54 protein-coding genes and 2 tRNA genes (2 of these 56 cut by a window edge) are annotated in these 57017 nt (G+C 61.7%); 6 read left to right on the top strand and 50 right to left on the bottom strand.

Annotated elements, in window-relative coordinates; all coding sequences use genetic code 11:
- The 25 genes from NFR19_RS01010 to NFR19_RS00890 form a co-directional block, all read right to left on the bottom strand.
- Positions 1 to 122 carry the beginning of a tRNA threonylcarbamoyladenosine dehydratase gene (locus NFR19_RS01010; protein ID WP_251211917.1) on the bottom strand. 613 nt of this gene lie to the left of the window's left edge, so the window shows 122 of its 735 coding nt (coding positions 1-122); its start codon is at positions 120 to 122; the stop codon falls past the left edge of the window.
- 179 nt (positions 123 to 301) lie between these two features.
- Positions 302 to 685, bottom strand: a complete 384-nt coding sequence (gene rplL / locus NFR19_RS01005) for a 50S ribosomal protein L7/L12 (protein ID WP_251211916.1) — start codon at positions 683 to 685, stop codon at positions 302 to 304.
- 138 nt (positions 686 to 823) lie between these two features.
- Entirely contained in the window at positions 824 to 1342 is a 519-nt protein-coding gene (rplJ, locus tag NFR19_RS01000; RefSeq protein ID WP_251211915.1) for a 50S ribosomal protein L10, read from the bottom strand.
- Positions 1343 to 1558: 216 nt separating this feature from the next.
- Positions 1559 to 3508: a YhgE/Pip domain-containing protein gene (locus NFR19_RS00995; protein ID WP_251211914.1), complete on the bottom strand. Its 1950-nt coding sequence runs from the start codon at positions 3506 to 3508 to the stop codon at positions 1559 to 1561.
- A complete protein-coding gene (locus NFR19_RS00990) occupies positions 3501 to 6047 on the bottom strand; it encodes a YhgE/Pip domain-containing protein (RefSeq protein ID WP_251211913.1) in 2547 nt (848 codons plus the stop codon). Before NFR19_RS00990 ends, NFR19_RS00995 begins: the two co-directional genes overlap by 8 nt.
- 57 nt (positions 6048 to 6104) lie before the next feature.
- Entirely contained in the window at positions 6105 to 7202 is a 1098-nt protein-coding gene (gene murG / locus NFR19_RS00985) for an undecaprenyldiphospho-muramoylpentapeptide beta-N-acetylglucosaminyltransferase (protein WP_251211912.1), read from the bottom strand.
- Positions 7187 to 8398, bottom strand: a complete 1212-nt coding sequence (locus NFR19_RS00980; protein WP_251211911.1) for an FtsW/RodA/SpoVE family cell cycle protein — start codon at positions 8396 to 8398, stop codon at positions 7187 to 7189. The genes murG and NFR19_RS00980 overlap by 16 nt, the downstream gene beginning before the upstream one ends.
- A 3-nt stretch (positions 8399 to 8401) precedes the next feature.
- Positions 8402 to 9910 (bottom strand): UDP-N-acetylmuramoyl-L-alanine--D-glutamate ligase, encoded by a 1509-nt coding sequence (gene murD / locus NFR19_RS00975; RefSeq protein WP_251211932.1) that lies wholly within the window; start codon positions 9908 to 9910, stop codon positions 8402 to 8404.
- Positions 9910 to 10956: a phospho-N-acetylmuramoyl-pentapeptide-transferase gene (gene mraY / locus NFR19_RS00970; protein WP_251211910.1), complete on the bottom strand. Its 1047-nt coding sequence runs from the start codon at positions 10954 to 10956 to the stop codon at positions 9910 to 9912. The genes murD and mraY overlap by 1 nt, the downstream gene beginning before the upstream one ends.
- On the bottom strand, positions 10957 to 12474 hold the full coding sequence (locus NFR19_RS00965; protein ID WP_251211909.1) for a UDP-N-acetylmuramoyl-tripeptide--D-alanyl-D-alanine ligase: 1518 nt from the start codon (positions 12472 to 12474) through the stop codon (positions 10957 to 10959).
- Position 12475: 1 nt separating this feature from the next.
- Positions 12476 to 13963: a UDP-N-acetylmuramoyl-L-alanyl-D-glutamate--2,6-diaminopimelate ligase gene (locus tag NFR19_RS00960; protein WP_251211908.1), complete on the bottom strand. Its 1488-nt coding sequence runs from the start codon at positions 13961 to 13963 to the stop codon at positions 12476 to 12478.
- Positions 13964 to 13969: 6 nt separating this feature from the next.
- Positions 13970 to 15931, bottom strand: a complete 1962-nt coding sequence (locus NFR19_RS00955) for a peptidoglycan D,D-transpeptidase FtsI family protein (RefSeq protein WP_251211907.1) — start codon at positions 15929 to 15931, stop codon at positions 13970 to 13972.
- Positions 15932 to 15934: 3 nt separating this feature from the next.
- Positions 15935 to 16405 (bottom strand): cell division protein FtsL, encoded by a 471-nt coding sequence (locus tag NFR19_RS00950; RefSeq protein ID WP_251211906.1) that lies wholly within the window; start codon positions 16403 to 16405, stop codon positions 15935 to 15937.
- A 27-nt stretch (positions 16406 to 16432) separates the two neighbouring features.
- Entirely contained in the window at positions 16433 to 17389 is a 957-nt protein-coding gene (gene rsmH, locus NFR19_RS00945; RefSeq protein WP_251211905.1) for a 16S rRNA (cytosine(1402)-N(4))-methyltransferase RsmH, read from the bottom strand.
- 35 nt (positions 17390 to 17424) lie between these two features.
- Positions 17425 to 17988 carry a division/cell wall cluster transcriptional repressor MraZ gene (locus NFR19_RS00940; protein WP_251211904.1) on the bottom strand — a complete coding sequence of 188 codons (564 nt, stop codon included), beginning with the start codon at positions 17986 to 17988 and terminating at the stop codon, positions 17425 to 17427.
- Positions 17989 to 18353: 365 nt separating this feature from the next.
- Complete coding sequence (locus tag NFR19_RS00935) at positions 18354 to 19643, bottom strand: Ni/Fe hydrogenase subunit alpha (protein WP_251211903.1); 1290 nt, start codon at positions 19641 to 19643, stop codon at positions 18354 to 18356.
- Complete coding sequence (locus NFR19_RS00930; RefSeq protein WP_251211902.1) at positions 19640 to 20404, bottom strand: NADH-quinone oxidoreductase subunit B family protein; 765 nt, start codon at positions 20402 to 20404, stop codon at positions 19640 to 19642. The genes NFR19_RS00935 and NFR19_RS00930 overlap by 4 nt, the downstream gene beginning before the upstream one ends.
- Positions 20405 to 20407: 3 nt before the next feature.
- Positions 20408 to 20557, bottom strand: a complete 150-nt coding sequence (locus NFR19_RS00925; RefSeq protein ID WP_251211901.1) for a hypothetical protein — start codon at positions 20555 to 20557, stop codon at positions 20408 to 20410.
- Position 20558: 1 nt separating this feature from the next.
- Positions 20559 to 21461, bottom strand: a complete 903-nt coding sequence (locus NFR19_RS00920; RefSeq protein ID WP_251211900.1) for an FAD/NAD(P)-binding protein — start codon at positions 21459 to 21461, stop codon at positions 20559 to 20561.
- Positions 21451 to 22497 (bottom strand): 4Fe-4S dicluster domain-containing protein, encoded by a 1047-nt coding sequence (locus tag NFR19_RS00915; protein ID WP_251211899.1) that lies wholly within the window; start codon positions 22495 to 22497, stop codon positions 21451 to 21453. The genes NFR19_RS00920 and NFR19_RS00915 overlap by 11 nt, the downstream gene beginning before the upstream one ends.
- Before the next feature lie 12 nt (positions 22498 to 22509).
- Positions 22510 to 22914, bottom strand: coding sequence for a nucleoside-diphosphate kinase (gene ndk / locus NFR19_RS00910; protein ID WP_251211898.1), 405 nt, complete (start codon positions 22912 to 22914; stop codon positions 22510 to 22512).
- A gap of 45 nt (positions 22915 to 22959) precedes the next feature.
- Positions 22960 to 24303, bottom strand: coding sequence for a tetratricopeptide repeat protein (locus NFR19_RS00905; protein WP_251211897.1), 1344 nt, complete (start codon positions 24301 to 24303; stop codon positions 22960 to 22962).
- Between the two features lie 23 nt (positions 24304 to 24326).
- Positions 24327 to 24848 (bottom strand): peptidylprolyl isomerase, encoded by a 522-nt coding sequence (locus NFR19_RS00900; RefSeq protein WP_251211896.1) that lies wholly within the window; start codon positions 24846 to 24848, stop codon positions 24327 to 24329.
- Positions 24849 to 24947: 99 nt separating this feature from the next.
- Positions 24948 to 25373: a GtrA family protein gene (locus NFR19_RS00895; protein WP_251211895.1), complete on the bottom strand. Its 426-nt coding sequence runs from the start codon at positions 25371 to 25373 to the stop codon at positions 24948 to 24950.
- A 161-nt stretch (positions 25374 to 25534) separates the two neighbouring features.
- Positions 25535 to 25610: transfer RNA gene (locus NFR19_RS00890), tRNA-Arg, on the bottom strand.
- Positions 25611 to 25681: 71 nt separating this feature from the next.
- Between NFR19_RS00890 and rlmD the strand changes: the two genes are divergently transcribed.
- A complete protein-coding gene (rlmD, locus tag NFR19_RS00885; RefSeq protein WP_251211894.1) occupies positions 25682 to 27019 on the top strand; it encodes a 23S rRNA (uracil(1939)-C(5))-methyltransferase RlmD in 1338 nt (445 codons plus the stop codon).
- 56 nt (positions 27020 to 27075) lie between these two features.
- Here the strand turns inward: rlmD and NFR19_RS00880 are convergent.
- The 4 genes from NFR19_RS00880 to nhaA all read right to left on the bottom strand — a co-directional run bounded on the left by NFR19_RS00880 (position 27076) and on the right by nhaA (position 31961).
- Positions 27076 to 27151 (bottom strand) — tRNA-Glu (locus tag NFR19_RS00880).
- Between the two features lie 76 nt (positions 27152 to 27227).
- Complete coding sequence (locus NFR19_RS00875; RefSeq protein ID WP_251211893.1) at positions 27228 to 28028, bottom strand: SDR family NAD(P)-dependent oxidoreductase; 801 nt, start codon at positions 28026 to 28028, stop codon at positions 27228 to 27230.
- A 73-nt stretch (positions 28029 to 28101) separates the two neighbouring features.
- Complete coding sequence (locus NFR19_RS00870; RefSeq protein ID WP_251211892.1) at positions 28102 to 30342, bottom strand: heavy metal translocating P-type ATPase; 2241 nt, start codon at positions 30340 to 30342, stop codon at positions 28102 to 28104.
- A gap of 89 nt (positions 30343 to 30431) precedes the next feature.
- Positions 30432 to 31961, bottom strand: coding sequence for a Na+/H+ antiporter NhaA (gene nhaA, locus NFR19_RS00865; RefSeq protein WP_251211891.1), 1530 nt, complete (start codon positions 31959 to 31961; stop codon positions 30432 to 30434).
- A gap of 181 nt (positions 31962 to 32142) precedes the next feature.
- Between nhaA and hpf the strand changes: the two genes are divergently transcribed.
- Complete coding sequence (gene hpf / locus NFR19_RS00860) at positions 32143 to 32733, top strand: ribosome hibernation-promoting factor, HPF/YfiA family (protein ID WP_251211890.1); 591 nt, start codon at positions 32143 to 32145, stop codon at positions 32731 to 32733.
- Here the strand turns inward: hpf and NFR19_RS00855 are convergent.
- The 7 genes from NFR19_RS00855 to NFR19_RS00825 form a co-directional block, all read right to left on the bottom strand.
- Positions 32717 to 34024 carry a bifunctional folylpolyglutamate synthase/dihydrofolate synthase gene (locus NFR19_RS00855; RefSeq protein ID WP_251211889.1) on the bottom strand — a complete coding sequence of 436 codons (1308 nt, stop codon included), beginning with the start codon at positions 34022 to 34024 and terminating at the stop codon, positions 32717 to 32719. The two genes, hpf and NFR19_RS00855, sit on opposite strands and share 17 nt — an antisense overlap.
- Positions 34021 to 34584: a uracil-DNA glycosylase gene (locus NFR19_RS00850; RefSeq protein WP_251211888.1), complete on the bottom strand. Its 564-nt coding sequence runs from the start codon at positions 34582 to 34584 to the stop codon at positions 34021 to 34023. The genes NFR19_RS00855 and NFR19_RS00850 overlap by 4 nt, the downstream gene beginning before the upstream one ends.
- Entirely contained in the window at positions 34581 to 36041 is a 1461-nt protein-coding gene (alr, locus tag NFR19_RS00845) for an alanine racemase (RefSeq protein ID WP_251211887.1), read from the bottom strand. Before alr ends, NFR19_RS00850 begins: the two co-directional genes overlap by 4 nt.
- 38 nt (positions 36042 to 36079) lie before the next feature.
- A complete protein-coding gene (locus tag NFR19_RS00840; protein WP_251211886.1) occupies positions 36080 to 36553 on the bottom strand; it encodes a MogA/MoaB family molybdenum cofactor biosynthesis protein in 474 nt (157 codons plus the stop codon).
- The gene (locus NFR19_RS00835) at positions 36550 to 37812 is read right to left on the bottom strand and encodes a molybdopterin molybdotransferase MoeA (protein WP_251211885.1); all 1263 of its coding nucleotides are present in this window, start codon (positions 37810 to 37812) and stop codon (positions 36550 to 36552) included. Before NFR19_RS00835 ends, NFR19_RS00840 begins: the two co-directional genes overlap by 4 nt.
- Positions 37813 to 37875: 63 nt before the next feature.
- A complete protein-coding gene (gene eno, locus NFR19_RS00830) occupies positions 37876 to 39168 on the bottom strand; it encodes a phosphopyruvate hydratase (protein ID WP_251211884.1) in 1293 nt (430 codons plus the stop codon).
- A 183-nt stretch (positions 39169 to 39351) separates the two neighbouring features.
- Positions 39352 to 39957: an HD domain-containing protein gene (locus NFR19_RS00825; protein ID WP_251211883.1), complete on the bottom strand. Its 606-nt coding sequence runs from the start codon at positions 39955 to 39957 to the stop codon at positions 39352 to 39354.
- A 335-nt stretch (positions 39958 to 40292) separates the two neighbouring features.
- Between NFR19_RS00825 and tsaE the strand changes: the two genes are divergently transcribed.
- Genes tsaE through ybaK form a run of 3 tightly spaced genes read left to right on the top strand, consistent with a single transcriptional unit; the run spans position 40293 to position 43728 of the window.
- Positions 40293 to 40787, top strand: a complete 495-nt coding sequence (gene tsaE, locus NFR19_RS00820) for a tRNA (adenosine(37)-N6)-threonylcarbamoyltransferase complex ATPase subunit type 1 TsaE (protein ID WP_251211882.1) — start codon at positions 40293 to 40295, stop codon at positions 40785 to 40787.
- Positions 40788 to 40799: 12 nt separating this feature from the next.
- Positions 40800 to 43223: a tRNA (adenosine(37)-N6)-threonylcarbamoyltransferase complex transferase subunit TsaD gene (gene tsaD, locus NFR19_RS00815; RefSeq protein ID WP_251211881.1), complete on the top strand. Its 2424-nt coding sequence runs from the start codon at positions 40800 to 40802 to the stop codon at positions 43221 to 43223.
- A gap of 16 nt (positions 43224 to 43239) precedes the next feature.
- A complete protein-coding gene (gene ybaK, locus NFR19_RS00810; RefSeq protein ID WP_251211880.1) occupies positions 43240 to 43728 on the top strand; it encodes a Cys-tRNA(Pro) deacylase in 489 nt (162 codons plus the stop codon).
- 8 nt (positions 43729 to 43736) lie between these two features.
- On the opposite strand, the gene NFR19_RS00805 is transcribed toward ybaK, so the two are convergent.
- The 7 genes from NFR19_RS00805 to NFR19_RS00775 form a co-directional block, all read right to left on the bottom strand.
- Positions 43737 to 44759, bottom strand: a complete 1023-nt coding sequence (locus tag NFR19_RS00805) for a helix-turn-helix transcriptional regulator (protein WP_251211879.1) — start codon at positions 44757 to 44759, stop codon at positions 43737 to 43739.
- Positions 44760 to 44998: 239 nt separating this feature from the next.
- Positions 44999 to 45829 (bottom strand): formate/nitrite transporter family protein, encoded by an 831-nt coding sequence (locus NFR19_RS00800; protein WP_251211878.1) that lies wholly within the window; start codon positions 45827 to 45829, stop codon positions 44999 to 45001.
- A complete protein-coding gene (locus NFR19_RS00795; RefSeq protein ID WP_251211877.1) occupies positions 45830 to 46678 on the bottom strand; it encodes a bifunctional 5,10-methylenetetrahydrofolate dehydrogenase/5,10-methenyltetrahydrofolate cyclohydrolase in 849 nt (282 codons plus the stop codon). It abuts the gene before it with no gap.
- Complete coding sequence (locus tag NFR19_RS00790; protein WP_251211876.1) at positions 46678 to 47301, bottom strand: cyclodeaminase/cyclohydrolase family protein; 624 nt, start codon at positions 47299 to 47301, stop codon at positions 46678 to 46680. Before NFR19_RS00790 ends, NFR19_RS00795 begins: the two co-directional genes overlap by 1 nt.
- Positions 47295 to 47756, bottom strand: a complete 462-nt coding sequence (locus NFR19_RS00785) for a YkgJ family cysteine cluster protein (RefSeq protein WP_251211875.1) — start codon at positions 47754 to 47756, stop codon at positions 47295 to 47297. Before NFR19_RS00785 ends, NFR19_RS00790 begins: the two co-directional genes overlap by 7 nt.
- A gap of 27 nt (positions 47757 to 47783) precedes the next feature.
- Complete coding sequence (locus tag NFR19_RS00780; protein ID WP_251211874.1) at positions 47784 to 49472, bottom strand: formate--tetrahydrofolate ligase; 1689 nt, start codon at positions 49470 to 49472, stop codon at positions 47784 to 47786.
- Between the two features lie 120 nt (positions 49473 to 49592).
- On the bottom strand, positions 49593 to 50294 hold the full coding sequence (locus NFR19_RS00775) for a response regulator transcription factor (protein WP_251211873.1): 702 nt from the start codon (positions 50292 to 50294) through the stop codon (positions 49593 to 49595).
- Between the two features lie 123 nt (positions 50295 to 50417).
- On the opposite strand from NFR19_RS00775, the gene NFR19_RS00770 reads away from it, so the two are divergent.
- On the top strand, positions 50418 to 51218 hold the full coding sequence (locus tag NFR19_RS00770; RefSeq protein ID WP_251211872.1) for a type III pantothenate kinase: 801 nt from the start codon (positions 50418 to 50420) through the stop codon (positions 51216 to 51218).
- Here the strand turns inward: NFR19_RS00770 and NFR19_RS00765 are convergent.
- The 7 genes from NFR19_RS00765 to NFR19_RS00735 form a co-directional block, all read right to left on the bottom strand.
- Positions 51215 to 51763 carry an NYN domain-containing protein gene (locus NFR19_RS00765; RefSeq protein ID WP_251211871.1) on the bottom strand — a complete coding sequence of 183 codons (549 nt, stop codon included), beginning with the start codon at positions 51761 to 51763 and terminating at the stop codon, positions 51215 to 51217. The genes NFR19_RS00770 and NFR19_RS00765 overlap by 4 nt on opposite strands.
- 57 nt (positions 51764 to 51820) lie before the next feature.
- Positions 51821 to 52171, bottom strand: coding sequence for a thioredoxin family protein (locus tag NFR19_RS00760; protein ID WP_251211870.1), 351 nt, complete (start codon positions 52169 to 52171; stop codon positions 51821 to 51823).
- Positions 52172 to 52228: 57 nt separating this feature from the next.
- The gene (rlmB, locus tag NFR19_RS00755) at positions 52229 to 52975 is read right to left on the bottom strand and encodes a 23S rRNA (guanosine(2251)-2'-O)-methyltransferase RlmB (RefSeq protein ID WP_251211869.1); all 747 of its coding nucleotides are present in this window, start codon (positions 52973 to 52975) and stop codon (positions 52229 to 52231) included.
- Positions 52976 to 53017: 42 nt separating this feature from the next.
- Positions 53018 to 53365 (bottom strand): phasin family protein, encoded by a 348-nt coding sequence (locus NFR19_RS00750; protein WP_251211868.1) that lies wholly within the window; start codon positions 53363 to 53365, stop codon positions 53018 to 53020.
- Between the two features lie 158 nt (positions 53366 to 53523).
- Positions 53524 to 55275, bottom strand: a complete 1752-nt coding sequence (locus tag NFR19_RS00745) for a proline--tRNA ligase (RefSeq protein WP_251211867.1) — start codon at positions 55273 to 55275, stop codon at positions 53524 to 53526.
- A gap of 33 nt (positions 55276 to 55308) precedes the next feature.
- Positions 55309 to 56424, bottom strand: a complete 1116-nt coding sequence (gene ispG, locus NFR19_RS00740) for a flavodoxin-dependent (E)-4-hydroxy-3-methylbut-2-enyl-diphosphate synthase (RefSeq protein ID WP_285813418.1) — start codon at positions 56422 to 56424, stop codon at positions 55309 to 55311.
- A gap of 16 nt (positions 56425 to 56440) precedes the next feature.
- Positions 56441 to 57017 carry the 3' portion of a site-2 protease family protein gene (locus NFR19_RS00735; protein WP_251211866.1) on the bottom strand. It continues 533 nt past the right edge of the window, so 577 of the gene's 1110 nt are visible here — the last part of the coding sequence; its start codon lies off the right edge, out of view — the gene reads right to left on this strand; its stop codon occupies positions 56441 to 56443.

The raw sequence follows: 57017 nt of genomic DNA, 5'->3' as shown, positions 1-57017 counted from the left end.
TCGGCACACGCAGATCCCACGCCGCCCAGGCCGATCACCCACACGCACGATTTCGCCAGCTTCTCCAGGCCCTCGTCCCCGAGCAGCCGCCTCAACCGCGATTTCGCATCTTCTGTTCCCATATAACTCAATGTAGCACCTTAGAAATCTCAAAGAAAGGAAGGGTTTTGGCACAAACGGCCCGGAAAACAACAAAAAGCCCCGGAGATGATCCTCCGGGGCCAATTCATGCACCATATCCGCACAGAAAGCAGCGGAACATGCCTGACAAATTGCCTAGCAGAAAACCGCCTGGCAAAAGCTACTTGATGGTGACAGCAGCGCCAGCCTCTTCCAGCTTAGCCTTGATCTCGTCAGCCTTGTCTTGCGGCACGCCCTCGGCAACCGGGGTCGGAGCGCCCTCAACAGCCTCCTTGGCCTCCTTCAGGCCCAGGCCGGTGATCTCGCGAACCACCTTGATGACGCCGATCTTGTTGTCGCCGAAGCCCTCCAGCACAACGTCGAAGTCGGTCTTGCCGCCGTCAGCAGCGCCCGCGTCGCCACCAGCAGCCGGAGCAGCAGCCACAGCCACCGGAGCAGCAGCGCTCACGCCGAAGACCTCTTCCAGTTCCTTGACCAGCTCGGACAGCTCCAGAGCAGGCATCTCCTTCAAAGCTTCAACGATCTCTTCACGAGTAACAGCCATGTCAAACTCTCTTTCTCATTATGGCGCCCCCAGGCGCCTTCATGTCAACAATACGGGCTTTCGCCCTGCGGCCCTCTGCCGCGCCACCTCAGGCAACCCCTGCCTCAGGCAGCTTTGCCGCTCATGCGGCCAACCGCACTACGCGGCCTTCTGCCCCTCGATGGCCGACACCACGCGAGCAAAGGCCTCCATGGGGCCATTGAGCACGCGCACCATCTTGACCAGCGGGTTGTTGATGGTGCCCAGCAGCTTGGCGATGAGCTCTTCGCGCGACGGCAGACTGGCGATCTCGTTGACCTGTGCAGCGTCCACGAACGTGCCGTCCATCATGCCGCCCTTGATCTCCAGGTTCTCGTTCTCCTTGGCGAAATCGCGCAGCACCTTGGCAGATGCCACCGGATCCTCGCCAGCGAACACGAACGCGGAGGGGCCAGCCAGCACCGCATCCATATCCGGGCAATCAAGTTCGCCCAAAGCGATGTGCATGATGGTGTTCTTGTACACCTTCATCTGCGCATCCGCATCACGGACCGCACGGCGAAGCAGTTGGATCTCCTTCACGGAAAGCCCGCGGTAGTCCACGACCCACATAGCACCGCAACCTTCGATATCAGCTTTGATGTCTGTGAGCATCTGCTTGTTCTCAGCATTCGGCATAAACGTTTCACCTCCTTCTATTTCGCTCAACGTTCTGCCGAATAGGCCTGGTGCCATAAAAAACGGCCCCCGCGCACAAAGACAGCAGGAGCCGACACATTCATGCCAACCACCACCTCGGCGGGCCGCTTTCGCGATTAAACCCTGATTGGGTACCAGCTGTCTTAAGCAGCAGAACTTGTTCCGTATGCGCCGCCCGAAGGCAGCCCGACTATTCTACCCGATCAGCTTCGTAGACTCAACCGTATGCACGTACCACTTCATAAAGCGCTCGAAGGGCTTGCGCAGAGCGAACCCAATAAGCGCTGCCGGTATCAAGAACAAGCACAACTGCCCCAGCTGCACCCAATAGTCGGCCCCCCAGATGCCGAACATAGCCGCGCGCATAGCCCCCACCGCGTGGGTAGCGGGCAGAAGTGGGCTCAGCCATTGCACGAAATCAGGCAGGATCTGCAACGGATACGACCCGCCGCAGCCAGTCACTTGCACGATCAGTAAGCACACCGCAAGCGCCTTCCCCAGATTGGCGAATGCAAGCACCAACACGTAAATGATGAACGTGAACACCAGTCCTGACACCCAAAAGCTCAGCATCAAAAGCCACGGATGCACCGCCTGCACCTGCAACAAGAATAGGTTTCCCAGTCCCATGAGCGTGGTCTGCGCCAGCGAGATGACCGCCATGCACCCGAAGCGCCCGATCAGCATCTGGCGCGGCTTCGGGTTGCGCAGCGTGCCTTGTGCTCGATTGGATACTTTCGGCTTCACCACCACCAAGATCAGCAGCGACCCGATGAAGATGCCCAAGGTGGTATAGAACGGCGCCATGGCCGATCCGAAGTTCTCTGATGGGAACACGGCGATGCGCTCAATCCCCACAGGCGCGCCCAACGCCTGCGAGAGAGCTTGCGTATCCGAACCCAGAATGGCCCGCAGCGCCTCGGAGTCTCCCGCCGCCAAAGCGGTGGTGATGGCCGAGCTGAGCTCGCGCAGCTTTGACGACGATTCCGCCAGACCGCTCTGCACCTCGCCTATCTTGGCCGATGCGCCGCCCAACACCCCGTGCACCGCATCCGCAGCCGACGACAAATCGCTTTCGGCAGTGGCAATGCCGGAAAGCGCGCTGTTGGCATCAGAGGCGAGCCCTTGCGCTTGCGAGGCCAGCTGTTCAAGCTGCGGCTTCAAATGGGTGTTCAGGTCATCACGCGCCGATTGAATGCCAGCCTGCGCATCGGATATCAGCGCTTCGATGCGCTCCTTATCCTCAGGGCTCAGAAGCGAGCTTAACTCCGAGCTCTCGATTTTCTCCTTGAACGCAGCAAAGCTCTCCTGCGCCGCATCCAGCGCTTGCCCCATCTTCTCGCCAGCCTGCACCGCTGCCGCGCCAGCATCCTGCATATGCTGCATGCCATCGCTTGCCGCCCCCAAGGCAGTCTGCGCCTCATCCTTGGCGCTGCGCATCAGCTCGGCGCTGTCATCCACGAGCGCATCCGACGTATGCAGCGCATCCTGGTACATGCCGACCACGCCAGACGCTCGATCCATGTCGTCAGCCATCGCGCTCACATGCGCCGCCAGCGCCGCTACCTGACCACCCACATCGGCCGACTCCGCCGAGCGCGAGAGCGACTCAGCCACTCCCAACAGCACCTCTGAAAGCGTCTGAGCGAACACCGTATTCACCTGCTCCGAAACCGTATCGGCCCCGGTCGAGGTGATCTTCGGTGAGATAGCGTTCTTCTTCTCGTTGACGTAGTAGGTGATCTGCGCGTGCTCGGGCTCATCCGCGTAAAAGCGCATCATGTCGCGGCTGAACCCTGCGGGAATGACCACTGCCGCGTAGTACTTCCCGCTCGCCGTACCATCCACAGCATCCTCGGCATCCGTAACGGTCCAGCCTATCTGGTCGTTCGCGCGCAGGGCGCTCACCACCATATCGCCGATGTTCACGCGCAGCGGCACCAGATCGCTCTCGTAACCGTCGTCCTGATTCGCCACCGCTACCTTCAGATCGCCCGTGTTGTCGAAAGCGTCCCAGCATGCGATCAGGTTGTACCACGCGAAGATGGAAGGCACGACCACCAGACCGATGGTGATGATACAGCTGACCACATTGGCGAACAGACGCTGCATATCGCCTTTGAAGAGCGTCCAGACGTTATGCATGGTCGCCTCCCGAATCCGCCGAGCTCTCCGGCGCATCCGCAGTTGCGATCCCGGTCGCAGCCACGGTCACCTCTGCGTGCGCAGCGACATCCGTACTCGCGGCGGCACTCGTGCTCGCACGCGCGCCCTCACCCACCGTCGCGGCCGCGGTCTTCGTCGGCATATGCACTACGTCAGCCTGCTCGGTGTTCCACCGATCCAGATACATATCACGTATCTCCTGGTCGCTCATATCGTCAAGGCGCAACTGCCGCTCGAAGCTCGACCGCAGGCTCTCCACGACCACCAAGAACATGAACACCAGCGCCAGCCATCCCAGCCACAGCGTGAGCAGGATCACCTTCTCGGTCATTCCGAACGAGAAGGTAAGCGTCAGCGCCACCGGCACGACAACGCCCACCACCACCGCACCGCGGATCATCCACGGATACGCGCGGGTAAACCGGTCATAGCGGCGCACGAGCTCCGTGCGATACTCTTCCCGGTCGGCCAGCACGCGCGCCACTTGCGAAAGACGGAAGCGCCGCACGGGCACCTCAACGTCCTCGCCGTTGAAGATGCCGCTTTGCTTGATCTGGCGCGCCACCATACGATTCACATTCGACAGCAGCGGCCGCACCAAGATCCCAATGGCCATAAAGACCACCAGGTACACCAGCAAAAGGGCGATATCGGTGGCATACTGCGTGCCATAGAACCCGCAGATGGACTCACGCATCGCACTGATGCCGTACGTGAACGGTAGAAGCGGATAGATCGCCTGGAAGAACGGCGAGGTCATCTCCACCGGATACAGACCGGTCGCACCCGGTATTTGCGCGAACACCAAGATGATGCAGATTCCCTTGCCAATATGCTGCAACGTGACCGACAGCGCATAGATGATGCTGAGATACGCGAGCGACGCCACGACAGCTGCACCAATGAGCGCAGGCAAGCTCGCTACCTGCACGCCAATGAGGGGCAACCCGATACAGCAGATGGCAGCCTGCAGTGCGCACATGAGGGCGAACAGCAGGTAGCGGCCCACGTAGCGTTGCGCGAGCGTCAGACGTTTGATGCCTTGTGCGTCCACTTCTTGGCGCATCACCACCATCAACATGAAGGCGCCGATCCAAAACGTCAGGTTCATGAAGAGGGGCGCCATGGCGGCGCCATAAGCGTTGAGCGGGTAGAGCTGCTCGGTAACGAGCCGCGTCGGTGCGCTGATGAACTCCGCCACTCGCGACGGATCGAGCTGCCCATCGCCGAGCGCACGAGCAAGCGCATCGGAGCCCGCAAGCGCCAAAGCGTCCGTCTGCACCTGATCGACCTGCGATACGAGCCCATCCAGAAGCCCTTGGGTCTGATCGAGCGCCGTTGCCGACGAGGCCAGCGTCGCCGTCATATCATCGACGATAGCCTGCGTCTGAGATATCAACACATTCTGCGCAGCAATGGTGCCGCTCGCTTGCCCGAGCGATCCCGCCACCGTACCGAGCCCGCTTCCCACCGCAGGCACCAACTCATCCGCCAATATCTGCGAATACCGATCGGCATCGGATTGCGCCTTGTCGGCTGAAGCGCGCAGCTGCTCCAAAAGCGCCTTGAACTCAGGGGTCTGCACCGGCACCTGATCGAGCGCCCGCACCGCTTCGCTATACGCATCAGCCATCTTGCCCAGCGCATCCACCACCGCCGGTGTGGCAGTAGCGGTGAAGGACGTATACCCGTCTTGCACATCAGAGGCCGTATGGCTAAGCGCGCCCACCGCATCGGAGGCGCGGCTCAAAGCGTCCCGCGCAGCCCCCAAGATGCCATCGGCATTGCCAGCGCGCTCTTGGGCTTGCCGCATCTCGCCCGTCAAAGACGCTATTGCCGAAGACGCATCTTGCAGGTGCGCCCGCGCCTCGTCCACCTTCTGAGACGCAGCCGAACGCGCTGTATCCAGTTTCTGGTTCGACTCGTCCACCGCAGCGTCCAGCGCTTCTGCCGCTTTCTTGCTGACCGTCTCCACGAAGGCCTCGTTGATCGTCGCATCAAGCGTGTTCGCGCCCGTATCGGTTATCTTCGGCGCAACCGGTCCCGTTTTCTCGTTGACGTAGTATTTGATATCAGGTTGTTGGAACGTGCCCGTGGTCAGCGTCAACAGGTCAGCCGAGAAATCCTCCGGGATCACGAATACGGCATAGCACTCTCCCGACCGCAACTGCTCCATCGCCTGGTCGTACGAGGGAAAACGCCAATCAAGCTGGTGGTTCTCGTGCAGTTCATCCACGATCATATCGCCCACGTTCACGAACCCGGTCAGATCGCTCTGCGCGCCGATGTCCTCATCGACCACGCAAACGCTCAAGTCTCCCGTGTTTTCGTATGGATCCCAAAATCCCCGCACGTTGTACCACGTGTAGAGCGAAGGAAGCACCAGCAGCGCGCCGATGACCACCAGCGCCGGAGGCACCTTCACCAAGCGCACGATATCGCGCTTCAGCACGCGCAGCACGTTTCGCATTCCGCCGCGCCGCCTCCTTTCCGCTCGTGCGCCATCACTGGTGGGCATGGTAGCTCACCTTCGCATACCAGGCGTCAACGGGCAGAAGGCGCATGGTCGCCTACCCTACGCCGCATCCAGCACGATGTCGGCCAACAAGGAAGCCGCATCAGCGGCATCAAGGGCCTGCGCGGCCGTGCGCATCGCCTCGCGTGCGGCCGCATCATCCACCAGATCGAGCACAGCCCGCGAAAACACCGGCGCGTCCAGATCGGCATCGGGAATCATCGTGGCCGCTCCCGCAGCCACGTATTCTGCGGCATTGTGCGTTTGATGGTCGCCCGTGGCAAACGGATACGGCACCAAAATAGCCGGGATACAGCGGGCCGCTATCTCGGCAAGCGACGTAGCACCCGCGCGGCTGACGATGGCATCTGCGCACGCGAGCGTCTCCGGCATGCGATCCTGATACCCCAGCACATGCCAACGAGCAGCCTGCCCATCGCTGAGCGCCAATTCCTTCTGCGCCGATTCCAATTCGCGCGAGCCGGTGATCTGCACCACATGCAGGTCATCGCGCGCGAGCAGCTCGTCCTTCATGCGCACGATCGCCTGGTTGATATGGCGCGCGCCCAAGCTACCGCCGAACACCAAGAGCACCCGCGCATCGTCGGGGATACCATACAAGGCCAAGCCCTGCGCCCGCGTAGCCGTGGTCACCGCCGCGCGCACCGGGTTGCCCGTCACGTGCGTGCGCTGCGCGGGCGCATCGTTGCCCGCCGTATCGGCATACGTCAGGCACACCGCCGCCGCTCGCTTCGCCAGATAACGATTGGCCATGCCCATCACCGAGTTCTGCTCATGGAGCACCACCGGAATGCCCAGCTGCTCTGCCGCACGCGATACTGGAATGCATACGTATCCGCCAAAGCCCACCACGACATCGGGCTTGATGCGATCGAACCACGCCTTCGCCCGCTTGGTGCTCTTCGCGATCTTGCGCACGCCACGCACCAGAGTTGCTGGGTGGGACCGATCGAAACCGCTCGCCTCGAATGCCTCGTAAGGAAGCCCAGCCGCTGGCGCCAAGCGCGCCTCGATCCCCTCGGGCGTACCCGCAAAGTATACGTCGCATCCGCGCGTGCGCAGCACCTCAGCCAATGCGAGCGCCGGATTGATGTGTCCGGCCGTGCCGCCTCCGGAAAGAACTACCGTCGTGCCCATGGCTGATCCTCTCTTCCTCCTGCATGCACGCGCAGCTCCTGGCGTCGCCGCTCGTGCTTGTCGGGCGCCTCAGCACCGCGCTCCACCGACAGGATCAACCCGATGATCAGAAGCGATGAGACGATGGAGGTGCCTCCCGATGAGATGAACGGCAACGGCTTGCCCGTCGTGGGTAGCACGCCAATGGTGCATCCGATGTTGAGGAACGCCTGGAACACGAGCATGATGGCGAAGCCGCCCGATATCATGGCGCCCAGCTCGTCCGGAGCACCCTCACTGATCTTCAGACCTGCATAGAGCACCACCAGGAACAGCGCCACCACCACCAGCGCACCCACCAAGCCCGTCTCTTCCCCGATGACCGCGAAGATGAAGTCGCTCTCGGAGGCGAACAGGTAGTCGAACTTCTCATGGGAGTTGCCGATGCCCACGCCCAGCAGGCCACCTTCGGCCAGCGCATAGTACGAGCGGATGATGTTGTAGCCGGTACCATAGCCACCCTGCCCGTCGCCCCACGGGTCGAGGTACACCAAACGCCCGCTGCGAAAGCCCGTGCCGAAAATCGCATACACGGCAGCGGCGGCCACCACGATGCCGATCCCCATCAGCAACCGTCCCGAGATGCCGCCCATCCACATGACCGCGAAGATGCCCACCACGCAGATCAACGAGGTTCCCAGGTCGGACTGGGTCAGATACAGAAACACCAGCGGCGCCATGATCAGCAAGATGAACTGCGTGACAGCAGCGCGCGGCTCTATGGTGTGCTGGCGCGCGTCGTTCACGATGCGGATCACCATCAGCAACAGCGCGATCTTGATGAGCTCGGAGGGCTGCATGCCGATGGGACCGATGTAGAGCCAGCGCTTCGCGCCGTTCACTTCGGTGCCCGCCACCGCCGTCAGGAACAAAAGCCCGATGCCGATGCCCCATGCGATCCAGGTGAACTGGCCGCCCCACGTGTGATACGGCACCACGAGCCACAACGCGATGGCCGCCGCAATGCCAATAGCCGCGAACAGCGCCTGCCCGATCACATCGGAATAGGGTGATTTTCCCTGCCCCGCCAACGAGACCGACGTGGTGGAATACACCATGACCAAACCGATGATGACCAGCAGGATGACCGCCACGATCAAAAGCGTGCGAGCGGTGCGCACGCCTTGCGTCTGCGGATTGCGATTCGCGCGCGCCATGCGCTATTCCCCTTGGCGCGCCCGAGCGTCAGCTACCAGCTGCTTGAAGCGGTCGCCCCGCTCTTCGAAGCAGCTGAACTCGTCAAAGGAGGCGCATGCTGGCGAGAGCAGCACGATATCGCCCGGCTGGGCGCCCGCGCATGCGACCTCAAACGCCTCCGCTAGGGTAGCGGCTTGCTGCACCCTGATATCCTCTACCGCCGCAAACGCTTCCGCGAAGCGCGGCAGAGATTCCCCGTAGAGCACCACCCCGCGCGCATTGGCGCGACATGTCGTGACCAGCGGCTCCAAATCGGTTCCCTTATCGCGCCCCCCCAGCAAGACGATGGGCTTATCGGGCGCGAACGCGCAGATGGCCTTGCACGTAGCATCGGTGTTTGTCGCCTTTGAATCGTTATAGAAGCGCACGCCTGCCACGGTGCCGACCGGCTCAATGCGGTGCGGCAAGGGAGCGAAGCTGGTCAGCGCCTGCGCAACCTGCGCCCGGTCGGCGCCAGCAGCAACGGCGGCTGCCGCTGCAGCAAGGGCGTTCTCAATGTTATGCGAACCCTCAAGCTGCAAGTCGGTCGCTGCGCAAAGCGCTGCATCCTCACCAGCGAAAGCCACGCGCAGCATGCCCGACGCATCGCAGAATGCGGCATGGCGCGCCCCGCAGCGCGCGCGCATATCCCCCGCGATGCCCTCGGCTGTTCCCAGCGGAATGTAGTCGAATCCGCGGTCAGGATCGTCCTTCACCGCGCGCACCCGAGCGCGCACCTCATCATCGGTGGCATTCAGCACCGCCACGCCATCAGACGCAGCCAGATGCCGCATGATGTTCCACTTGGCCTCGGCATAGTTGCGATGCGTCCGGTGCCATGCCAGATGGTCCGGCGTGATGTTGAGCACCACAGCCACATTCGGCGCGAACGCAACCGTGGATGCCAGCTGGTACGACGAGCACTCCACCACGTAGACCGTGCGCACCTGAGAGGCAGCATCCACGCAGCGCGCTGCGCGCACACCAGAATGCTTCGAAGCCATTTCATGCGAGCTCGGGCTCTCTGCACAACAAGGCGCCACCCCACGCTCTCCTGCCGTATCGTGCCCGACCGCCGTGATGGCTGCATCCCCGATATTGCCAACGCAGCGCACCTCGTATCCGCACGCTTCCATCACATGCGCGCACAAGGCAGTGGTCGTGGTTTTACCGTTCGTACCGGTTATGGCGATCCAGAGGGAATCCGCCGCGCTCTCACGCCAGGCGAACTCCACTTCGCCGATCAGTTCGTCGCTCATACGCGCAGCCGTCTGATAGATATCGCTGAACTGCGAGATGCCCGGGCTCGCGATGCACAGATCGAAATGCCCCTCACCGGGAGCATCACCCTCAGCACAGGTCAACGTGTGCACACGGGTGCCCACCAAAGGCTCCAAGTAATCGAGCACCGCCTGCCCGCTCACCCCGCGCCCGAGCACCAGCACATCGCCTAACTGCGCAGGCGCCATCTTCCGATCGGGAAGCATCTCCATCACGCACCCACCAGCGATTGCGCGAAGTACAGCACGAACCCGCAAACGGCGAAGCTGCCCGAGATGATCCAGAACCGCACAACCACCTTCGTCTCGGACCAGCCCTTCTTCTCGAAATGATGATGTAGCGGCGCCATCAAGAAGATGCGCTTGCCGGTGCGCTTGAAATGCCATACCTGGATGATGACCGAGAGCGCCTCGCATACGAACAGGCCACCGATGATGATGACCACGAACTCGGTCTTGGTGACCACCGCCAAACACCCCAGTGCCATACCGAGCGCAAGCGAACCAGTGTCGCCCATGAAGATATCGGCCGGGTGGCTGTTGAACCACAAGAATCCCACGCACGTGCCCGCCAGCGCCGCGGCGAAGATGGCCGGTTCCAGCAGGTTGCCGCGAAACGCGATGGCCGCCATGACCACCATCACGATCATGACGGTGCCCGCCGCCAAGCCATCAAGGCCATCGGTCAGGTTCACCGCATTGCACAGACCCACCAGCAGCACTAAGCAGAAGATGAGGTAGAGCCACGGGATACGAAGGAGACCGTCCCCAATGGGCACCGTTGTCGTCAACACGCCCAGATCGAACGTATAGATGAACGGTATCTCGACCGTCGGCTCCACATCCAGCAGATTCACCGCACACAGGGTGAAGATGCCTGCGATGGCGAATTGCCCCACCAGCTTCGCCTTAGGCGTCAGCCCCAAGCTGCGCTCATGAGCCACCTTCGACACATCGTCGATCAGACCTAAGACACCAGTGAGCACCACGGCGATCAAGAGCAGATACGTCTCCAGGTCGGGCAGCCCGACGAGCAAGATGGTGATGGCCACCGCGATCAGCATGATGACGCCGCCCATGGTGGGCGTGCCCTGCTTCACCAGATGCGTCTGCGGTCCGTCGTCGCGCACCTGCTGGCCAATATGGCCGCGACGCAAGAAGCGGATGAACGCTGGCATGAGCATCATGGTCAGCACCATGCCGAATACCGCACCCAGAAACACCAAGAAGGTGGGATATGCGTTGAACGCGGCGAACATCTAGCTTATCAGCCCCTCTACCAAACGGTCGAGCCCCATGAAATGACTGGCCTTCACCAGCACAGCATCATCGGCGCCCAGCATCTCTTCCAACTGTGCCAACGCGGCCGCTTGCGTGGGCGCCTCTACGATGTGCTCCGCTGGCATGCCCGCCGCTTGCGCACCGCGTGCGATATGACAGCTCAACTCCCCAATGCAGATCAACAGGTCGATGGGCTGACCTGCCACCGCCTCGCCAACGCGCGTGTGGCATTCTTGCGCGTACGCACCCAACTCGCCCATATCGCCCAGCACCGCGATCCGGCGCCCGGAAACCTCCATCGCCCCGAATGCGCGCAGGCTCGCGCGCATGCTGTCGGGGTTGGCGTTATACGCATCATCGATGACCATGAAGCCATCGCGCCCACGATGCACTTCAGCGCGGCCCGGCTCAGGCAGGCTCTCAGCCAAAGCAGCGGCAATAGCGGGCAGCGCCATGCCGAGCGAGCGGCCGACCGCAGCAGCCGCGCAGGCATTCGACACATTGTGCAACCCCATCAAGCTCAGCGCGCACGGGCAACGCTCTACATCGGGGTCGAGCGTGAAGAGCGTAGGTTGGCGCGGATCGGCATCGGAATCGACGAAACCGCTCGCGCAGAGCGTGAAGCGCGCGCACCCGCTTGCATCCAGGTGCACATCCTCGGCCCATACGCGCGGCCCGGCTGCAAGCCCCTTTTCATCAGCAACAGCACGCGCATCGGCATAGCCGTCGAAGGCAACGCAGGTCAGCTTGTTGCGCACCACGCCGCCCGCATCGGTCACATAAGCCGCAAACTCGTCATTGGCGTTCACGAAGGCGCGTCCGACACCTGCTGGCAGCGCATCGAACAGTTCGGATTTCGCTTGCGCGATGTTCTGTCTGCTGCCCAAAAGCTCGATATGCGATTCGCCGCAGTTCGTCACCACGCCCCAGTCGGGGCGCACCACATCGGCCAGCTGCCTGATCTGGCCCAGCCCTCGCATGCCCATCTCCACGATGACCACCTGCGTCTCCGGATCGGCGTTGAGCAGCGTTTTGGGTACGCCCAGTTCGTTGTTCTGATTGGCTGCGGTGGCTACCGTGCTGAACGCTGCCGCGCAGACATCGCGGGTCAGGTTCTTCGTGGTCGTCTTGCCCGTTGAGCCGGTGAGCCCTACCACGAGCCCTTTCAAATGACGCCGCCATTCGCGCGCCAGATCGCTGAGCGCATGGGCGGTATTCGGCACGCAGATGATGCCCGCACCCAGTTCGCGCGCGAGCACGCATGCTTTCGCGTCGGGGCATTCGGTGACCAGCGCGGCCCCCGCACCCGCGCGCAGAGCCGCCTCCACGAACTGATGACCATCCACTCGCTCGCCTGGCAGCGCAACGTAGAGCCACCCCGGCTGCACATCGCGCGAATCCCAGGTGATGCCGCAGAGAAGCATGCTCGCATCGATGGGCTCGATGAGGTACTCGCCGCCCGTATACTGGAGGATCTGTTTTACGTTCAACCTCATGCTAGCCCCGCGCCGCCCTCACTTGAAGCGCCCGGGCCGCCACTTCGCGATCGTCGAAATGAATGTTCTCGCGCCCGATGGTCTGGTAGTCCTCGTGTCCCTTGCCCGCCAAGAGCACCACATCTCCTGGGCTTGCTGCATCCACCGCCAGCTGTATGGCGCGTGCTCGGTCAGGTTCCACGCTGTAGCGGTCCGCGCCCGCATCCATGCCACCCACGATATCGGCGATAATGGCGTGCGGGTCTTCACTGCGCGGGTTATCGCTGGTCACGATGGCGAAATCAGCCGCCAGCGCCGTGGCGCCCATAATGGGGCGCTTGCCCGCATCGCGGTCACCGCCACAGCCAAACACCACCAACGTGCGCCCGTCCCCCGCCAACTGGCGCACCGAATCGATCGCCTTCGCGAGCGCATCGGGTGTATGCGCATAATCGACCAGCACCGTAATACCCTCAGGACTGCTGCCATCCACCAACTGCATGCGCCCAGGCACTGCCGTGGCGCTTGCGAGCGCTGCCACCGCATCCGATGCGCTCACGCCCAGTTGCATGGCAATACCGATGGCGCAAGCGGCATTCTCCACATTGAAGCGGCCCACCAGCGGATATTCCACCGGTAGCCGCTCTCCGCGCACCACGAAGGTGGCGCGGGTGCTCCCCGCACCGAACGTCACGTCTTCCCACGTGATATCCGAGCCATCCGCTCCGAAGGTGATCAGGTCATCCCCAGCTGCGCGGCAGCGCGCCGCCAGCTGAGCGCCCCAGGTGTCAGCCTCGTTGATGACGCGACGCGCCGGATAGTCAGGACCGAACAACAGCGCCTTCGCCTCGAAGTACGCATCGAAGGTCTTGTGATAGTCAAGATGGTCCTGCGTCAGATTGGTGAACGCGGTGACCGCGAACGAGGTACCCCAGGTGCGCTCCAGATCGAGCGCGTGGCTCGACACCTCCATAGCTGCGCACGTCACGCCCGCATCGCGCATCTGCGCGAACATGCGCTGAAGGTCGGGGCTTTCGGGCGTGGTGCGCGCGCTCGCCGTGCGCTTCCCATCGATCTGAATGCCCACCGTGCCGATGACGCCGGTCGTGTTCCCAGCCATCTTCGCGATATGCTCCACCAGATAGGTGGTCGTGGTTTTGCCGTTGGTGCCTGTGATGCCCACCAGCTTGAAGGCATCGCTGGGGTAATCGTAGAACGCGCACGATGCATCCGCCATGGCGCGGCGACTGTCGGCCACCACCACTTCGCACACCTCGGTGGCATCCGCCAGGTACATCTTGCGCTCGGCCACCACCACGGAAGCTCCGCGGTCAATAGCGTCCTGAGCGAAGGTATGGCCGTCCACGTTCATGCCCACGATGCAGAAGAACGCATCCCCCGGCTCGACGGTAGCGCTGTTGTAAGCCAGCCCGCTCACCGTTGCCCGTTCATCGCCCAGCACCGTGCAGGGCACGCGTTCGAAAAGCTGAAGCGCCGTCTTCTCAGTCATGCCGCCTCAATTCGGAACGATGTTGTATTGCTCGATCGCATTGACCATTATATCGCGAAAGCCCTCCGACACGTTGCCCTCATAGACCACGTCGTTCACGCCGGTGAAGCACACGAGGTTGCTGCTCGAGTTGTCAATGAAGCCGGTGAACGCCAAGTTCCATCGACTCTCCGCGTAGCCACCGTTCTCGGCGATCTGGGCCGTGGAAGTTTTGCCCACCACGCAGTAGCCGTCGATGTTCGCGTTCTTGCCCGTGCCGCTGGTCACCACACCGCGCAGCATGTCGTTGAGCTGGTCGATGGCGGCCTGGTTGTCGAAGACTTTCTCGGTGCTGTAGTCGATCCATTCGCTCGTCTGGGGCTTCATCAGCAAGAAGTGCGGCGTCACCAGCGTGCCGTCGTTGGCCAGAAGCGCATAGAAGCGCACCATCTGGAGGGGCGTGACCGTCAGCCCCTGCCCGAAGCTGATGTTATAGCCGGTCACCTTCGCCCATTCGTCGAAGCCCGGCATGCTGCTCGCAGGCTCGCCCGGGTAATCAACGCCGGTGGGCTCCAGTATCTTGCAGCGCATGATGGTGTCGTAAAAATGCTTGAAGCCCGCCTTTTCGGTGGCCAGCGAAATACCGATGTTGGACGATTTGTCCATGATGTCGCGGAAGGTGTAGTACTCGCCCAGACGATCATGAGCATCGGTGATCACGTACTGATCAGCCTGCAGTTCAGCTGGTGCGTACAGCGCGTCGTCGGGCTGCATGGCACCGGCATCCAACACCGACAGCGCCGAGACGCTCTTGAAGATGGAACCCGGCTCGTACGTGGAGGTGACGGCGGTCAGATTGTCCGAGCCAACGCGCGAGTTCACCAGATCGGTGGGATCGAGGTAGGGAAAGCTCGCCGCTGCGTATATCTCGCCCGTGTCGCCATCCATCACGATGGACGAGCCGTGCTCGCCCTCATAGCGCTCGACTTGATTCTTGAGCGAGGCCTCCACCGTCTCCTGCATGCGGATATCCAGCGACACCATGATGTCTTCACCGTCAACCGCAGCGGTATCTTCATGCACGCCGCCAGGAATGGGCGTGCCCGTGACACCGCGCTCGCCCGAATACGTACCAGGCGTGCCGCGCAGGATCTCGTCGTATTGCAGCTCGAGGCCCGTGATGCCGTTGCCATCCACATCGCACACGCCGATCACCTGCCCGCCGATGGCGCCATGCGGGTATTCCCGGCGCGTGTCGGCAATGTAGTACACGCCCGGCAGGTTCATTTCCTTCAAGCGCGCCGCCTTCTCTTGGTCGGCCTGGCGCTTCAAATACACGAACGTGGTCGAAGGCGTGGTCAGCAAGTCGCGATAGTCCTGCACGTATTCTTCGCGTGTCTTCTTATCGGTCTCTTCCTCGTTGCCATCCTCGTCGTAGGTGCGCGCGGGCGCATCGGGGAACAGCACCTCTTGGAGCTGTTGCGCCACCCAACCGGCGTTTTCCACCTCAGCTGGATTGCAGTAGATGGTGGTGGCATCCACGCTCATTGCCAGCACTTCGCCGTTGCGGTCGTAGATGGTGCCGCGGCGCGCCGAGATATTGAAGTTGATGGTGCGGCTCTCTTCGGCCTGCGCGCTGTACTCACCCGCCATGATCACCTGCAAGAACACCAAGCGCAGGAAGAACACCGCCGCAACGATGGCGAAGAAGATGAACACGTAATGCGTCGAGCGCAGCGCGCCCTCGGTGATGATCTCCTCTTCGGCAAGGCGGCTGCGAATGCTGCGCGCCACGCTGCTCTCCGTGAAGCGGGTGCGGGCACGCTTGCCCTCGGGAGCCTGGCTGCCTGGCGCAGAGCCTCGCCCGGCTCCCCCCGCGAACATGCTCAAGCCATTCTTCAAGCTGCGACCCTGCGGCCCCTCCAACGGATGACTGCCCCGACGGGCGCTCTGATCGTGGGATGATGTGCGTCTGCGATCGTCAGCCACGTGCTACCCTTGTTCGGCCTCAGCGGCAGCGGCGGCGCTTCCCGACAGCAGCAGGTTGCCCGCTTCATCGGTCACCACGATATCGCCTGACAGATCAATGAAGGCGGTCGTTGCGGGGGTGGCCATGCCAATATTGGCAGCCTCGGCCTTGATGCGGCCAGGGTTGGAAAGGGTGCTCTTCTCCACTTCAAGGGTGCTGCCCTCGATGCGAGCATCCTTGATGGCTCCCGAGATATCGCGGTATTCGAGCGCCGCGGCGATCGTGGCCGAGCCAAGCGTGATGCGCACCGCACCCAGCACTGCGAACACGATGACCACCACGGCCAGGATCTTGACGGCCTTCGCCACCGTACTGGAGACGCTTTGCACCTCCGGCTCGCGCGCGCCACCGGGCACCACCTGGAACAACGGCTCTTGCTGCTGCTCGTAGCGGCGCGCCGTGGTACCGAAGTTATATTCCGTATACGCGCTCACGCTGGTCTTCCTCACATCCGTTCTCTGCTACCGCTTAAAGGCCCAGCGCAGCTTGGCGCTTCGAGCCCGCGGGTTGCGCTCCACCTCTGCCGCCGTGGGCACGATGGGCTTCCGAGTTCCCAATTCGAGTATCGGCTCGCGCCCGCACGCGCACACCGGCAGATCCGGCGGGCACGTACAGCGATCCGTGAAAGAGGCGAACGTCTCCTTCACGATCCGGTCCTCAAGACTGTGGTAGCTGATGACAGCGATGCGGCCGCCAGGTTCCAGCCAGCGGATGGCTGCATCAAGGCCCTGACGGAGCACGTCCAGTTCGCTGTTCACATGAATGCGGAGCGCTTGGAAGGTTCGTTTGGCGGGATGCCCGCCGCTGCGGCGGCCAGCCGCAGGGATAGCGGCTTTGATGACCTCAACCAACTGGTCGCTGGTGGTAATGGGGCCTTCTTCGCGTTGGCGTACTATGAAATCAGCGATGCGGCTTGCCCACCGCTCGTCCGAGTTAGTGCGAATGATCCGGGCGAGGTCGGCTGCGTTATAGGTATTGATGACCTCTTGTGCGGTAAGGGTTTGTGTACCCGGATCCATACGCATATCGAGCGGGGCTCCCTCCTTGTAGGAGAAGCCGCGTGATGGCGTGTCCAGCTGCACCGATGAGACGCCCAGGTCGAACAGCACCGTATGGATGCCAGGAACGGGAACGCTCAATAACAGCTCGTCCATATCACCGAAGTTGCCCGCGAGCACCTTGATGGCGGGGCGCGAAGCTTCGGGAAGGCCATACAGCCGCTCCGTTGCTTCCTCGCGCGCGACCGCATCTTGGTCGATGCCGAGCAACAGGCCCGAACTTCCCAGCTGCCGTGCCGCCAAAACAGCATGACCCGCGAAGCCCAGCGTCGCATCCAGATGCACGGTGCCCTCTTCGATGGCCAGTACATCCAAGCATTCGGTTGATAGGACCGGAATATGCCGATATTCGCTTGTCATAGTGCTAGAGGGCCCGCTGGCACCTTCGTGCGCTTCTATCGCGAGACCCTCAGGTCGAGGTCGTTCGCCTTCGCCGATTCCTTCCAGTCATCCGAGGTCTTCTTGCGCGGAGCGGCTTCGTCGCCATCGCCGTAGAAATCGCTCAGATCGATATCGGCCATCACATTGTCGTAGGTCTCGGCATCCCAGATCTCGAAGTACCCGGTGTTGCCAACGACCACCACGTCGCGCATCACATTGGTTGCCATGCGCAGCTCCGGCTTCAACATGATCCGACCGGAAGCGTCGGTCTCCACCTCATCGGCGCGGCTCTTCAGCTTGCTGCGCATCATGACATGCGCACGCTTTGAAGCGTCGTAGCCCCCGAAGCGATCCTCGAAGAGGCGCTCCACCCAATCATTGAATGTTTCAGGGGTGAACACGTAGAGGCACTCGTCCTCTATTTCGCGGGTCACGATGAGGTCTTTGGGAAGAACCTTGCGGAATTTCGAGGGAAGCGCCATGCGGCCCTTGGCGTCAACTTTGAAGCGGAACTCACCAAATAAGTCGACCGGGAGGGATCGATCGGCGAGTTTCTCTTCTGTGACGGCTTTTGCCACGTGACGTTCCCTTGCTGCGTTTGTGTGGTGTTTTGAGAGTAGTGGTGCTGCGTTTCAAAACTCCACAAGGCCTTTCCGTGCCGACTATCCTATGACACTTTGCCCCACTTTGCAACACAAAGCTGCACTTTTGAGCCATTTTATGGAGCCAATGCCCCACCGGGCACACAAAACGAAAGCCCGTTCGATAAAAGCATCGAACGGGCGTTTCATACTGAAGCACGATGTATGGGAAACCCTGAAAGGGTCGTTACGGAAATGCCTTATATTCAAGGTTGCGGACGCACCTTACTGGGCAGAACAGGAATGAACGGTACGAACGCAGTCTCAGAGACCGAACAGGGAACGAACGGTACGAACGCAACTTAATGGACCGAACAGGAAAGGCAGGGGTCATAGGCGCGCACCAGCTTCTCTATCTCAAGCTGGATCTCATCAGATGAGCGCCCCTCATCCACCAGCAAGGTGGCCAAGGTGCGCATGTCAACTTCCAAGTTGGCGATGTTCTGGCTGGTCGGCGTCATGATGGAGGCATCGATCACCACACCATTCGCATCAAGTTCCAGGCGATGGAACAGCGCTCCGCGCGGCGCTTCCGTGAAGCCCACGCCCACGCCCGCGCACACCTCGAAGCTCACCGGCTCGCTCGTCCCCTCGAAGTCATCACCAGCGAGCGCACGACAGGTGGCCGCACAGCGCGTGAGCGCATCCACCAACTCCACCGCTTGCGCGACATTGTTGGCGAAGGGATTGAATTCAGGCGGGCGCAATCCGGCCTTCGCCGCAGCGAAGCGGGCTGGCTCGGTCAGCTGATCCCACGATGCATTCACCCGTGCGAGCGCCGATGCGAAATAGGGACGCTGCCCTTCCTTTTCCACCGCTAAGAACGCAGCCGAGTGGTCCACCGGATATTCCTCGACGAACTCCCCGATATCCTGCGCAGAAAACCTCACGCCCGAGCGCACAAACGCAGCAGTATCCGATCCGATGACGGGATAGCCGTCAGGCGCCACCATGGCCAGCAGGTCTCCCTGCGTCTCGAAGCCCGGCACCTCGAAGCCGTTGAACAGATCGACCGCGGCGAGCGCGAAATCGACCATCCCCTCGAGCTTGTCCGCCATGCGCAGATACTCCGCAGACGTCATCTCGTGGGTGAAACCGCCGACCACCGCCGTAATAGGATGGATGGAGCGGCCTCCCACCATCGTGCAGAGCTCATTGCCGAGCGCCTTGAGGCCTAAGGCGCGCTCGAAGAGCTCCGGGTCGCCCTTTGCCAGCGGGAACACGCTCTTGTGCCCCAGAAAATCCGGTGCCGCGAAGACGAACAGGTGCGTGCTGTGGTTCTGAAGGAAACTGCCGTACACGAGCAACTGCCGCAGGGCACGCGTGCGTTCGCTCACCTGCACGCCGAAGATGCGCTCGATGGCAAGAAGGTCGGTTACGGTATGGCTTGCCGAACAGATGCCGCACACGCGCGATGCGATGTAGGGCACCTCATCGAAGGGCCGCCCGCGCACCATGCTCTCGAACAAGCGCGCTGCCTCGGTCACTGAGAACTCGCAGCGCTGCACCTGGCCGTCGGATATTTCCAAGTGAATATCGCCATGACCTTCGATGCGCGCCACATGATCGACCTGGATACGGGTCTTCGTCATCGCTGCACCTCCCGCGGCACCTGATTGAACATCTCAAGCGCCTTATCGAAACGCGCAGGATCGATCCCGCTGCGCTGCGCAACACGGCGCGCTCCCTCCACATTGGCATCAACGGAGACGCCCCCGCATCCGTTGCAGGGACGCCCCAGATCGGGACAGCGTGCGCCGCATCCTTGACGCGTCACCAATCCAAGGCACATGATGCCGCGTCCGTAGAAGCATCCGCGCTCATTGCGCTTGCATTCGCCGCACAGCGTGGACGTGCGCTCGTAGGGGTTGGCTCCGTACAGCGCCTTTTGCAGCACGCGCACGAAATCGTAGGGGTCGATCGGACAACACGGCACTTCGTAGTCAACCGCGATGACATCGGATACCGGGCGTGGGCGACAGGCGATATCGTCGATGATGGCGGGCACCGCACTGCCGTACACCTGTGCGGCACGCCCCTCGTAGGCCGCTGCCGCCATGCCCGGGATGCCTGCAGTAGCCGCGCATGCCCCGATGGTGATCACCGCGCGAGCCTTCTCGCGCACGCGCCGCAGCGTCTCAGCAGCGTCCTCGGTGGTCACCGCACCCTCCACCACCGCCACGTCGAACGCATCCGGCATGGGCTCGCTCGATGTCAGCTGCCAGTAGCGCATGTCGACCTGCCCCAGCACCTCCATGAGATGCGCCTCCACGTTCGTGATGTTGATCTGACACCCGAAGCAACTGGCCAAGCCGACCAGCACCACGCGCGGTATGTTCTTTTGCTCGTCCATTTCTCAAACCTCAACGGTGTAGCGGCGTTCGCAATGCTCGCAGTTGCCATGAAAGCGCGCCTGAGCGGCCTTCGTGCCGCCAAAAAGAAACGCTTTGAGCGGCGAATGCAGGCGTTGCAGTCGGCGAATATGCGTGCTGTGGAAGCTGCCCATATCACATGCTTCCTTGGATGTTCTTGGCTTCCCAATAGTTGAACACCGGCCCATCGATGCAGCAATACTGATGTCCCACCTGGCAGTGGCCACATTTGCCCATACCGCACTTCATATGCCGCTCGAAGCTCATGTAGATACGATCGTACGGAATGCCCTTCTTGCGCATTTCCTCCACCACGAACCGATACATCACCGGCGGCCCACAGATGGCCCCGAACGTATTGCGGGGATCAACGTCCAAGTGCGCGAACGGCGCGGTGACCAGACCCACTTCCCCGTCCCACGTGTCGTCAGGATGGTCCACCGTCAGGTATAGGTCGAAGTCCTTGCGGTGGCGCCACATCTCGAACTGCTCGCGGAACATCACCTCGCGGGGATTCTTCGATCCGTAGATGATGGTGACGTTGCCAAAGTCGCTGCGCTCGTCGTGGATGTTGTTGATCAGCGAGCGCAACGGCGCGATGCCGAGGCCTCCTGCCACCAGCAGCACATCGTGGCCGCGCATGTCATCGAACGGGAACGGCCGCCCATACGGCCCGCGCAAGCCCACGATGTCGCCGCACTGCATCTCGTGCAGGCGCGTGGTGAACTCGCCCATGCGGCGCACGCACAGCTCGATGAAACCGCTCTTCGAGGGTGAGCTCGAAATGGAGATGGGCGCCTCGCCCACCCCGAAGATGGACACCTCCACGAATTGGCCCGGCTCATGATGAAACGCATCCCTGATGCGCTCGTCGATCAAACGAAACTCGAAGAGCTTCTCGTTTTCCGTCAGCGGCGTGATGGAAGTGATGCGCGCCTCCCACGGCCGATAGGGATTAGCGGCCATCAGCTGGGCGCCGTCCATCACGCTGCCCGCATGCGCCAAGGGCCCTACCGCCACCTGCGTGCTAGTCGGCATCGCGATCACCGTCCTCGATCCCCTTCTGCTCGAAGAACTTCAGCACCTCGATGGGCGAGATGTCCGCCTTGCACGCCTTCACGCACCGACCGCACCCCACGCAGAGGTAGCGCCCGTGTTTCGCGTTGAAACCATTGAGCTTGTGATACATCCGGTGTCGCACGCGCTCGCGGGTGCCCGGGCGGAAGTTGTGGCCACCCGTGACCAGCGCGAATTGAGGCGAGGTGCACGCATCCCACACGCGCTCGCGTCTGCCCGTCTCGCCCGACGGATCGAGTACGTCGCGAATATCGAAGCAATAGCACGTGGGGCACACGCTGCTACATGCCGTGCAGTTCAGACAGCGGCTGCCCAACTCTTCCCAGAAATCGTCGGAGTGGAAGGCATCCATCAGCATGGGTATCTCTTGTACGCTGGGTATTTCCTCATTGAAGGCACGCTGACGGCGGCGCGTGTAATCGCGGAATGCGCGGCGATCCTCATCGGTAGCCTCACGCGGATCGCATGCCGCCTCTAAGATATCGGCCCCCTCAACGCTACCGATGGACACCAAGTAGCGGCCCCCGATATCAGCCAGGAACAGATCGTAGCCGCTGCGTACCTCGCCTGCATCCAACAGGTGGCAGAAGCACGAGTCGCCAGGCATACAGCTGATCCCCACGATCATGGTCGCCTTTTTATGAGCCTCATAATAGGGGTCGGGATAGCGCGGATCCTCGAAAACCAAGTTCAGCGCGTTGATAGCGTTGATGTCGCAGGCATGCGCGCCGAACAGCACGCGCGGGCGCACTTCCATGCGATAGTCGGTCACGCCATCGGCCATATCGTACTCGAACAGCGTTTCGCGCGGGGGAAGATAGTACTTCTTGAGCGATGTCAGCGTGGTGGGATAATCCAGCACGATGTCATCGAATGAGCTGACCGCCTCGAATGCGAAGCTCTTACCGCTGCGCACCGGGGCGATCACCTCGTAGTCGCGCATGAATGCCTGCACCAGGCCCGGCAATTCATGCGCGTCAATAACCCTATAGAGCATAGAGCTCCAATCCTAGCCGAAGAAGATGCCAATCTCACGCTCGGCGGATTCCACAGAATCGCTGCCGTGGATCACGTTCTCGTCCATGATAAGACCGAAATCACCACGGATGGTGCCCGGGGCCGCTTCTTCAGGGTTAGTGGCGCCCATCAGGCTGCGGCACTTCGCCACCGCGCCCGGCCCAGAGACCACCATCTTCACCACCGGGCCGCTCGTGATGTAGCTGATCAGGCCCTCGTAGAACGGTTTGCCCTCATGCTCAGCGTAGTTCGCTTTGGCCTGCTCGGGGGTAACCATGCCCATCTCCATGCGCTCGATCTTCAAACCCGCGCGCTCGAAACGGTTCACGATCTCGCCGATGTGGCCATTGCGCACGCCGTCAGGCTTGATCATGGTATAGGTCTTCTGGTCTGCCATCTTCACTCCTTTTATCGACTGCGGCGCCACAGCGCCACTGGATACCTATGCGTTTTGGCTCGGGAAGTACAGCTCGATGCCCGATATCTTCCAGCCGATCAAGTCGCGCACCATCTCAATCTTGTAGGTGATCTGGCCGCCCTTGTCGGTTTTGGCCGTTGCGAACACGGTGGAGTCGGTCATGGTGCGGTTGATGCCGTCGATCTGCACGTCGGCGTCGGTCACCACCGGCGAGAGGATAGACGAGATGCTCGATGACGAGAGCGACTGCGAGAACAGGTTCTGCTCGGCAGCCTCCGGGTCGGCGAAGAGCTCCCGCGTCACCGTTTCCTGCGTGGGGAACCCGTAGCCTTGCGTGAAGGCGAACACGCCCGCACCCAGTGCCAGCACCAGCACGATGATGAAGAACACCAGCACCTTCAAACCTACGTTGCGCCGCTTGCGGTCCTGCTTGGCAAGCCCGCGCGACCATTGCTCGAGCTCTGCCTCGGTAGCGTTGAAGAAACGGTCTTCGTCCTCGTTGTCGTAGGCGCCGATGAACCCGGGCATGCTGGCGACCTCATCCTCGTATCCTTCATCGTAGAAGAACGGGTCGGCCGGACCATCGTCGAAATAGTGGCCCTCCACGCTCACATCGAGCCCTGACATATCGGCATCGCTCATATCCACGCCGCTGCGGGAGAGCTCCGCCACGCAGCGCTGGTAGTCCACTGCTGCCGAATCGGAGAGCGCATAAGCCGCATCGCTGGTGGCGCGATTGAAGGCCTCCACCGCCTCAGCGGGCATGCCCGCCGCCGCATACGCCTGCCCCATGCTGGCGTTCAAGCGGTTGCGGGTATCTTGCGACATATCGAAATCCATCGCGCTTTGATAGGACGCGATGGCATCTTGCGGACGATTGAGCGACATGAAGCACACGCCCAGGTTCAACAACGCTTTCGCCGGATCGGGGTTGCCCTCATCGAGCGCGGCTTCACGAAACGCGATGCCCGCCTCAGCGCTGCGGCCCAGCTTGAGCTGGGCGTTGCCCATGCCCATATACGCTTTGTACGGGCTTTCGTAGTTCGGATCGGCTACCGCCTCTTCAAAATGCGCCACCGCGTTCTCGTAGTCGCGCAGCGAGGCGTACGCCATGCCGATATTGTTGTTGAGCGCGCCCAGCTCACCATACGACGGGTCGCTCGCTGCTTGCGCATATGCCTTGATGGCCTCGGCCGGATTCTTCAGCTTCACCAAGCAGTTGCCAATGTGGTGATAGATCAGACCCAGCTCGCCCAACTGGAAGGGCACGCTGGTGTCCTTCAGACACGCGGTGTACTTGCGCAGCGCACCGCGGTGATCGCCTGAGTCGTAGAGCAGGCTGGCTTGGTGGAAGAGGTTATCGTTCACAGATGATCCCTGGAACCGACGGCTTACTCAGCCTGATCCTCAATGCGGATGCCCTCGATCACATCGCCCACGCGCAGCTCCTGGATGACGTCTTTGCCAGAGAGCGTCTGACCGAACACCGTGTAGTCAGGGTCGAGGAACGGTTGCGGGCCCAAGCAGAAGTAGAACTGGCTACCAGCGGAATTCGGATTGGCGCTGCGAGCCATGGCCAGCGCACCGTCGAGGTGCTCGTTGTGAGGGTTGGTGGTGTATTCCTCATGGATGCTGTAGCCCGGACCACCCGTACCGAAAGGACCTTTGCCCGCGATCACGTCAGCGGAGGTGGCATCCTTGGTCTGCGGGTCGCCGCCCTGGATAACGAAGCCAGGCACGTAGCGATGGAACTTCACGCCATCGTAGAAACCCTTGTTCGCCAGCTCCACGAAATTGCCGACATGAATGGGGGCATCTATGCCGTTGAGCTTCACTTGGATGGTGCCCTTGTTGGTATCGATGATGGCGATCTCGTTGCCGGTGGGCTTATATTCCGGAGTATACAGAGCCATGCTCACTCGCTTTCACTTGGTCATAGATGTTGAGAATTCTACCACAGTATCGACGAGAGGCCCGCTCTTCAGCATGAATCCACGGACTGCGCGCGACGATTATTCCACGCTCTCGCCGATCTGCTCGGCCAGCGGTTCGTCACCTGCATCCAAAAACACCTTGCGCGTGACGAAGTTGTACACCATGACCACCGCCGTGGCGAATATCTTGCTGATGAGGTAGCTGATCCCGACAAGTCCCGTTGCTATCCACATGAGCAGGTCGTTGAGGCCAAGCCCGATGACCGAGAGCACCACGAAGATGACGAACTCGCGTCGGCGGCTCATGCCGTCTTTGTGGGTGAATACGTAGCGCATCGAGGCCAAGTAGTTGAAGATCACCGACACCGTGAACGATATCGTTGCGCTGATCAGATAGTTCACGCCGAACGCCTCGGTCAGAAGCACCATGAGCCCGTAGTCGATGATGAACGCGATAACGCCCACCACGCCGAACTTCGCGAATTGCTTGAGCAGCTTTTTCATACGTCCCTTCCGTATCGGTCCCTTGGATTATAAGGCTGTTTCCGCGAAACGTCGTAGGCATATGAAGCGGAGGTGATAGGGAACCGCCATAGGTGCGAGAAGCCGATTCGAGCGTGCTGAGATGCGCGACGCGCAGGGCTTGGAACGCATCATGAATGAAATGGTGCCCTTGACAGGAGTCGAACCTGCGACACCTTGCTCCGGAGGCAAGTGCTCTATCCACTGAGCTACAAGGGCACATTGTGTTGTGCGTCGTTGATTATACGCCATTCGACACAATCCTTGAAAGACCGCGGTATCATGACCCTATGAACGAAACCATCAAGATAGAGCGCATGGGATATGGTGCCGCGGCGGTCGGGCGGCTCGCGAGCGGCAAGACCGTGTTCGTGGAAGGCGCAGCGCCGGGTGAGGTGTGCGAGGTGCACGTGGTGCAGGACAAACCCTCGTTCGCCATCGCTGATCTCGTGCGCGTGCAGGAGGAGTCAGAACATCGCGCGTTGGCGCACGAAAGCACACCGGGCGCCCCTTGGGCCCACCTTGCCTACCCCGCCCAGCTCGCAGCGAAGCGGCAGAACCTGGTGGAGGCACTGGTGCGCACCGGGAGCGTTGCGCGCGCCGATGCGGAAACGCTGGTGGCCAACTGCATCCCCAGCAAGCGGGAATGGGGGTATCGCAACAAGATAGAACTGGCGGCGTTTCGCGACGAGACGGGCCGATTCGCCTTAGGCATGCATGAAGCAGGATCGCACCAGACGGTAGCGCTCCAGAAGGCGCCGCTTGCCAACCGCCTGATCGAGCGCGCCCCTAAAGCGCTCACCGGCGCGCTGCGCTACCTGCAAGGGGCAGACGATCTGGGCATCTACCGAGTCGGCGTGCGCGGCAGCGTACGCACTAAGAGCGTGGAGGTGGCGCTGTGGACTCCGCCTTCCGCGTTTCCGCGCACCGCCGTGGCGAAGACCTTGTGCGATGCGGTGTGGGCCACTTCGATCGTGCGAATCATCGCCGAGCCGGGCAAGGCGCGCCGCGTGAAGAAGATAGAAGCGCTGGAAGGTCAGGGATTTTGGAAAGAGGACTTGGCGGATATCAGCTTCTCGGTCTCTGCACCTTCGTTCTTCCAGGTGAACACCGCCCAAGCCGAGAAGCTCGTGCGCCTGGTGCTGGACGGCCTAGCATTAGACGAGGGCGATCTGGTAGCCGACCTGTACTGCGGCGTAGGCACGTTCAGTCTGCCCCTGTTCCAAACTGGAGCTGAAGTGGTGGCCGTGGAGCTGGAAGGCTCGTCGGTGCGCGATCTGCGGCGCAATGCGGAGTTCAACGGTTGCGATATCGACGTTATCGGCGATGACGTTGCGCGCGTGCTGCCTGCCCTTGGCCGCCTTGATGCCGTCGTGGTAGATCCGCCGCGGGCTGGCTTGGATAAGAGCGTGATCGGTGCCATTGCCGAGGCGCACCCCATGCGCATCGCCTACGTCAGTTGCGACCCGCAAACCTTCGCGCGCGATGTCGCTCGTCTTGCTGCAAGAGAATACCGTTTGGTCGAAGCGACGCCCGTTGACCTCTTCCCGCAAACCTATCACCAAGAAACGGTAGGCATCTTCGCCACCGAAGCCGCCGAGGCCCGGTCGCACCGTTTTTGCACCTAAAGCACCGGGAAATGAGAACAGGTCAGAGAGAAAATACCCTCTGACCTGCGAATCTCTGGTAGCCCCGACCGGATTTGAACCGGCGACCTCCGCCTTGAAAGGGCGGCGTCCTAACCGCTAGACGACGGGGCCATATGCGTACTGCGCGTGCAGCCCGTCTATTATGCCAAAGCCGTCTCTGCGCTGCAAGCGCAAGCCGCCATGGCGCCTATGGCCGCAGCCCCATACCACCTTCCAGTGTTACGGTCTCGCCGCTCATGTACTTGAAATCAGGCCCGCACAGCTGCACCACCACGCGGCCGATCTCGTGCTCCACATCTCCGTAATGGCCCATGGGAGGCATGTGCACATTGGCCACGAACGCATCGGGGTATTCGTCTTGGAAGCGCTCGAGAGCCGCCGTCCATGCCAGCGGGCACACCACGTTCACGTTGATGCCGTCCTTGCCCCATTCGTTGGCAGCTACTCGGCTCATGCCGCGGATGCCCTCTTTCGCCGCTGCGTATGCCACCTGGCCCACGTTGCCGAACAGCCCGGCACCGCTCGCGAAGTTGACGACGGATCCCTTCGTCTCCTTCAAGTGCGGATAGCATGCCTGCATATAGTAGAAGGTCGCGTACAGACCCGAATAGATGGCCAGATCGAACTGATCGGTGGTGTGATCGGCGATGCTCACGCCTGACGCAGATGCCTGCGCGTTGTTCACCAGCGCATCGATGCGTCCGAATTCGCCGATCGCTGCATCCACGACCTTCTGCACGACGGCCTGATTGTCCGCGCCTGCCTGCACATCGGCCGCCATGGGCAGCACGCGCACGCCGTATGCAGCCTCCAGCTTCTCCTGAGCCGCCTCGAGCTTCTGCATGTTGCGGCCGGTCACCACGAGGTTCGCGCCTTCCTTTGCGAACGCCGTCGCGATGCCGTAACCGATCGACCCGGCCGATCCGTCCTTCAACGCCGCAAATCCGCCGCCGGTGATGATGACCGTCTTGCCTTCAAATGCACCCATCGCGTCGCCTTTCTCTGTAGAGGTTTCCTGCGTCTCAATATAGCAGAGCGCAGATGACGCACGCGCGATGCGCCTATTTGAAGCGTTTGAGCAGCAGCGAATTGCACACCACCGACACGCTCGAGAACGCCATGGCGGCACCTGCGAGCGCTGGCGCCAGAATGCCCACAGCGGCCAGCGGGATCATGATGCAGTTGTAGATGAGCGCCCAGAACAGATTCTGCTTGATCTTGCGCATGGTGCGCTTCGAGAGGCGCAGCGCTACGAACAGGTCAGTCAGCTTGTTGCGCATCAGCACCACCTGGCCCGCGTCGATGGCAACATCGGTACCGCTCGCCATGACCACGCCGATATCCGCAGCGGCAAGCGCAGGCGCATCGTTGATGCCATCACCCACGAATGCGGTCACATCGCTTGCCCGCTTCCCGGCATCAGCGCGCGCTTGGCGCACCGTCTCGCGCACCCGCTCCACCTGGCGTGCCTTGCCCTCGGGCCGCACGCCCGCGCACACATGCTCGACGGGAATGCCCACCTCGCGCGCCACCGCAACCGCGGACGCTTGCGCATCACCGGTAACCAGATAGCACGACACATCGGCTCCGCGCAGCTGAGCGATGGCTTCCGCCGCATCAGGTTTGGGCTCGTCAGCGAAGGTGAATCCACCCACATCGCGCCCATCTATCGTCACGCGGCTCCCCACGAACACCTCATGCCCCTCAACAACAGCGCGCACCCCCTCACCCACGATGCTTTGGAACTGGTGCACCTCGTAGTTGTGGAACGCCACGCCTCGCTGCTCGGCATACGCACACACAGCCCGTGCGAGAGGATGCTCGCTCTTCAACTCAGCGGCCGCAGCCAGCGCAAGCGCCTCATCGGAAACATCGCACGCGGTGACCGCCGGCATGCCGCGCGTGAGCGTACCGGTCTTGTCGAACACCGCCGCCGCAAGACCGCATAGCTGCTCGAGCACCTGACCATCCTTGATGAGCAGACCCACCTGCGCGCCGCGTCCCATGCCCACCATGAGCGCCGTGGGCGTAGCCAGCCCCAGCGCGCACGGGCACGCCACCACGATGACCGCAACGGCCGGTAGGAGCGCTTGTTGCCACCGCGCAGCATCATCGGATGCGGGTACCGCGAAGAACCAGATGAGGAACACCACGACAGCGATCCCGAGGATAGCGGGTACGAACACTGCAGCGATGCGGTCGGCCAGACGCTGCACGGGCGCTTTGCTCCCCTGCGCGTCCTCCACCGCGCGCACGATTCGCGCCAGCGTCGTATCAGCGCCCACGCGACGCGCCCGCACCGTGACCGAGCCGGTGCAGTTCACCGTACCGCCGACCACTTCATCGCCGACTGCCTTCACGACTGGCAGCGGTTCTCCGGTCAGCATGCTCTCATCAACCTCGGTAGACCCTTCCACGACCACGCCATCGACCGCCACCGCATCCCCCGGCCGCACGAGCACCACATCGCCCACCGCAACCTGCGACACCGGAACCTCTTGTTGCACACCGCCGCGCACCACTACCGCCACGGGCGGCGTCAGGTTCATCAACGCTTCAATGGCTTGGTTGGTCGAGCCTTTGGCGCGCGTTTCCAGCATCTTACCCAGGAGGACGAAGGTGATCAGCATGGCGCATGTTTCGTAGTACGGCATGCCCTCGTTGATCTGCATGGCCTCATGCCCGCTCCAGTTTCCCGTGATGACCGGCACGAACGTGATGTAGAGCGAAAAGATGAACGCGATAGAGGTGCCCAGCGCCACGAGCACATCCATGTTGGCAGACCCGCTGCGCAGGCTTTGGAACGCGCCTTTGTAGAAACGGGCGCCGCACCCGAACTGCACCGGTATCGTCAGCGCCAGCAGCACCAAGCTACCGCAGAACATGGCCTGCACGTGCGTGGGGCCAGCCACGAAGCACCCAGCAAGGGCCGCCCCTATCCCCATGTGCCACCCCGGCACCATGCCAAGGGCCACTATGAGCACGGTGAGCGCCGCCGCGCAGGCGAACACGCGCCGATCATGCCGCGCTCGGTCGGCCTCCTTCGCACGGCGCTGCTCATCGACGAGCGGCGCGTCATCGGGGATGACCTCTGCCGTGAACGATAGGTCGTCGAAGACGTGCAGCATGTCATCGACGCTTGCCTCATCTGCATCGAAGGTGACCTGGCCTGTGTTGTTGGCCAAGTTCACCGCCACATCGATCACGCCTGGTGTGGCGCGGAAATGCTTTTCGATGTTGGCAGCGCAATTGGCGCAATGCATACCATCTATGGCCAGTCTGACCATTGCGTGTTGGCTCATGAGCAATTCCCTTCAACGTATGCTCATATATTCATATGTTTTCTCCTGAAAGAAGATAGACGAACCAACGCGCTTTTGCAAGCGTCACATCAGTCGTGATGCTGACGTTCCCGCCGCGCGGTCTTGGTTGCCTGAAGAAGCAGGAACAGAAAGCCAATGACTCCCGCTACCAACGATGCCAGCAGAATAGCCAGCTTCGCCTCAGCGATCAGCGCCGCATCCGCATAAGCCAGGTTCGCCACGAAGATGGCCATGGTGAAGCCAACACCGCCTAGAATGGACGCGCCCAGCATATGCATCCAATTCACCTGATCGGGCAGCTTCGCGATGCGCAGCTTCACGCACAGGAAGCTCAACGCCATGATGCCGAGCGGTTTGCCAACGACCAACCCGAAGAAGACGCCCGTGAACACATCCGACGTCAGCACCGACAGCAGATCGCCTCCCGGCAGCGCAACATCGGCGTTGGTGAGCGCGAACAACGGCAGCACCGCGAAATACACCCACGGATGCAGTCCGTGCTCAAGGCGCGTGACCGGGGGCAACACGTCACGCGACACGTTCGAGAGACTGTTCACCGTCTTCAGGTACTTCTTCTGAGCGACGATGGGCGTGTTCTCATCGTGGAACACGTTGGCCAGATGCACGCGATCGTTCGACCACTCCAGAAACGTCTTCATGTTCACCCGGCTGCCCGAAGGGATCACGAACGCCAAGAGCACGCCCGCGATGGTGGAGTGTACGCCCGACATGAACACGCACCACCACAGCACGCACCCCACCAGCATGTACGGCACCAGCGAGAACACGTGTGCGCGGTTCATGATGATCAGCCCCACGTACACCACCGCAGCCGCCATGAGCCAGCCCAAGCTGGGCGCATTCCCGTAAAAGATAGCGATGACCAAAATGGCGATGATGTCATCAGCCACCGCGAGCGTTGACAAGAACACGCGCAGCCCGCTGGGTACGCGGCTTCCCAAAAGCGCCAGAATGCCCAGCGCGAACGCGATATCGGTGGCGGTCGGCACGCCCCATCCGCTGCGCGTGGCCGCATCGCCAGAGTTCAGCAGCAGATAGATGATGATAGGAGCGGCCACGCCGCCCACCGCGCCCATGATGGGCAGCGCCGCCTGGCGGATATTGGTGAGCTCGCCCACGGTCATCTCGTATTTGATCTCTAGCCCAACCAGCAGGAAGAACAATGCCATGAGGATGTCATTGATGATGTGCGCGAACGACATGCCGCCCGCAACCGGCCCCACTTCCACATTCACGTAGTTGTGGTGCCAAAAATCATAGAACCCCTCGTACAGCCCTGTGTTTGCAATGATCAGCGCCACGATGGCTGCCACGAGCATGACACCTGCTGCTCGCGTGGCCGAATGCGTGAAGTTGAGCAACTTGCGATACCGGCGATTGTGCCCCTGCACCTCGTCGATGTAGATGCCGTGCGGGTCAGGGTCGTCAGCGGTCGGCTGCACCAGTTGCGCAGCATCGCGCGCTCCCTGCTGATCGCCGTGCGCTAACGCTTGCTGCTGCGCGCCCTCGGCCGTCTGCGCGTTTGGCGCGCTCGTATCGGTATCTGCCTCTGCACTCTTCCCATGTTCGTCTGCCATGATGCGCCTCTTTTGCCTTGCCGCCTACGCAGCGCGATGTCTCATGTGGATTATAGAACAAGGTGCAGCCCTCTCGAACCGCTCAGTCATCGGATTTGCTACGCTTTGGAAGCGTTGTCTTGTTTCGGTGGGCGTTGACCTACCATGAAACGAGGTATCCGTATCGATGAAGAGGTGCAAGATGGATGTGACTGTCTCTGGGCGCAAGATGCCCGTGAGCGATTCTCTGAAGGATTATGCGAAGGAGAAGATCGGCGGCTCGGTCGAGCAGATGGATGTGCGCGCAACCGCCTGCGAGATCGTGCTGTATCGCGAGAAGAATCCCAGCATCGCGAACGCTGCGATCTGCGAGGTCACCGTACTCATCCCCAATCATGTTGCGCGTGCGCAGGTGCGCGAAGAGGATATGTTCGCAGCCATTGACGTGGCAGCAGCGAAGATCGCGCGTCAGCTGCGCAAATACAAAACGCGAGTGAAGGATAAGCGGCGCGAGAAGACCGAAGATGCTCTGGGCGCCGAGAAAGCTGCCGCGAAGAAGGCGGTGCCGGAGAGCGATCTTGATCTTGATAAGCTGATGGATGAGCTCTCGGATGACGAAGTGGTGCGCCGCAAGGAGATCAAGCTGACGCCCAAAACCGAAGATGAGGCGCTTACCGAGATGGACTTGCTTGGACACGACTTCTACCTGTATATCGACCGCGATTCCGGCAACGTGCACGTGCTGTACCGTCGCACGGGTGGCGGTTACGGCCTGCTCATGCCGAAAGAATAGCCCGACGCACCCAGGCCGCTGAGTACAGCGAGCCGAACGCCACTACACAGCCGTCGCTGCGGGCCGCATCCATGGCCTGCGCGACGGCTGTTTCTGCATCAGACGCCGTGCGCACCGCAACGTGCGGCGGCGCTTGTCGCTCACAGGCTTGTGCCAAGCGCTCCGCCGCCAGCGCGCGCGTGCTCGCTGGCGTATAGACCGTGAACGATGCGGCATGCGGCAGTGCCGCTTCGATCATCGCCTCATAATCTTTGTCAGCAAGCACTCCCATGATGAAGTGCGCCCGCATATCGGGCGTCCCGAGCGCGCGCGCCATCTCCACGAACGACTCGATCATCGCAAGAGCACCCTGAGGGTTGTGCGCGCCATCCACGATAGCCAGCGGGTCGCGCCGCAGCACCTCGAAGCGCGCGGGCACCTGCGCGGCCGCAATGCCCTCGCGCATCGCGCGGTCGCTGATGCTCCATCCGCGCCGACGCAGCGCGAAGGCGGCCTCTATGGCGACGCTGGCATTCTCCGCCTGACAACTGCCCAGCATGCGCGTCGCATACGATTGGCCCTTATACGAGAACTTACGCGCAAGCGCATCCATATCGGGCAGCCAGCGCGTCAATCGCGGAAAATCGGCCTTGGTCAGCGGGCATTCCCTCTCTTCGCACACATCCTCGATGACCGTCATGGCTTCGCGCGTCTGAGGCCAGCTGACCACCTGCGCACCCTGCTTCACGATGCCCGCTTTCTCGGCTGCGATCTCGCCGAGCGTGTCTCCTAAGAACTCCGTATGATCGAACCCGATGCGCGTGATCACGCATACGTCAGGCACAATGACGTTGGTGGCATCCATGGCGCCGCCCATGCCCGCCTCCACCACACAGAGATCGCAATCCTGTTGGGCGAAGAAGAGCAGCGCCGCTGCGCACTGCATCTCGAAGGCGCTCGGCGCGTCCTGCTCGCGCGACTCAACGAGCGCCACCGCCGCGCGAATGCGCTCAACGCACGCAATGAACTCGTCTTTGCCGATCGGCTGACCATCCACGGTCATGGAATCTTGCAGCGTCTCGAATGGTGGACTCGCGAAGACGCCCGTTTTCATGCCCGCAGCGCGGCACATGCTGGCAAGGTATGCGCTCGTGCTCCCCTTGCCGTTCGTGCCCGCCACATGCACGAAGCGCAACTGCTCTTGCGGGTTTTCCAGCGCCTGCAACAACGCGCGCACCCGGTCAAGCCCTGGCTTGGTCGCTTGGCGCGCCGGATCCGTCAGGAATGCAAGGGCTGAACTGAGCTCCATCATGCGTCCTGCAGCATGCGTCCCAGCTTCGCGAAATCCTCTTCGAGCGCTTCGCGCTTGCGCACGTCGTAGAGCGCAGCAGCCGGATGGAAGATGGGAAACACTTTGAAGCGCCCCGCCTGATGCAGCTGACCGTGCAAGCGCGTGATGCCGCGATCGGTCTTGAGCACGAATTTCGTGGCGAAATTGCCCAGCGTGACGATGTATTCCGGGCTTATCGTGCGCGTTTGCTCTCGCAAAAACGGCGTGCACGCCTGTATCTCTTCTGCTTGCGGGTCGCGGTTGCCCGGCGGGCGGCATTTCAGCACGTTGGCGATGAACACTTCGCTGCGGGCCAGTCCGGCAATGCTCAAGAGCTCGTCGAGATACTTACCAGCAGCGCCCACGAACGGCACCCCTTGCAGATCCTCGTTCTTGCCCGGTGCCTCGCCGATGATCATGACGCGCGCATGTGGATCCCCGTCACCGAAGACGGTCTGCGTGCGCCCATCAGCAAGCGGACAAGCGTGGCACGCCGCCACTTGGGCGCGCAACTCTTCCAGCGGTATCTGCGGTTTGCTCATGTGTATATCCTCGGCATGCGCAGGTTCCCGAACCCGATGCATATCTCATAGCTTGACGTGCCCAGAATATCGGCCATCTGGTCGATGGTGGCGAACGCGTCGCCCTGCTCGCCCACGATGAGCACCTCATCGCCGATCTGCGGCTCAAGATGGGCTTGCGTGCCCCGGCTGCGCTGAGGCACTTCGAACATGCACTGATCCATGCAGATATTGCCCACCTGCGGATACTGGCGACCCCCCATCACGAAGTTGATGCGATTGGAGAGATTGAAGCGCAGCCCGTCGGCATACCCGACCGGCACCGTGCATATCTTGGCATAGCCACCGCTGCGATACGTGAAGAAGTAACTGACGCCCTCGCCGAGGGGCACCGTCTTCACATCAGTGATGCGCGCATGCACGCTCATAGCGGGGTGCAGATCGATCATGCCGAACATCTCCGGCGTGGAATAATACCCGTACAACGAGAGCCCCACGCGCACCATGTCGTAGCGCAGTTCGGGAAAACGCGTGGTAGCCGCGCTGTTGGACGCATGGATCAGCCCCGGATCCACCCCAGCTGCGCGCATCGTATCGAGCGCATAGAGGAACCGATCCTTCGCACGCCCCACTTCCAGCGTATCGGTCTCGTCAGCCGTGGCGAAGTGCGTGAAGGTGCCCGCCAAGTCCAGCGCGCGATGGAAGCTGATCTGGCGCAAGAACTCGTCCACCTCGTCGAAGCGCACGCCGATGCGATTCATGCCCGTATTGATCTTGAGGTGGAAGGGCGCGCGCAAACCGATCTGGTCGGCCGCTTCGGCATAGCGAATGGCGAATTCGATGGTGAAGACCGTCGGCATGATCTTGTGCGCCAGCAGAAGCGGAATGGCGCTCACCGGCGGCTCGGAGAGCATCAGGATGGGCGCACCGATGCCCGCTTGACGCAACTCGATGCCCTCATCCACGCTCGCCACCGCCAACTGCTCGGCACCGCTATTGAGCATGGTGCGCGCGCACTGCACCGCACCGTGCCCGTACGCGTCTGCCTTCACCACGGCCATCAGGCGCACGCCCGGCGCCAGCGAGCGCTTCACCGTCAGCGTATTGTGGCGGATGGCGGGAAGGCTTATCTCCACCCACGACCACCGACGATCGGTCAGGGGAATCTCGGCGAGCGCTTCTTCGTTGAAGATGGGACCGGTCTCGCCCGCCAACACATCGGGCACGCGCAGGTAGCGCTTCATGTCGTTCGGATCGAGATGGCGGCCCACATCGGGGCGACGCTGGCCGTCGAACATGATGCCCCCATGAGGCACCTGCCAGCCATGCTGTGCCGCTTTGCGGCCGCTTTCTTTATAGCGCGTCTCGTCGTTGCCCAGCTCGGTCGCCGCGCGGGCGCGGCGCATGGCTTCGCCCGCCGACGTGAAGCCGGGGTCGCGCTTCGTGAATCCAGTGAAACCGTTTGGGAGCTCTTCCATGGCTCTATTGTACGCCAAGTGCGCCTGGCGTGCGTCTCTCAGTGGCCGCCGCCGCCCATCATCTTCACTGCATGCGGGAGCGCATCCACGATGCCCTCCCAATTCTCAGTGGCGGCCTTCGTGGACCCGGGCAGGTTGATGACCAACGTGCGCCCACGCTGCATGCACACCGCGCGCGAGAGCATGGCATACGGGGTGATCTGCAAACTATGAGAGCGCATGGCCTCAGCGATGCCAGGCACGTCGCGCTCGCACACATCGCGGGTCGCCTCTGGCGTCACATCGCGCAGCGAAAGCCCGCTGCCGCCGCACGTGAGCACCACATCGGCGCCGAGCTCGTCAGCTGCCCGCACGATGGCAGCCGCGATATCGGCGCGATCGTCGGTGACCACCACCCGGTCAATCAGCTGCCAACCAGCATCCATGATGAAGCGCTCGAGCGCATCCCCTGCCTGGTCCTCTTTCAGGCTGCGCGTGTCAGAACAGGTCACCAACGCGAACGCGATGCTCATAGCGGTACCTCCTCGGAAACGTCCAATAAAATACATTCGAGCGTTGACCCGGCAGGTTTCGCCCCCTGTCCTGCGGGCATGACGGCAAGGCAGTTGGTCTTCTGAATGACCCCGAACAACCCGCTGCTCTGGTTGCTGTCGGGGGTGACCTCATAGCCGCCCTCAGCATCTTTGGTGAGGGTCGCGCGCAAGAGCATCATGCGGGGGTCCTTTTTCTTGATGTCCCTGGTCAGCCGCGCCAACACCGACGGATGATCGAAGCAGGTGAACCCTTGCATTTTGCGCAGCGCTGGGCGAATGATCATCTGAAACCCGCAGTACGCCGCCGCTGGGTTGCCCGGCAGTCCGAATACCGGCGTTCCGTCCACGATGCCGAAGGTCTGCGCTTTGCCCGGACGCATGTTGACCTGGGTCATCAGCAATTCGCCCGCATCGGCCACCACGCGCTTGATGAAGTCATAATCACCGTTGGCTGCACCACCCGTGGTCACCACGAAATCGAAGCGCTCAGCTGCTTCGCACACCGCGTTGCGCAGCGCCTTGAAGGTATCCTTCACGATGGGCAGAATCGTGGGCACTGCACCAGCCGCACGCGCGCATGCGGCCATAGCATAGGAGTTCGACTCACGGATGTGGCCCGGACCTGGCACCTGCGAGGGCGGTACCAGTTCGCTGCCCGTAGCAATGATGCCCACGGTCGGGCGCCCGTACACAGGCACACGTAAACTGCCGCAGCTCGCAAGGAAACCCGCGCCCGCCTCGTGGATGACCTCACCGCGCACCATGACCACATCGCCCGCCCGGGCTTCCTCGCCCGCTTGCCGCACGTTGCTACCAAGGGTAGTGGGAGCTGCGAAGCTGACGATGGAGCCGCGCTTGCCGTCACCCTCCACGACTTCCACGATCTCGTATTTGACCACCGAATCCGCATCGGCGGGCAGTTCCGCACCGGTCATGATGCGCACGCACTCGCCTGCGCCGATGGAACCCTCGAACACCTCGCCCGCTCCAATATCGCCGATCACGTTCAGGCACACCGGCGCCTCGGCGGTGGCTTCCAAAAGCTCGGTCATGCGCACAGCAAAACCATCCATAGCCGAATGGGCAAACGGCGACACGTCGATATCGCTCGTCAGATCAGCTGCCGCCACACGACCCACCGCATCGAGCAGGTCGACCTCTTCAGGCGGCATGACCTGCATACGGTCCAGCACCAATGCTCGCGCCTCGGCGAGCGATATCATCTCATCAACTGACATAATCCTCCTTGATCGCGAATAAATGAAGCCAGAGAAAAGGCGCCCGTCAAGGCGCCATTCTCCTTACTTGCGTATGTTGTAGAACGCACCGAGACCAGCATATGCGGCCTGGTCGGCCAGCTGTTCTTCGATGCGCAGCAGCTGATTGTACTTCGCCACGCGGTCGCTGCGCGCTGGCGCTCCTGTCTTGATCTGTCCGCAGTTGGTGGCAACAGCCAGGTCAGCGATGGTCACATCCTCGGTCTCGCCGGAGCGATGGCTCATGACGCATGCATAGCCATGGGTCTTCGCCAGCTCGATGGCATCCAGCGTCTCGGTCAAGCTCCCAATCTGGTTCACCTTGATGAGGATGGCGTTCGCGCACCCCATATCGATGCCCTTCTGCAGGCGCTCGGTATTCGTCACGAACAGGTCGTCGCCCACCAGCTGCACCTTGTCGCCAATGCGCTCGGTCAGCTTGCGCCAGCCGTCCCAGTCCTCTTCGGCCATGCCGTCCTCAATGCTCACGATAGGATACTTCTCCACCAGGTCAGCCCAGTAATCCACCATCTCATCGCTGGAAAGCTCGCGGCCCTCGCCCGCGAGCACGTACACGCCCTTGTCGGCATCGTAGAACTCGGTGGAGGCGGGATCCATAGCGAAGCGAATATCGCGTCCGGGCTTGTATCCGGCCTTCTCGCATGCCTCGACGATGTACTTCAGCGGCTCTTCGCTGGTTTTCAGATTCGGTGCAAAACCGCCCTCATCGCCCACGCCGCCGCCAAGGCCCGCATCGTGCAACACGTTCTTCAGCGTATGGTAGATCTCCGCGCACCAGCGCAGAGCCTCCGCAAAGGTGGACGCGCCCACCGGCATGATCATGTATTCCTGGAAGTCAACGTTGTTGTCAGCGTGCACGCCGCCGTTCAGGATGTTCATCATCGGCGTGGGCAGAGTATGCGCGTTCACGCCGCCCACATATTTGTACAGGGGAAGTTCGGCGGACTCGGCCGCAGCTTTCGCCACCGCCAGCGAAGCGCCCAGAATGGCGTTGGCGCCCAGATCGCCCTTGTTCGGCGTGCCGTCCACATCGAGCATCTCGGCATCGATGCTGCGCTGATCCTCAGCGGAAAGCCCCAGAAGCGCATCGGCGATCTCGGTGTTCACATGCTGCACGGCGTTTTGCACACCCTTGCCCATGTAGCGGTCGGTTTCGCCATCGCGCAGCTCAACGGCTTCAAAGGCGCCCGTTGATGCCCCCGAAGGCACCGCCGCTCTGCCGAACGAGCCATCGTCCAGCACGACCTCAACCTCAACCGTTGGATTCCCGCGCGAATCAAGCACCTCGCGCCCGAACACATCGACGATAACCGCCATCTTGCTGCTCCTTCTCGTCAAGAGATAACGAATGGCACCATGATAGCAGACAGGACTGGCTGCGCGTTTCTTGTACGAAGGGCCGCGCTACGCCACGCCAGGGTACCTCGCACGCGCACGGTGCCCGTTTGCGCGTCTATTTCCGATCTGTCGCGCCCATGATGGATGCTCAGGCTGAGCGAGCTATGCCGCCGGAGGCTGGAACGTGTCGCGATCGGGCGCGAACGAGCGCATGGCCTCGATGGTGCGTGCGAACAGCTCGTCCAGCTCCCAGCCGAGCATATCGGCGCCGCTGCGGATGACCTCGCGGTCAACACCGGCGGCGAAGCGCTTGTCCTTGAACTTCTTCTTGAGGCTCTTCACCTCGAAATCCATCACCGACTTGCTCGGACGCATGACCACAGCCGCGCCGATCAGACCGGTCAGCTCTTCGGTGGCGAACAGGATCTTCTCCATCTGGAGCTCTGGCTTGGGCAAGTTGGAGTTGAAGTCGGCGTTGTGGCTCTGAATAGCGCGGATCAGCTCAGGGGTACCGCCCGCCGCCTCGATCAGCGCGGCCGCATAGACGGTGTGCTGCTCTGGCTCGTCGTCGTGCTCTTCCCAATCAAGGTCGTGCAGCAGCCCTACGATGCCCCAGAACTCTTCGTTTTCCTGATCGAATTCGCGCGCGAAGTAGCGCATGGTCTGCTCGACCGTTTCACCGTGCTCGATATGGAATTCGTCTTTGTTATGCTCCTGCAAAAGCGCGAACGCCGCATCGCGCGTCATGCCCGCATCCAGTGTTGCCATCAAGGCCTTCCTTTCCTCGCCATTCGCCTGTTTTGTGCTCTCTCTGCTTCTCGTTCGCTCTCTATCCATCGCTCTGTGCCGCCTGTTCGCATTCTATGATACCTCGGATAGGAGCTGAGGGCTTGGCCGCGCTTCCAATGCGTATGCGCTGCCGTTGTGCATTCGTCCAATACGTCCACCGCTTTGGCGCCCCAAGATGCCGCTTGAGCTCTTTCAAGAAGGTTTTCCAAAAAAAGCAGGGCCTTCTGGCACAAACGTGGTCGCTTTTTCGTTCCGTCCTGCCTTTTGGAGACGCTTTTGTGTCAAAACGAAGAGGAAAACTGAAAGAAGACGAAATGCGCTACCATCAACTCATGAAGCTGAGTTGGAACATACCGACCGAGGCTGCGATGGCTGAGCAGGCCGCCGCATTGGCGCACCGGTTGCGCGACGGCGATGCAGTGCTCCTTACCGGCGACCTAGGAGCTGGTAAAACCACCTTCACGAAGGGGGTAGCTGCGGCACTTGGATATGCGGGCGACGTCACAAGCCCGACGTTCGCCATCATGCAGGAGTATGCGGCGCCGACTCTCTTGCTCCACCACATCGACCTGTACCGCCTTGACGACCCGCTCCAACTGGAGGATATCGGCTTCTACGAAGCAACGGACCCTGACACGCCCGGTGCAGCGCTTGTGGAGTGGGCCGACCTGTTCCCCGACGAGATGCCCGACGATGCGCTCGCGGTGCGCATCACGGCGGAAGGCAGCAAGCGGCGCATCGTCGCCGAAGCGAGCGGCCCACGCTCGAAAGAGCTGCTGCGCGCCTGGTCCGATAGGCCTTCGCACTGATATCATCGTGGCATGCATGTTCTTGCCTTCGATACCGCTAATGAGGTCATAGCCCTCGGGCTTGGGCAACTGTTGCCCGAAGAGCGCCAGATAGAGCTAGTGGCCGAGACGAAAGTGGCGGCGCATCGCGCATCCAACACTCAGTTGCTCCCGCGCATAGACGCGCTCTTGGGCGAAGTCGGCGTGCAGCGCGCGGATGTCGGCTGCATCTGCGTGGGGCGCGGGCCCGGTTCGTTCACCGGCGTGCGCATCGCGCTCGCTACGGCGAAGGGCATCGCGAGCGCGTTGGAGGTGCCGCTTGCGGGCGTGTCCACCCTTGATGCGGTGGCGTGGGGTGCCTGGGCGCGTGGCACGCGCGGGCGCCTGCTCGTAGTGGCGGACGCGATGCGCAAAGAGGTGTATCCCGCTTGGTTCGAGTTGAGCGCGGAAGGCGCTGCGCGGCTCACGCCTGACCGCGTCATCAAGGCGGAAGCGTTCGCGGATTCGCTCGTTAACGTTGATGAGACGGGGCCGGAGGAACGCGCGATCGCAGGTGATGCGCTCGGGAAGTATTCTGAGCTGTTCGCTCAGGCAGGAGAGCAGCTGCCCGAAACGCTGTGGACACCTTCGGGCGCAGGCCTTCTTCTGGCGTTGCAAGCAGCGTGGCGAAGCGGCGAGGCCGATCCGCTGGATGCGGCACGTCATAACCCCGGCATACTGCTCCCCGTCTACACGCGCCTTTCCGATGCCGAAGAAAACGAGCGCAAGCGGCTGGCCAGCGACGAACCGAAGAACCTGCGCACCGGCGTGCAGGACAGTCGCGCCACCATGCATGCTACGTCACAGGTGGGCGCGCTCATCAATGCCAGTGGCGTGGTATATGTCCCTCTCGATTCCGCGCACACAGAGGATGTTGCCCGCTTGGAAGCACAGGTCATGGGCACGGACGCATGGAATGAAGCGATGATCGCAGACGAACTGCCCCGCACGAACCGCACCTGGTGGCGCGCGGCAGATGTGCAAGGTTCTACGATCGGGTATGCCGGTGGCATGATCGTCGACGGCGACGTGCAGATCTTGAAAGTGGCAAGCGAACCCGCACACCAACGCCAGGGAATAGCGCGCCAGCTTGTTGCACGCATCTGCGAGGACGCCCGCAACCTCGGCGCCACAACCGCAAGCCTTGAGGTGCGCACCTCAAACGCAAGCGCGATCGCGTTCTATCAGGCGCTCGGCTTCGCCAACGCAGGAACGCGACCCCGTTATTATTCCGACGGCGAAGACGCCCTCATCATGCGCGCATCGCTCGAAAACGGACCGCTCGGCGCCGCTTTCGCATCGAGCATGCCCGAACAGTCCCCCCAATCTATCCCCACGAACACAACTCCTGCACAGGCGAGCACCAACGAGGCTGAAACGTCTTCGGCGGCACAGAAGCAGCGTCCGCTCATCCTTGCCATTGAAAGCTCGTGCGATGAAACCGCAGCGGCCGTCGTCGATGGAACCGACCATATCCTCTCCGATGTGGTCGCCAGCCAAGTTGATTTCCATGCGCGCTTCGGCGGCGTGGTGCCAGAGATCGCCAGCCGCAAGCACATCGAAGCCATTTGCGGCGTGTGCGACCAAGCGCTTGAGAACGCGGGAGCGCTGCGCTATGCCGACCTCGACGCCATCGCGGTCACCTATGCGCCTGGTTTGGTGGGAGCGCTCGTGGTGGGCGTGGCATTCGCGAAGGGCGCCGCGTGGGCGGCCGATGTTCCCTTCGTTGGCGTGAACCACCTTGAAGGCCACCTGTACGCCAACAAGCTGGCAGAGGGCTTCGAACCGCCAGCCGTGGTATCGCTCATCTCTGGAGGCAATACCATGCTCGTACATATGCGCGACTGGGGCGCCTACGAGGTGCTCGGCGCCACCATCGACGATGCGGTCGGCGAAGCCTTCGATAAGGTGGCGAAAGCGCTCGGACTGCCCTACCCCGGCGGCCCGCACATCTCGCGGCTCGCTGATGAGGGCGATCCCGCCGCCATCGAGTTCCCGCGTGCGCTGCTGCACTCGGGCGATCTGCGCTTCAGCCTGTCGGGCCTGAAAACGGCGGTCACGCAATACATCAACGCCCAGCGTGAAGCGGGCGAAGACCTGAATCTGCCCGACATCTGCGCCAGCTTCCAAGCTGCTGTGGTGGACGTGCAGGTGGCGAAAGCGCGCACAGCCCTGCGCCAAACGCACGCACCTGTGCTCTGCATCGGCGGTGGTGTGGCCGCGAACCCAGAGCTTCGGCGCGCCTATGAGCATATGTGCGCCGAAGAGGGCGCGCAGCTCATCATGCCACCGCTCGCATCCTGTGGCGACAACGCCGCCATGATCGCGCTGGTCGCGCTCGACCGCTATCGCGCGGGGAACTTCTTCTCACTGGATGCCGACGCTCAAGCCCACGCCGATCTGAGCGAACCCTACTAAAGGACCATTCTCCCGTATGAGCAAGAAGCAGAAAGAGGCCAAGACGAACGCGATCCGCGAGGTTGAAGCGGCCAAGCTTCCCTGCGAGGCGCGCACGTTCGAGTGCGAAGAGGCGCTCTCTGGCGTTGAGGTGGCGCGCTTGCTCGGGCTTGACGCCGACCGCGTGTTCAAGACCTTGGTGACCGTTGGCAAGTCCGGTGAGCACTACGTATTCATGGTGCCCGTGGCAGAAGAGCTGGACTTGAAGCGCGCAGCCCAGACCGTCGGCGAGAAGTCGATCGAGATGATCCGCTCGCGCGAGCTGCTGCCCTTGACCGGCTACGTCCACGGCGGCTGCTCCCCCATCGGCATGAAGAAGCAGTTCCGCACCGTGACTGACGAGACCGCACAGCTCTTCGACACCATCTACTTCTCGGGCGGTCGCATCGGCTGCCAGCTGGAGATGGCTCCCGCTGATCTGGAGAAGATCGTTCCCCTGGAATATGCCGACATCACCGTCCGCTGAGGCGGCCTTTATGCCCGCGGGTTACTGAATCCCTTGATGAGCAGCGCGGCGATACCGCAGAGCAGACCGCCGATCGGCCACGCCAACCAGAACAGGCTGCTGTAGTACTCCGGCACGAACAGCATCACGAGCCCTGCGATGGTAGCGATGATCATGATGGTGCCGCACACCGCGCTGATGCGCTTGTCTTGATGGTGCACCTCCAGCATCTCGCGCTTCTGGTCAACCGGAACGCTCGCCTGCGCTATCTCCTGCGCCGATAACACTTCTCCGGCCGCTTCGTTGTAGTTCGCGATGTTCGCTTTCGCCAGCGTCATGCTGCCATGCACGATGAAGCGCACACCCACCGCGGTCAGCAACAGCATAACGGGCATTCCGATGATCGCCTCATAGCTGGTGTCACCCAACATGATGATGACGCAGATGCCTACGAAGAGCGCGATGATGCCACCGATCAGCTCAGAGGTGAAGAGATGCCTCATGCGAAGGCGCTGCTCTTCGGTATAGAAATCCTCAAGATAGGGGTGCGCGCGCACGAACGCTGCGTGATCGAGGCCTGCCGGGATCACCGACATGAGGCACACGGCGATGCCGCAGAAGATGCAGAGCAGCCCCAGGGCAGCCGCGATGTTTTCGGGCAGCACGTCGAAGGTACCCGGCCCGTCAGGTGTCAGCGCGAAGAAGATGATGCCGATAGCCACGCCCACCAGAGGTGCCACGGAACCCCAGGATATCTTCTCGGCGAAACGGCTCATGTGCTCGTCGTAGCCGAACACGTCCGCCGGGCGCCCGGTCGGCGTGCAGGCAGCGGCCGTGCGCGGCTCAGCACCTGTCAGGTCTCCCTGCACGAGATCATCGAGCGTGCAATCGAATATCTGGCACAGCTTGAGAAGCTTGTCCATCTCGGGATAGGACTTCTCCGACTCCCACTTGGTGACCGACTGACGGCTGACGCCGAGCAGCACCGCAAGCTGCTCTTGGGTCATATTGTTCGCCGCACGGAGATGCAGCAGGTTATCTCTAAAGCTCATGGATCCGATGCCTTTCCATTGATCGGGTGAATTCTGCGCGAAACACGGTTGCTCGCACAGCGTATGGGCTGTCACCGAGCGCGCGCATGTTCGGCAACGCGTCCACCATAGTTGAGCGCAGCGGCTCGCTCTACCAACTAGTGGATGCTTTTTCCCTGCAACTTCATGCACCCTGCGGTTGCAAAGCCCTGTTCAAAGGCATGTTACTGAGCACGAAGCAGTGCGAAGCGACGCTATGGTTACGAGCAGCTCTTGGCCACTTTCGTCGCATGCGTCGCATACATGACGACGCCCACCAGCACGCCGCCGATGATGTTGCCGAGCGTGACCGGAATGAGGTTCGCCGTGATGAACGTGCCCCAGTCGAGCACCGCTGTGTTGATGTTCGCCCCTGCGATCATCTCGGCGTAGGTCGGCACCATGTTCGCGAAGATACCGGCAGGAATGTAGTACATGTTGGCGATGCAGTGCTCGAAGCCTGCGATCACGAACCCGAAGATGGGAAAGAAGATGCCCAGGATCTTACCGGAGACCTCATGCGCAGTGTTTCCCAGATAGATGGCCACGCACACGAGCAAGTTGCAGAAGATGCCCGGCACGAAGGCGTTCGCCCAAGGCAAGCCGCATTTGCTGGCCGCCACCTTCGCCGTGTAGACGGCAAGCGACCCGCCACCGATATCAAGCTGCCCGAAGAACGCCATCAATGCCGCCAGTCCAGCGGCGCCGATGAAATTCCCCACGTACACCACAGCCCAATTGCGCAGCAGCAACCTCACCGTGATATCCCCCGAAATGACCGCTGTCACCATGAGGGCATTACCCGTGAACAGTTCGGTGCCCAACAGCACGATCATGATAAGGCCGATGGGAAACACCGCGCCGGTGACCAAGCGCGCAACACCGGCCTCGGGCACGCCATGCGCCGCCGTCGATGATGCCACCGCGCCCAAGCCCGCCAGCACGCCAGCCATGATCGCCAGCACGAACAGGCGCCACAGCGGCGATTCAGCCTTGCCGACCGCCGCTTTCAGGTAATTGTCGGTCACCTCACCGGGAGAGCAGATAGCCATTCAGCGCGTCCTTTCCGCGGCCTCCACCACATGTTGCAGCAGTACCGCCGTCGTCACCGCCCCAATGCCGCCGGGCACCGGCGTGATGCGCTCCACCACAGGCTCAACCGCTGCGAAATCGACATCGCCGCAGAACACGCCGTCAGCATCGATGTTCGTGCCCACGTCGAGCACCACTTGACCCGCACAGAAGCACTCTGCCCCGAAAGTGCGCGCATTGCCCGTGGCGCACACCACGATGTCGGCGGCGCGCATGATCTCAGGCAGCCCCGTAGTTCCCGAATGGCAAAGCGTCACCGTTGCATCGCGTGCCAGCATGAGCATGGCAGCAGGCTTGCCCACCACCAGACTTCGCCCCACCACCACCACGTGCTTGCCTGCAAGCTCCACTCCATAGAAGTCGAGCATGCGCACGCATGCTTCAGCAGTGCAGGGCGCGAATCCTTCCGGCAGCCCCATGAACACGCCTGCGAGCGAAGCAGCCCCCACGCCATCAACGTCCTTTTCGGATGCAATCATGTTGCAGGCCGTCATCTCATCAAGCGTGTGAGGCAAAGGACGAAACATCAAGCACGCATGCGTGCGCGCGTCCGCGTTGATGCCTTCGATGTCGGCATAGAGGGCAAGCTTGTTCACGTCGGCTGCGAGCGCGCGCACCTCAACGGCGATGCCCACTTCATCTGCTCGCTTGAGCACGGTGCGCTCGTAAGACCCGTTCGCTTGGTCCTCTCCCACGCGAACGAGCGCCAAACGCGGGTGCACGTGCTCTTCGCGCAGCGCCCCGACCCGCTTCGCCACCTCGGCATACAGCGCCTCTGCCACCGGGCGGCCCAACATCTGCTCAGCCATCAGCTTCCCGCTTTCACGCTCTCCAGCACATGGAGGTATATCTCGTCGGCCAGCTGGCACGCCTCGCGGGTTATGTGATCTGCCTGGCTCGCATAGCGCACCGCAAGCGCCTGATCGGTCATCCAGCCGACGTTCACATGGATATTCAGCGCAGCCCCTTGCACAGCCGCCTTCGCGAACAGAGCGGCGACCCCCACATCGGTGAGCGCCGCTCGACTGCCATCGCGCGCCATGACCTTGCATCCTTCGAGCACCTGGGCGCATTCGCGCATGATATCGAGCGGCACGTCGCAGCCTTGCACCAACGCTGACTGCATGGCCAGATCCTTCGTAGCAATCTGCTCGGGCGTGTCAGAGGGCATCTTGAACGCCGCCGAAATCGGCGTGAACGCGCGGGCATCCAGCTCGATCAGGTGCAGCAGCCGCGCACGTTGAGCAGCCAGTTGGTCGAGCAAGCCGCGCATCTCGTCGTGCACTGCGGCATATTTCGCATTGTTCGCGGTCAGGTTGCCCACCATGGACGCAAGGGCCGCCGCCAACGCACCAACGCAGGCGCTCGCACCACCACCGCCCGGTGTCGGGCTCGCGCTGGCCAGATCCTCGATGAACGCAGCATCTAGCATGACGCTACCCTACGATCCGTTGGCACCGCTTCCGGGTCGCGCACCTCGCAGCACCCGTTCACGAAGTGCTCGTGCATATCGACCAGCAAAAGATCGGCGTCGTCGTGCACATGAATATCTGGATTCTCTGCCAGCAGATCAAGGCGCGCCACCTTGCAATGATGCAGCTTGCACACCTGCGCGCGGGCGGGCCACACCAAGCACGACCCATCCTCGGCCTGCAAGCAGCAGCGCTGCGCACCCCGATCGATCGGCTGAATGTCGTTTTCCAGCAAATAGTTATGGATGCGCAGTACCTCTTCGCGCGTCATGGCGAGCACGTTGATGCGGCAACACACGCCACATTGAGCGCATTCGGGAAAGCTGTTCTCGTGATCGAAGTGCACGACAGGAGCGCTCTGCACCTTGCGCGCACGCACGAACGAAGCCCGCACGGCAGCCATGGCTGCCATCATGTTCTCTGGCTTGCGAAAGGTTGCCATCTAGAACAGACCCGAGATGACGCCATTTTCGTCCACATCTATCTTGAACGCGGCAGGTGACTTGTTCAGACCCGGCATGGTCATGATGTCGCCGGTCAGCGCCACCACGAACCCAGCGCCTGCGCTCACCTTCACCTGACGCACTGTGACCGTGAAACCTTCGGGCGCGCCCAATTGAGCAGCGTCATCGCTAAACGAGTACTGGGTCTTGGCCATGCATACCGGCATGTGCCCGAATCCCAACTCTTCTAGCTTCGCGATCTGCGTCAGCGCAGCTGGCTCGAATGCCACGTCCGACCCGTGATACACCCGGCATACGATAGTGCGGATCTTCTCTGCCAGCGACAGATCGTCATCGTAGGCGAATTCAAACGTTGCTGCGCTGCGTCCTTCCGCGTCACCCTCGTCGCACAAGCGCACGACCTCATCCGCCAGAGCCAAGCCGCCCTCGCCGCCGCGCGCCCATACCTCAGAGAGCGCCACGTTCACGCCGAGTTCGCGGCATCTCGCCTCCACCAGCGCTAACTCGGCTGGCGTATCGGTGGGGAATGCGTTGATGGCCACGACACAGGGCAGATGGTACACATCGGTGATGTTGCTCACATGGCGAAGCAGGTTGGGAAGCCCCGCCTCAAGCGCCTCGAGGTTCTCTTCGTTGAGATGGGCTTTATCTACACCACCATGGTTCTTGAGCGCCCGCACCGTGGCCACCACGACCACCGCGTCCGGCCGCAGTCCGGCCAAGCGACACTTGATGTCCAGGAACTTCTCAGCGCCCAGATCGGCACCGAAGCCCGCCTCGGTCACGCAGTAATCTCCCAGCGCCAGCGCCATACGCGTCGCCATGATGGAATTGCAGCCGTGCGCGATGTTGGCGAACGGACCTCCATGCACGAACGCCGGAGTGCCCTCCAGCGTCTGCACCAAATTCGGCTTGAGCGCGTCTTTCAGCAGCGCGCACATGGCGCCTTCCGCATGCAAGTCGTGCGCTGTGACCGGCTTATCATCGTAGGTATACCCCACTACGATGCGCCCAAGGCGCTCTTTGAGATCGGTGATGGAGGTGGCCAGACAGAAGATGGCCATCACCTCGCTTGCTACCGTGATATCGAATCCATCCTCGCGCGGAACGCCGTTCTTGGTGCCGCCTAAGCCGTCTACGATGAAGCGCAACTGGCGGTCGTTCATATCCACCACGCGCTTCCAGGTGATCTTGCGCACATCGATGTTGAGCTCGTTGCCGTTTTGGATATGCGCGTCCAGAAGCGCTGCGAGCAGGTTGTTCGCGGCGCCGATGGCATGGAAGTCGCCGGTGAAGTGCAGGTTGATATCCTCCATGGGGACCACCTGCGCATACCCGCCGCCCGCAGCTCCGCCCTTGATGCCGAACACCGGCCCCAGCGACGGTTCACGCAGCGCCACCACCACGTTCTTGCCACGCTGAGCGAGCGCATCCGCAAGCCCGACCGTGGTGGTCGTCTTGCCCTCGCCCGCAGGCGTTGGGTTGATGGCGGTGACCAGCACCAGCTTGCCGGGTGCGTGTTCCTCTTCGCGAAGCAGGTTGTAATCCACCTTCGCCTTGTGATTCCCGTAGAGTTCCAGATACTTGTCGGCAACACCGCAGCGCGCGGCCACCTCGCCGATGCGCTTGGGCTCAGCTGCTTGGGCTATCTCTATATCGGTGAGCAAGAGGGACCTCCTATCAACAGGGGCAATAGGAAGATTCTACCGTACACGCCTTGCGAAAAGAGCGAGAAGCGGGCGAATGAAGCAGATAGCTTTGCTGGGCGTCAAGCCCAGCGGAATGTATTAGTCATTGACCACTTTGAACCGATACCCGTACCCGCGCACCGTCTCCACCAAACCCGAGTCGTAGCCAGCATCGGATATCTTGTCGCGCAAGCGCTTGATGTGCGTATCCACCGTCTTGGTTTCCGTCAGGTATTCCCAACCCCACGCATCGCGCAGCAGATCTTCGCGGCTCACCACCTTGCCCGCATTCTTCATCAGCGACGCCAGCAACTCGAACTCGCGTGGCGTCAGATCGATCTCGCCGATGCTGCCTGTTGCGGTATGCGCGTCCTCATCGAGCGTGATGCCGCTGACGACCACCTGGTTATGAGCACCAGCCACCTCTCCTGCACCGCGACGCAGCAACGCGCGCACACGGGCCACCAGCTCGCGCACGCCAAAGGGCTTGCTCAGATAATCGTCGCCGCCGATCTCCAGACCCACCACCTTGTCAAGCTCGGTGTCGCGGGCAGACAGGAACAGCACGGGCGCCGAGGTGTTCGAGCGCAAACGGCGGCACAGCTCGTAACCGTCAATGCCAGGCAGCATGATATCCAAGATGTACAGATCGTAATCGGTCTGCGAAGCAAGCGTCAGCGCGTCCTCACCGTTTTTCGCGATATCGACCGCATACCCCTCGGTCTTCAAGGCATAGCCTACGAAATCAGTAATAGTAGCTTCGTCATCAACGACAAGAATGCGGCTGGCGGTATCGCTCATTATGGGCCCCTTCATCGACTGTTTCAGTACGCATCCTCTCAGAAGCGCACGTTTCGCCATGCGCTAATATTAACGGATAACCGAAGGAAATGCACTGCGATAGCGAGAGGAACGGTCTGAACCATGCTGCTTGCTGTGGATGTTGGGAACACGCAAACCCTCATTGGGGTGTATGCGGGAAGCGATCTGGTCAGCATGTGGCGCATCGCTACGAATCGCGCGAGCACCGCCGATGAACTGCGTGTGAGCCTGATCCCGCTCTTCGAGAGCGCCGGGCTGCGGTTGCAGGATATCGACCGCGCAGCGCTCTCATCGGTGGTACCGCAGCTGACCGAAGCATGGCGCCGTGCCGCCGCAGACGGTGCCGGAGCGGACATGGTGGTGTGCAGCGCTCAGACCGCAGGCGATCTGTTCTGCGCAGACTACCCGGATCCAGCCGAGATCGGCGCAGACCGCGTGGCTGATTCGGTAGCAATGCGGGCGCTGTACGGCGCTCCCTGCATCGTGGTCGATTTTGGCACGGCCACCAACATCGAGGTCATCGATAGTGCGGGCCGCTTCATCGGTGGCATCATCGCCCCAGGACTGCAAACCTCGGCGCAAACGCTGTTCAACAACGCCTCTAAACTGCCAGCGATCAGCCTGGAAGCACCCGATCACGCGATCGGCACGAACACGGTAGAGGCCATGCAAGCAGGCATCGTGCTCGGCGAGGTTGACCGGGTAGATGGATTGCTGCAACGCATCTTCGACCAGCTTGGCTACCGGGCGCCCGTTGTTGCCACCGGCGGGCTCGCGCCGCTCATTGCCAAGCATTCCAAGCTGATCGATCAGGTGAACCCCGACCTCACGCTCGAAGGGCTCCGCCTGATCGTAGAAGCTCGTTCTACGCACGAGCGCTCTTCACAAGGTGGGCGCTCCTAGCGAGGTGGGCGCCTCTCGCCATCCCGCAGTTCCTTCAGCTTTGCTAATACATCAGGGCTCACGCGATCGGCAATGGTGCTCTTGCGCGCGATGCGGGGCGTCTCATCGGCGACCGCATTCTCAATGGTGGCCTCGACCTCCTGGCAGAAACCCTCGGCGCTCATGCGGTCCACCCCGTCACCGAACACGGTGTCTTGGATGGTCGAATCCGAAGTGACCACCAGCGTCTCCACGTTGCGCTCGCGCGCGTCGTGGGCCAACTTCTCGATCACGCGATCGGCGATCTGCCCTGCGGGCGAGAATATGATGCGCACGCCGCCCACCGTTTCCGCCTCACCGCGTGAGTGCTCGTTATCCTTACCGTCGAAGACGATGATGGCCTGCGTGTCGCGACCTGCGTAGTTGATCACATCGTTGAGCAGCCGCTCGCGCGCGACGTTGAACGTATCGTCGGTGTAATCAGGCAAGACGATGCGCGCGTACCTGCTCCCCGAGCGCAGCACGTTGTACCCATCAACGATCAGGAGTTTTCTTCGCGTTTTCATGAAGGCGATTATACGTGAGGCGCCGCACGAACAGGGTGCACGACACCAGAGCGCGCGCTACACCGGCCTGGTATTCGGTGCTGTGCCGCCCTCCAACATGAATCGGATGCGCTCTTCCAAACGCTGCGCGGAAACGATCTGATCGAACAGCGGCGTCTTCATGCCATCGGCTACGAAGACGAGGTAGGGTAGCGCCGCCACAGCGAAGCGGATGCGAAGTTGCTTTTGCGCATCGGTGTTGACGCGGCAGAACTTCACCTGCCCCTCGAACGTATCGGCAAGCGACTCGAACGCGGGCGCCATCTCGTCGCACATGGTGCACCATCCTGCGGTGAACTGGATCACGCAGGGCAGTTCGCTTTGCACGACCTCCGCTTGGAAGTTCTCGTCGGTTATCTCATGGATCATCGCGAAGCTCCTTCTTGGTGCGCTCATCTGAATACACGCTGGCAGCACACCTCACCATCAGAGGCGATTCTGACGTAACCATTCGTACATGAACACCGTTGATGCCTGCGCCACGTTCAATGATGAGATGCGTCCCTGTTGAGGCAGGGAGGCATGCATATCGCACGTCTCGAGCACCAAGCGCGACACGCCATCGTGCTCGCTGCCCATGACCAACACGATGCGCCCGGAAAGATCGGTGTCCCACAGCGTTTCTTCGGCATGCTCGGTAGCGGCAACCGCCCAAAACCCCTCTTCCTTAGTGCGCTCGATGAACGCAGCGATATTAGAGACTTGCGCAAGAGGAATATGGGAGATGGCCCCCGCAGAGCTTTTGTAAGTAGCAGCCGTCACATGCGCGCTGCGCTTGTTGGGTATCACGATGCCGCTCGCACCGACCGACTCCGCACTGCGGGCGATAGCGCCCAAATTGCCCGCGTCGGTGATATGGTCGAGCACCACGATGAGCGCGCGTTCGTGCGTGCGCGCATCCTCCACCGCCTGCGCCAGCACCTCACCTGCGCCTTGATAGGGAAACGGAGCGGTCTCAGCTATGACGCCTTGGTGTGCGTCGGTGTGCGCCATATCGTCCAGGCGCTTACGCGAGACCTGCTTCACGCGTACGCTGCGCTGATCGCATTTGCGCAGAATATCCTTTACCAACCCATCGCGCTGGATGCCCTCAGCCACGAAAACGCTGCGCAGAGGACACCCGCTGCGCAGCGCTTCGATAACGGCGCGTTTTCCTTCAATGTAGTCAGTCATGCGCCCTATGATACTGCATGCGCGCGAACGCCGCTGGTCACCTTAGGAAGATGCCTTCGCGCTCTCTTGCACCTCGGTTGCTTCCTGGTCACGAAGCGCCTCATCGCCATCAACCTGCGCTGCCATATCGGCGATGCGAGCCGCAAACGCATCGCGCTCGTCCTTGCTCAGCGAGCCAAGGTATGCACGGATCACCTCATCGCGCACCTGTGCGGTGTTCTCGTGTGCTTGATGTTGCAGGTCGGTCGCGATCTCCTTGCCCTGATCGACCGTGATCTGGCCTTTCGAGACCAGTTGATCGACGATCTCCTTCGACTTCTCAGCGCCAAGCGCCAGCGCGCCAACACCGGCAAGGAATATCTCGCGGAACGGATCGTTCATGGTTGCCATGAGTAGCCTCCTTCTTGCGTGTGCTCATGCCATCATGATGACGCACCGAGCAGGCGCGATGCACGACAGACCGAAGGTGTCATCTAAACGTCAGCCCGCGCACCTGAACGCAGGCCGCGGGCTGACGGGATCCAGTTACGTGAGCGCTTTGTAGCGTGCTACTCGAAGAGACTGGCAAACAGGTTCGTGCCACCTTGCGGCATCGCCTTCATCTTGCGCGTCACGAACGTCATCACCTCGTCCAAATAGTCCAGGGAGACCTCGCGGCGCTCTCCGGTGCGGCGGCGCTTCAACTCCACCTTGCCCGCCTCGAGGCCACGCTTGCCCACGATCACCTGCAACGGCCACCCGATCAAGTCCGCATCGGCGAACTTCACTCCAGCACGCTCGTCACGGTCGTCAATGGCCACTTCGAAACCCATCCGGGAAATCTTCGCTGCTACATCATTGGCCGCATTCATAACGGTATCGTCTGCGGACAGCGGCAGCACGCACACATGCGCGGGTGCCACGCTAGGCGGCCAGATGATGCCATCCTCGTCGAAGTGCTGCTCGACCACCGCGGCCAAGGTGCGGGTCACACCAACACCGTAGCAGCCCATGATGAAGTACTGTTCCTTGCCATCCTTATCCAAATAGGTGGCGTTCATGGTGCGCGAGTACTTGTCACCCAGCTGGAACACCTGGCTGACCTCGATGCCGCGCGCACCTTCCAAGGCGCACCCGCACTCAGGACAGGTATCCCCAGGCACCGTCGTGCATAGGTCGGCCCATTCGTCCACCTGGAAGTCAATCCCCAGTTGCGCGCCCACATAGTGATAGCCATCCTCGTTGGCGCCCACGACCCATTGCGGCACGCCGCGCAGATTGCGATCGGCCACGATACGGGCGCCTTCGGGCAGACCCACCGGACCCATGGACCCCTTGTGCAGCCCGAATGAGATCATTTCGTCATCGGTCAAGAACCTGAACCCAGGAATAGCACGATCGGCCTTGATATCGTTGAGCTCGTGGTTGCCCGGCACGAACAGCACGACCAGCTCGTCGTCGCCGCTCATGCCGGAAAGTGCCTTGACCGTAGACGATGCCGGAATATCCAAGAACGCGGCTAGCTCGTCAATCGTATGCACGCCCGGCGTGCTTATCTTTTCCATCTTCTCGACTCTGTGCAGCGTAGCATGGCAGATGCACTCGGCTGCCTCTGCATCGGCCGCATAACCGCACTTGCAATGCACCAGTTCCGCTTCGCCCGACTCAGCCAGCGCCATGAACTCCGTGGTCACGCTGCCGCCGATCTGGCCGCTGTCCGCCTCCACCGCGCGCCAGGTAAGCGCGCACCGATCGCAAATGCGACCATAGGCGCCCGACATATCGTCATAGGTCTCCTGAAGGCTTTCCTGGCTGTCGTGGAAGGAATACGCATCCTTCATGATGAACTCGCGGCTGCGCAAGAGCCCGAAGCGCGGGCGTATCTCATCGCGGAACTTCACCTGTATCTGATAGAGCGAGACGGGAAGCTGCTTGTACGAACGCAACTCGTCGCGCACGAGCGACGTGATCAGTTCCTCGTGGGTGGGCCCTAAGCAAAAGCCATGCTGGTGGCGGTCGGTCAGGCGCATGAGCTCAGGGCCATAATCGTCCCAGCGCCCGCTCTCGTGCCAAAGCTCGGCCGGCTGGAGCGCCGGCATCATGATCTCCTGCGCGCCAATGGCATCCATCTCATCGCGTATGATGCCCTCCACCTTGCGCAGCACGCGGTAGCCCAGCGGCAAGAACGTGTAGACGCCGCTGGCGGTCTTGCGAATCATACCAGCGCGCAAGAGCAGCTTATGACTGGCAATATCGGCATCTGCCGGATCCTCTTTCAAGGTAGGCACGTAGAGGTTCTTCAAGCGCAGTATCTCGGTCATCAGGTCTCCTTGAGAACTTGTGGCCGAGACCCCTTAGAGCTTCTCGACCTCTTCCAAGAGCGCGTCAACGATGCGGCTCTCGTCAACTTTGGCAACGATTTTACCATTACGGAACAGCGCCGCCTGACCGGCACCGCAAGCAACCCCCACATCGGCATCGGCTGCCTCACCGGGCCCATTGACCACACAACCCATCACGGCCACCTTGATGGGCTTGGCAACGTGGGAAAGCGCCTCTTCTACCTGCTTGGCAATGGGGATCATATCAACCTGACAGCGCCCGCAGGTCGGGCAACTGATCATCTCGGGTGTGCGACGACGCATGTCAAGCGCTGCGAGCAACTGCCAAGCGGCGCGCACTTCGAGGGTGGGGTCGTCGGTCAACGAGATGCGCATGGTATCACCAATGCCCTGTTCGAGCAGCACGCCTAACCCTGCTGCCGATTTGATGGTGCCCTGCATCACCGTGCCCGCCTCCGTAATGCCGATGTGCAGTGGCACGTGCGGCAGACGCTGGCTCAGGATGCGATACGTGGCAATGGTGGCGGGCACGTCGTGCGCCTTCGCTGACACCACCAGATCGCGAAAGCCACGATCCTCTTCAAAATACCGCACATACTGAACGGCTGATTCGGCTAGCTTCTGCGGCAGGGTAAGGTCGCGCCGCGCCGCGATGGAAGCGTCCAGAGAACCCGCGTTCACACCGATGCGGATGGGAATGCCCGCGCCCCGCGCCGCATCGATCACCTGGTCGGTCTTCGCCAGACCGCCGATGTTCCCGGGATTGATGCGCAGCTTCGCCGCGCCCGACCAAGCCGCTTCAAGGGCGATGTGCGCATCGAAGTGGACATCGGCGACCACGGGCAAGGGCGAGCGCGCGCACACCTGCGCGAACGAGCGCAGCGCCGTGCGTTCGGGGATGGCCATGCGGACGATCTCACAGCCCACTTCGGCCAGCGCCTCGATCTGACGCAGGTTAGCGTCAACATCGTGGACGGGCGCATTCAACATCGATTGCACCGACACCGGCGCACCGCCACCAACCGCCACGCCGCCATGGCCCGACCTGCCCACCATCACCTGATGCGTCATCGTTCTTGGCATCTGCGGCGCCTCTGGCCGCTCCTTCGCCATCTGCGGCTTGTTCATCCGCATCCTCCCTTTGCTACCAATTTCCGAAGATGAAGCGCTGTACATCTTGGTTCAACATGATAACGAAGAAGCCGATGAATAAAGCCATGCCAGCCAACGAGAGGTATCCCATCACGCGCGCGGGTACCTGACGGCGGCTCAGCTTTTGGATGACCTCGATGAGGAAGCGTCCGCCATCAAGCGGCGGAATAGGAATGAGGTTCATGAGCCCGAGCGACACCGATATGACCGCCATGAAGAAGAGGGCCTCGGCGAGCCCTGCGGCAAAGTAATCGGCAGACATGACGGCTATGCCGATGACGCTGGTGGAGTTGGATACCGTCTCAACGGCAGTTGCGGGGTTGAAAAGCCCCATGATGGCTTGCACGGTCATGCCGATATAACTGAACCCGGCAAAGATGGCCCTGTCGGGGCCGACCACCAGATGCGTGATGGCGCCCGTTTCGGGATCGGCCACATCAAAGCCGATGACCGAATAGATGACGATGAACGCCACCAGAGCGAAGGCGAGATTCACCGCGATGCCCGCCAGCAAGATGACCGAGCGCTTCCAGAACGGCAAGCTGCGATACTGTTGCGACAACTCGCGC

Source organism: Adlercreutzia murintestinalis, from assembly GCF_943192905.1.
In the GTDB taxonomy this organism is placed as follows: Bacteria; Actinomycetota; Coriobacteriia; order Coriobacteriales; family Eggerthellaceae; genus Adlercreutzia_A; species Adlercreutzia_A murintestinalis.
The sequence above is the reverse complement of the archived record's forward strand: the minus strand, read 5'-3'. Positions and strand labels throughout refer to the sequence as shown.

What these genes read in the sequence shown, in the direction of transcription:
- tsaD (WP_251211881.1), top strand. Translation starts at nt 40,800, where the DNA reads ATGCATGTTCTTGCCTTCGATACCGCTAATGAGGTCATAGCCCTCGGG.
- NFR19_RS00965 (WP_251211909.1), bottom strand. Translation starts at nt 12,474, where the DNA reads ATGAGGTTGAACGTAAAACAGATCCTCCAGTATACGGGCGGCGAGTAC.
- NFR19_RS00760 (WP_251211870.1), bottom strand. Translation starts at nt 52,171, where the DNA reads ATGATCCATGAGATAACCGACGAGAACTTCCAAGCGGAGGTCGTGCAA.
- NFR19_RS00825 (WP_251211883.1), bottom strand. Translation starts at nt 39,957, where the DNA reads ATGGCAACACTGGATGCGGGCATGACGCGCGATGCGGCGTTCGCGCTT.
- ndk (WP_251211898.1), bottom strand. Translation starts at nt 22,914, where the DNA reads ATGGCAGACCAGAAGACCTATACCATGATCAAGCCTGACGGCGTGCGC.
- NFR19_RS00850 (WP_251211888.1), bottom strand. Translation starts at nt 34,584, where the DNA reads ATGAGCAAACCGCAGATACCGCTGGAAGAGTTGCGCGCCCAAGTGGCG.
- rplL (WP_251211916.1), bottom strand. Translation starts at nt 685, where the DNA reads ATGGCTGTTACTCGTGAAGAGATCGTTGAAGCTTTGAAGGAGATGCCT.
- murG (WP_251211912.1), bottom strand. Translation starts at nt 7,202, where the DNA reads ATGGGCACGACGGTAGTTCTTTCCGGAGGCGGCACGGCCGGACACATC.
- mraY (WP_251211910.1), bottom strand. Translation starts at nt 10,956, where the DNA reads ATGTTCGCCGCGTTCAACGCATATCCCACCTTCTTGGTGTTTCTGGGT.
- NFR19_RS00960 (WP_251211908.1), bottom strand. Translation starts at nt 13,963, where the DNA reads ATGACTGAGAAGACGGCGCTTCAGCTTTTCGAACGCGTGCCCTGCACG.
- NFR19_RS00855 (WP_251211889.1), bottom strand. Translation starts at nt 34,024, where the DNA reads ATGATGGAGCTCAGTTCAGCCCTTGCATTCCTGACGGATCCGGCGCGC.
- eno (WP_251211884.1), bottom strand. Translation starts at nt 39,168, where the DNA reads ATGGCGGTTATCGTCGATGTGTTCGGGCGCGAGGTGCTTGATTCGCGC.
- rplJ (WP_251211915.1), bottom strand. Translation starts at nt 1,342, where the DNA reads ATGCCGAATGCTGAGAACAAGCAGATGCTCACAGACATCAAAGCTGAT.
- NFR19_RS00795 (WP_251211877.1), bottom strand. Translation starts at nt 46,678, where the DNA reads ATGGCTGAGCAGATGTTGGGCCGCCCGGTGGCAGAGGCGCTGTATGCC.
- ispG (WP_285813418.1), bottom strand. Translation starts at nt 56,424, where the DNA reads ATGAACAAGCCGCAGATGGCGAAGGAGCGGCCAGAGGCGCCGCAGATG.
- NFR19_RS00930 (WP_251211902.1), bottom strand. Translation starts at nt 20,404, where the DNA reads ATGGACGAGCAAAAGAACATACCGCGCGTGGTGCTGGTCGGCTTGGCC.
- NFR19_RS00925 (WP_251211901.1), bottom strand. Translation starts at nt 20,557, where the DNA reads ATGGGCAGCTTCCACAGCACGCATATTCGCCGACTGCAACGCCTGCAT.
- tsaE (WP_251211882.1), top strand. Translation starts at nt 40,293, where the DNA reads ATGCGCTACCATCAACTCATGAAGCTGAGTTGGAACATACCGACCGAG.
- NFR19_RS00915 (WP_251211899.1), bottom strand. Translation starts at nt 22,497, where the DNA reads ATGCTCTATAGGGTTATTGACGCGCATGAATTGCCGGGCCTGGTGCAG.
- NFR19_RS00980 (WP_251211911.1), bottom strand. Translation starts at nt 8,398, where the DNA reads ATGGCGCGCGCGAATCGCAATCCGCAGACGCAAGGCGTGCGCACCGCT.
- NFR19_RS00775 (WP_251211873.1), bottom strand. Translation starts at nt 50,294, where the DNA reads ATGAGCGATACCGCCAGCCGCATTCTTGTCGTTGATGACGAAGCTACT.
- NFR19_RS00835 (WP_251211885.1), bottom strand. Translation starts at nt 37,812, where the DNA reads ATGTCAGTTGATGAGATGATATCGCTCGCCGAGGCGCGAGCATTGGTG.
- rlmD (WP_251211894.1), top strand. Translation starts at nt 25,682, where the DNA reads ATGAACGAAACCATCAAGATAGAGCGCATGGGATATGGTGCCGCGGCG.
- NFR19_RS00785 (WP_251211875.1), bottom strand. Translation starts at nt 47,756, where the DNA reads ATGATGGCAGCCATGGCTGCCGTGCGGGCTTCGTTCGTGCGTGCGCGC.
- ybaK (WP_251211880.1), top strand. Translation starts at nt 43,240, where the DNA reads ATGAGCAAGAAGCAGAAAGAGGCCAAGACGAACGCGATCCGCGAGGTT.
- NFR19_RS00935 (WP_251211903.1), bottom strand. Translation starts at nt 19,643, where the DNA reads ATGACGAAGACCCGTATCCAGGTCGATCATGTGGCGCGCATCGAAGGT.
- NFR19_RS00875 (WP_251211893.1), bottom strand. Translation starts at nt 28,028, where the DNA reads ATGGGTGCATTTGAAGGCAAGACGGTCATCATCACCGGCGGCGGATTT.
- NFR19_RS00895 (WP_251211895.1), bottom strand. Translation starts at nt 25,373, where the DNA reads ATGAAAAAGCTGCTCAAGCAATTCGCGAAGTTCGGCGTGGTGGGCGTT.
- hpf (WP_251211890.1), top strand. Translation starts at nt 32,143, where the DNA reads ATGGATGTGACTGTCTCTGGGCGCAAGATGCCCGTGAGCGATTCTCTG.
- rlmB (WP_251211869.1), bottom strand. Translation starts at nt 52,975, where the DNA reads ATGACTGACTACATTGAAGGAAAACGCGCCGTTATCGAAGCGCTGCGC.
- NFR19_RS00920 (WP_251211900.1), bottom strand. Translation starts at nt 21,461, where the DNA reads ATGCCGACTAGCACGCAGGTGGCGGTAGGGCCCTTGGCGCATGCGGGC.
- nhaA (WP_251211891.1), bottom strand. Translation starts at nt 31,961, where the DNA reads ATGGCAGACGAACATGGGAAGAGTGCAGAGGCAGATACCGATACGAGC.
- alr (WP_251211887.1), bottom strand. Translation starts at nt 36,041, where the DNA reads ATGGAAGAGCTCCCAAACGGTTTCACTGGATTCACGAAGCGCGACCCC.
- NFR19_RS00750 (WP_251211868.1), bottom strand. Translation starts at nt 53,365, where the DNA reads ATGGCAACCATGAACGATCCGTTCCGCGAGATATTCCTTGCCGGTGTT.
- NFR19_RS00800 (WP_251211878.1), bottom strand. Translation starts at nt 45,829, where the DNA reads ATGGCTATCTGCTCTCCCGGTGAGGTGACCGACAATTACCTGAAAGCG.
- NFR19_RS00770 (WP_251211872.1), top strand. Translation starts at nt 50,418, where the DNA reads ATGCTGCTTGCTGTGGATGTTGGGAACACGCAAACCCTCATTGGGGTG.
- rsmH (WP_251211905.1), bottom strand. Translation starts at nt 17,389, where the DNA reads ATGACAAGCGAATATCGGCATATTCCGGTCCTATCAACCGAATGCTTG.
- NFR19_RS00840 (WP_251211886.1), bottom strand. Translation starts at nt 36,553, where the DNA reads ATGAGCATCGCGTTCGCGTTGGTGACCTGTTCTGACACGCGCAGCCTG.
- murD (WP_251211932.1), bottom strand. Translation starts at nt 9,910, where the DNA reads ATGGAGATGCTTCCCGATCGGAAGATGGCGCCTGCGCAGTTAGGCGAT.
- NFR19_RS00805 (WP_251211879.1), bottom strand. Translation starts at nt 44,759, where the DNA reads ATGAGCTTTAGAGATAACCTGCTGCATCTCCGTGCGGCGAACAATATG.
- NFR19_RS00990 (WP_251211913.1), bottom strand. Translation starts at nt 6,047, where the DNA reads ATGCCCACCAGTGATGGCGCACGAGCGGAAAGGAGGCGGCGCGGCGGA.
- NFR19_RS00790 (WP_251211876.1), bottom strand. Translation starts at nt 47,301, where the DNA reads ATGCTAGATGCTGCGTTCATCGAGGATCTGGCCAGCGCGAGCCCGACA.
- NFR19_RS00765 (WP_251211871.1), bottom strand. Translation starts at nt 51,763, where the DNA reads ATGAAAACGCGAAGAAAACTCCTGATCGTTGATGGGTACAACGTGCTG.
- NFR19_RS00995 (WP_251211914.1), bottom strand. Translation starts at nt 3,508, where the DNA reads ATGCATAACGTCTGGACGCTCTTCAAAGGCGATATGCAGCGTCTGTTC.
- NFR19_RS00870 (WP_251211892.1), bottom strand. Translation starts at nt 30,342, where the DNA reads ATGAGCCAACACGCAATGGTCAGACTGGCCATAGATGGTATGCATTGC.
- NFR19_RS00745 (WP_251211867.1), bottom strand. Translation starts at nt 55,275, where the DNA reads ATGACCGAGATACTGCGCTTGAAGAACCTCTACGTGCCTACCTTGAAA.
- NFR19_RS00900 (WP_251211896.1), bottom strand. Translation starts at nt 24,848, where the DNA reads ATGGCTCTGTATACTCCGGAATATAAGCCCACCGGCAACGAGATCGCC.